This is a genomic window from Gracilibacillus saliphilus (assembly GCF_010994085.1).
Lineage (GTDB): Bacteria > Bacillota > Bacilli > Bacillales > Amphibacillaceae > Gracilibacillus > Gracilibacillus lacisalsi.
The window spans coordinates 112,885-160,263 of sequence record NZ_WJEB01000008.1 but is presented as its reverse complement, the minus strand read 5'-3'; the positions used below and the strand labels follow the sequence as shown (position 1 = coordinate 160,263).

At 35.6% G+C, this 47,379-nt stretch carries 45 protein-coding genes, 1 pseudogene and 1 riboswitch (1 of these 47 only partly in view); of the genes and pseudogenes, 34 read left to right on the top strand and 12 right to left on the bottom strand.

Annotation, left to right across the window (positions count from 1 at the left end; all coding sequences use genetic code 11):
- Positions 1-512 precede the first annotated feature (512 nt).
- Both GHT08_RS09880 and GHT08_RS09875 read left to right on the top strand, forming a co-directional pair.
- Positions 513-1,169, top strand: a complete 657-nt coding sequence (locus GHT08_RS09880; RefSeq protein ID WP_163581244.1) for a type 1 glutamine amidotransferase domain-containing protein — start codon at positions 513-515, stop codon at positions 1,167-1,169.
- A gap of 84 nt (positions 1,170-1,253) precedes the next feature.
- Positions 1,254-2,933: an alpha-L-rhamnosidase-related protein gene (locus GHT08_RS09875; protein WP_163581243.1), complete on the top strand. Its 1,680-nt coding sequence runs from the start codon at positions 1,254-1,256 to the stop codon at positions 2,931-2,933.
- A gap of 40 nt (positions 2,934-2,973) precedes the next feature.
- Here GHT08_RS09875 and GHT08_RS09870 read toward each other — a convergent pair whose 3' ends face one another.
- The 3 genes from GHT08_RS09870 to GHT08_RS09860 form a co-directional block, all read right to left on the bottom strand.
- The gene (locus tag GHT08_RS09870; RefSeq protein WP_163581242.1) at positions 2,974-4,107 is read right to left on the bottom strand and encodes a zinc-dependent alcohol dehydrogenase; all 1,134 of its coding nucleotides are present in this window, start codon (positions 4,105-4,107) and stop codon (positions 2,974-2,976) included.
- A gap of 110 nt (positions 4,108-4,217) precedes the next feature.
- Positions 4,218-5,129 carry a YheC/YheD family protein gene (locus GHT08_RS09865; protein WP_163581241.1) on the bottom strand — a complete coding sequence of 304 codons (912 nt, stop codon included), beginning with the start codon at positions 5,127-5,129 and terminating at the stop codon, positions 4,218-4,220.
- 1 nt (position 5,130) lies between these two features.
- Positions 5,131-5,283: a hypothetical protein gene (locus GHT08_RS09860; protein ID WP_163581240.1), complete on the bottom strand. Its 153-nt coding sequence runs from the start codon at positions 5,281-5,283 to the stop codon at positions 5,131-5,133.
- A 289-nt stretch (positions 5,284-5,572) separates the two neighbouring features.
- Here GHT08_RS09860 and GHT08_RS09855 point away from each other — a divergent pair, with 289 nt between their 5' ends.
- From GHT08_RS09855 to GHT08_RS09840, 4 genes are all read left to right on the top strand, one after another.
- The gene (locus tag GHT08_RS09855; RefSeq protein ID WP_163581239.1) at positions 5,573-6,517 is read left to right on the top strand and encodes a helix-turn-helix transcriptional regulator; all 945 of its coding nucleotides are present in this window, start codon (positions 5,573-5,575) and stop codon (positions 6,515-6,517) included.
- Between the two features lie 153 nt (positions 6,518-6,670).
- Positions 6,671-7,087 carry a DUF6438 domain-containing protein gene (locus GHT08_RS09850; protein ID WP_238343540.1) on the top strand — a complete coding sequence of 139 codons (417 nt, stop codon included), beginning with the start codon at positions 6,671-6,673 and terminating at the stop codon, positions 7,085-7,087.
- A 373-nt stretch (positions 7,088-7,460) separates the two neighbouring features.
- Positions 7,461-8,261 (top strand): SDR family NAD(P)-dependent oxidoreductase, encoded by an 801-nt coding sequence (locus GHT08_RS09845; RefSeq protein WP_163581237.1) that lies wholly within the window; start codon positions 7,461-7,463, stop codon positions 8,259-8,261.
- A 234-nt stretch (positions 8,262-8,495) separates the two neighbouring features.
- A complete protein-coding gene (locus GHT08_RS09840) occupies positions 8,496-8,657 on the top strand; it encodes a hypothetical protein (RefSeq protein ID WP_163581236.1) in 162 nt (53 codons plus the stop codon).
- A gap of 121 nt (positions 8,658-8,778) precedes the next feature.
- On the opposite strand, the gene GHT08_RS09835 is transcribed toward GHT08_RS09840, so the two are convergent.
- On the bottom strand, positions 8,779-9,456 hold the full coding sequence (locus GHT08_RS09835; protein ID WP_163581249.1) for a DUF421 domain-containing protein: 678 nt from the start codon (positions 9,454-9,456) through the stop codon (positions 8,779-8,781).
- Positions 9,457-9,646: 190 nt separating this feature from the next.
- On the opposite strand from GHT08_RS09835, the gene GHT08_RS09830 reads away from it, so the two are divergent.
- Positions 9,647-10,030 carry a hypothetical protein gene (locus tag GHT08_RS09830; protein WP_163581235.1) on the top strand — a complete coding sequence of 128 codons (384 nt, stop codon included), beginning with the start codon at positions 9,647-9,649 and terminating at the stop codon, positions 10,028-10,030.
- A gap of 293 nt (positions 10,031-10,323) precedes the next feature.
- On the opposite strand, the gene GHT08_RS09825 is transcribed toward GHT08_RS09830, so the two are convergent.
- A complete protein-coding gene (locus GHT08_RS09825; RefSeq protein WP_163581234.1) occupies positions 10,324-11,481 on the bottom strand; it encodes an MFS transporter in 1,158 nt (385 codons plus the stop codon).
- Positions 11,482-11,840: 359 nt separating this feature from the next.
- On the opposite strand from GHT08_RS09825, the gene GHT08_RS09820 reads away from it, so the two are divergent.
- The gene (locus tag GHT08_RS09820) at positions 11,841-12,692 is read left to right on the top strand and encodes a patatin-like phospholipase family protein (protein ID WP_163581233.1); all 852 of its coding nucleotides are present in this window, start codon (positions 11,841-11,843) and stop codon (positions 12,690-12,692) included.
- Positions 12,693-12,829: 137 nt separating this feature from the next.
- Here the strand turns inward: GHT08_RS09820 and GHT08_RS09815 are convergent, their stop codons facing one another.
- The gene (locus GHT08_RS09815; protein WP_163581232.1) at positions 12,830-13,240 is read right to left on the bottom strand and encodes a VOC family protein; all 411 of its coding nucleotides are present in this window, start codon (positions 13,238-13,240) and stop codon (positions 12,830-12,832) included.
- Positions 13,241-13,564: 324 nt separating this feature from the next.
- Here GHT08_RS09815 and GHT08_RS09810 point away from each other — a divergent pair, with 324 nt between their 5' ends.
- Positions 13,565-13,666: a putative holin-like toxin gene (locus tag GHT08_RS09810; RefSeq protein ID WP_337747372.1), complete on the top strand. Its 102-nt coding sequence runs from the start codon at positions 13,565-13,567 to the stop codon at positions 13,664-13,666.
- A 450-nt stretch (positions 13,667-14,116) separates the two neighbouring features.
- Positions 14,117-15,445 (top strand): CoA-disulfide reductase, encoded by a 1,329-nt coding sequence (locus GHT08_RS09805; protein ID WP_163581231.1) that lies wholly within the window; start codon positions 14,117-14,119, stop codon positions 15,443-15,445.
- Positions 15,446-15,718: 273 nt separating this feature from the next.
- On the opposite strand, the gene GHT08_RS09800 is transcribed toward GHT08_RS09805, so the two are convergent.
- Together GHT08_RS09800 and GHT08_RS09795 are read right to left on the bottom strand one after the other, a co-directional pair.
- A complete protein-coding gene (locus GHT08_RS09800; protein ID WP_420370963.1) occupies positions 15,719-16,840 on the bottom strand; it encodes a DUF2515 family protein in 1,122 nt (373 codons plus the stop codon).
- 216 nt (positions 16,841-17,056) lie between these two features.
- The gene (locus tag GHT08_RS09795) at positions 17,057-17,260 is read right to left on the bottom strand and encodes a zinc ribbon domain-containing protein (protein ID WP_163581230.1); all 204 of its coding nucleotides are present in this window, start codon (positions 17,258-17,260) and stop codon (positions 17,057-17,059) included.
- 171 nt (positions 17,261-17,431) lie between these two features.
- On the opposite strand from GHT08_RS09795, the gene GHT08_RS09790 reads away from it, so the two are divergent.
- The 11 genes from GHT08_RS09790 (at position 17,432) to GHT08_RS09740 (ending at position 31,325) form a co-directional block, all read left to right on the top strand.
- Entirely contained in the window at positions 17,432-18,346 is a 915-nt protein-coding gene (locus GHT08_RS09790) for a LysR family transcriptional regulator (RefSeq protein ID WP_163581229.1), read from the top strand.
- A gap of 108 nt (positions 18,347-18,454) precedes the next feature.
- On the top strand, positions 18,455-19,585 hold the full coding sequence (locus GHT08_RS09785; RefSeq protein WP_163581228.1) for a 5-methyltetrahydropteroyltriglutamate--homocysteine S-methyltransferase: 1,131 nt from the start codon (positions 18,455-18,457) through the stop codon (positions 19,583-19,585).
- 314 nt (positions 19,586-19,899) lie between these two features.
- A complete protein-coding gene (locus GHT08_RS09780) occupies positions 19,900-20,790 on the top strand; it encodes a type II toxin-antitoxin system SpoIISA family toxin (RefSeq protein WP_163581227.1) in 891 nt (296 codons plus the stop codon).
- Between the two features lie 108 nt (positions 20,791-20,898).
- Positions 20,899-21,111 (top strand): hypothetical protein, encoded by a 213-nt coding sequence (locus GHT08_RS09775; RefSeq protein ID WP_163581226.1) that lies wholly within the window; start codon positions 20,899-20,901, stop codon positions 21,109-21,111.
- 101 nt (positions 21,112-21,212) lie between these two features.
- Entirely contained in the window at positions 21,213-21,368 is a 156-nt protein-coding gene (locus GHT08_RS09770) for a hypothetical protein (RefSeq protein ID WP_018931551.1), read from the top strand.
- 325 nt (positions 21,369-21,693) lie between these two features.
- Positions 21,694-23,046, top strand: coding sequence for a lamin tail domain-containing protein (locus GHT08_RS09765; protein ID WP_163581225.1), 1,353 nt, complete (start codon positions 21,694-21,696; stop codon positions 23,044-23,046).
- Between the two features lie 205 nt (positions 23,047-23,251).
- Positions 23,252-27,628, top strand: coding sequence for a lamin tail domain-containing metallophosphoesterase family protein (locus tag GHT08_RS09760; protein ID WP_163581224.1), 4,377 nt, complete (start codon positions 23,252-23,254; stop codon positions 27,626-27,628).
- A 213-nt stretch (positions 27,629-27,841) separates the two neighbouring features.
- A riboswitch (SAM riboswitch) is annotated at positions 27,842-27,930 on the top strand.
- 281 nt (positions 27,931-28,211) lie between these two features.
- On the top strand, positions 28,212-29,318 hold the full coding sequence (locus GHT08_RS09755) for a 5-methyltetrahydropteroyltriglutamate--homocysteine S-methyltransferase (protein WP_163581223.1): 1,107 nt from the start codon (positions 28,212-28,214) through the stop codon (positions 29,316-29,318).
- A 258-nt stretch (positions 29,319-29,576) separates the two neighbouring features.
- The gene (locus tag GHT08_RS09750; protein WP_163581222.1) at positions 29,577-30,407 is read left to right on the top strand and encodes a metallophosphoesterase; all 831 of its coding nucleotides are present in this window, start codon (positions 29,577-29,579) and stop codon (positions 30,405-30,407) included.
- Positions 30,404-31,063: a CPBP family intramembrane glutamic endopeptidase gene (locus GHT08_RS09745; protein WP_163581221.1), complete on the top strand. Its 660-nt coding sequence runs from the start codon at positions 30,404-30,406 to the stop codon at positions 31,061-31,063. Before GHT08_RS09750 ends, GHT08_RS09745 begins: the two co-directional genes overlap by 4 nt.
- A 91-nt stretch (positions 31,064-31,154) precedes the next feature.
- On the top strand, positions 31,155-31,325 hold the full coding sequence (locus GHT08_RS09740) for a hypothetical protein (RefSeq protein WP_163581220.1): 171 nt from the start codon (positions 31,155-31,157) through the stop codon (positions 31,323-31,325).
- A 61-nt stretch (positions 31,326-31,386) separates the two neighbouring features.
- Here GHT08_RS09740 and ligD read toward each other — a convergent pair whose 3' ends face one another.
- The gene (gene ligD / locus GHT08_RS09735) at positions 31,387-33,120 is read right to left on the bottom strand and encodes a DNA ligase D (protein WP_163581219.1); all 1,734 of its coding nucleotides are present in this window, start codon (positions 33,118-33,120) and stop codon (positions 31,387-31,389) included.
- Positions 33,121-33,224: 104 nt separating this feature from the next.
- Here ligD and ku point away from each other — a divergent pair, with 104 nt between their 5' ends.
- The 5 genes from ku (at position 33,225) to GHT08_RS09710 (ending at position 37,117) form a co-directional block, all read left to right on the top strand.
- Positions 33,225-34,073, top strand: a complete 849-nt coding sequence (ku, locus tag GHT08_RS09730) for a non-homologous end joining protein Ku (protein WP_018931562.1) — start codon at positions 33,225-33,227, stop codon at positions 34,071-34,073.
- A gap of 451 nt (positions 34,074-34,524) precedes the next feature.
- Positions 34,525-34,725 (top strand): hypothetical protein, encoded by a 201-nt coding sequence (locus GHT08_RS09725; RefSeq protein WP_163581218.1) that lies wholly within the window; start codon positions 34,525-34,527, stop codon positions 34,723-34,725.
- A 55-nt stretch (positions 34,726-34,780) separates the two neighbouring features.
- A complete protein-coding gene (locus tag GHT08_RS09720; protein ID WP_153835098.1) occupies positions 34,781-34,960 on the top strand; it encodes an H-type small acid-soluble spore protein in 180 nt (59 codons plus the stop codon).
- Between the two features lie 229 nt (positions 34,961-35,189).
- Positions 35,190-36,737 (top strand): histidine kinase N-terminal 7TM domain-containing diguanylate cyclase, encoded by a 1,548-nt coding sequence (locus GHT08_RS09715; RefSeq protein ID WP_163581217.1) that lies wholly within the window; start codon positions 35,190-35,192, stop codon positions 36,735-36,737.
- Positions 36,738-36,751: 14 nt separating this feature from the next.
- Positions 36,752-37,117, top strand: a complete 366-nt coding sequence (locus tag GHT08_RS09710) for a PH domain-containing protein (protein ID WP_163581216.1) — start codon at positions 36,752-36,754, stop codon at positions 37,115-37,117.
- 159 nt (positions 37,118-37,276) lie between these two features.
- Here the strand turns inward: GHT08_RS09710 and comER are convergent, their stop codons facing one another.
- The gene (gene comER / locus GHT08_RS09705; protein ID WP_163581215.1) at positions 37,277-38,095 is read right to left on the bottom strand and encodes a late competence protein ComER; all 819 of its coding nucleotides are present in this window, start codon (positions 38,093-38,095) and stop codon (positions 37,277-37,279) included.
- Between the two features lie 77 nt (positions 38,096-38,172).
- On the opposite strand from comER, the gene GHT08_RS09700 reads away from it, so the two are divergent.
- From GHT08_RS09700 to GHT08_RS09690, 3 genes and pseudogenes are all read left to right on the top strand, one after another.
- A complete protein-coding gene (locus tag GHT08_RS09700; RefSeq protein WP_163581214.1) occupies positions 38,173-38,763 on the top strand; it encodes a helix-hairpin-helix domain-containing protein in 591 nt (196 codons plus the stop codon).
- A gap of 67 nt (positions 38,764-38,830) precedes the next feature.
- Positions 38,831-39,277, top strand: a pseudogene (locus tag GHT08_RS09695) (ComE operon protein 2); the annotation flags it as partial.
- Between the two features lie 38 nt (positions 39,278-39,315).
- On the top strand, positions 39,316-41,577 hold the full coding sequence (locus tag GHT08_RS09690) for a DNA internalization-related competence protein ComEC/Rec2 (RefSeq protein ID WP_163581213.1): 2,262 nt from the start codon (positions 39,316-39,318) through the stop codon (positions 41,575-41,577).
- Between the two features lie 49 nt (positions 41,578-41,626).
- On the opposite strand, the gene GHT08_RS09685 is transcribed toward GHT08_RS09690, so the two are convergent.
- Entirely contained in the window at positions 41,627-41,761 is a 135-nt protein-coding gene (locus GHT08_RS09685) for a YqzM family protein (protein WP_018931571.1), read from the bottom strand.
- Positions 41,762-42,183: 422 nt separating this feature from the next.
- On the opposite strand from GHT08_RS09685, the gene holA reads away from it, so the two are divergent.
- On the top strand, positions 42,184-43,221 hold the full coding sequence (gene holA, locus GHT08_RS09680; RefSeq protein ID WP_153835104.1) for a DNA polymerase III subunit delta: 1,038 nt from the start codon (positions 42,184-42,186) through the stop codon (positions 43,219-43,221).
- Positions 43,222-43,513: 292 nt separating this feature from the next.
- Here holA and rpsT read toward each other — a convergent pair whose 3' ends face one another.
- Positions 43,514-43,780 carry a 30S ribosomal protein S20 gene (gene rpsT / locus GHT08_RS09675; protein ID WP_163581212.1) on the bottom strand — a complete coding sequence of 89 codons (267 nt, stop codon included), beginning with the start codon at positions 43,778-43,780 and terminating at the stop codon, positions 43,514-43,516.
- Positions 43,781-43,951: 171 nt separating this feature from the next.
- Between rpsT and gpr the strand changes: the two genes are divergently transcribed.
- From gpr to lepA, 4 genes are all read left to right on the top strand, one after another.
- Positions 43,952-45,043 carry a GPR endopeptidase gene (gene gpr / locus GHT08_RS09670; protein WP_163581211.1) on the top strand — a complete coding sequence of 364 codons (1,092 nt, stop codon included), beginning with the start codon at positions 43,952-43,954 and terminating at the stop codon, positions 45,041-45,043.
- Between the two features lie 75 nt (positions 45,044-45,118).
- Positions 45,119-46,309, top strand: coding sequence for a stage II sporulation protein P (spoIIP, locus tag GHT08_RS09665; protein WP_163581210.1), 1,191 nt, complete (start codon positions 45,119-45,121; stop codon positions 46,307-46,309).
- Between the two features lies 1 nt (position 46,310).
- Entirely contained in the window at positions 46,311-46,628 is a 318-nt protein-coding gene (locus GHT08_RS09660) for a hypothetical protein (RefSeq protein WP_163581209.1), read from the top strand.
- Between the two features lie 237 nt (positions 46,629-46,865).
- Positions 46,866-47,379: the beginning of a translation elongation factor 4 gene (gene lepA / locus GHT08_RS09655; RefSeq protein WP_163581208.1), read on the top strand. It continues 1,307 nt past the right edge of the window; only the first 514 of its 1,821 coding nucleotides appear in the window; it begins with the start codon at positions 46,866-46,868; the stop codon falls past the right edge of the window.

Genomic DNA, 47,379 nt, shown 5'->3' with positions numbered 1-47,379 from the left:
CTAATTACTACGCTTTCCGCGGCCACGGCCTCAACTAACTTTGCAAAGAAAAACACGGTGCAAATTGGATTTTCGGTTCGTGCTATTCCAGCAGGAGTTTCCGTAATCGACTCTGAGAAGGTGCAACAACTCTTGTCATAAGTAATAGGTTGACAATTTTTATAATGAACAAAATAAAAATCGCTATCCGTGAGTATAAAAGCAGCTGTGTTACTTCATACTAGTGTTGTTGAACAGATCTTAGTGATGGATGCCCACCCCGCGGAAAGGAAAGTGGGCAGCCGGAGTGGTGGTCAAGTTGTTCAAATATTTCACCATTACTATCAAAGTAATTATGGACCGCAGCATCAAAACTCTAAAAGAAAAAAAAATGTCAATAATTGCATTCAAAACTTACACTTATTTTGGGGCATCATTGTTCAATCATTTGACGTTTGTTGCTAATATCCGTTATTTTTACTATGTGCATGAAAGTAACACATGCCAATTACCTTCTAAAGGAGGAAAGAATATTGTCAAAACGTATTTTAATAGTAGTTACAAATCACACAACCATTACAGATGATCATAAAACAGGATTATGGTTAGAGGAATTTGCTGTTCCATATTTAGTTTTTAAAGAAAAAGGTTATGACGTCACAGTTACCAGTATCAAAGGTGGAGAAGTAGCGTTAGACCCTAACAGTATAGAAGATAAGCCAGAATGGAAAGAAGCAGAGGAAGAATTAAAATCAACAACTAAATTAACCAAAGAACATGCTAGTGGTTATGATGCAGTATTCTTACCAGGTGGTCACGGTACGATGTTCGATTTTCCTGATAATGAAACACTACAATATGTATTACAACAATTTGCTGAAGATGATCGTGTCATCGGTTCTGTGTGCCACGGTCCAGCAGGAATTGTGAATGTTACTTATAAAGATGGTACCCCCCTAGTGAAAGATAAGAAAGTGACAGCATTTACGGATAGTGAAGAAATGGAAATGCAATTAGACCAACATATGCCATTCTTATTAGAGAGAAAAATCCGTGAAAAAGGAGCGGATTTCCAACAGGATAAAAACTGGTCTGACTTTTCTGTCCGTGATGGCAACTTAGTTACGGGGCAAAACCCGCAATCAAGTCGAAGTACTGCTAAAAAAGTAATAGAGGCACTGGAAGCATGAATTTAAAAATGGGACAAGTTAACCACAACTTGTCCCAATCCTTATAATTTTATGTAAACGCTAACACAAGGAGGGAGGGATTACATGAAGTCGATGTCAAGAGGAAAGAGGGATCATCGCATTCGCGAATATGTTACACCAAAGAGGATTGTATGGAAAACAGCAGGTGATACATTTGAAAACGAAGAGTTATTATTACAAGAAAAAGATTCCCAGGTCCTTATTACACCTGACAACCCAGTCATCATAAGAAACGATGGAATAACCCCGGGAATTTTATTGGATTTTGGAATCGAACTTCATGGTGGAGTCCAATTAGCAATCTGGAATTGTGTCAAAAGGGGAGAACTGATTAAACGTGTAAAAGTTCGTGTTCGATTTGGAGAATCTGCGATGGAAGCAATGAGTGATATCGGCGGAGAGACGAATGCTACCAATGACCATGCAATGCGTGATCAGATTTTAGATATCAGTTTTTTAGGAATGAATGAAATTGGTAATACCGGTTTTCGGTTTGTTCGAATAGATTTATTAGAAGAAGATTGCTTTATTCAAGTTAATACGATCAAGGCGATATTCTATCATCGTGATCTACCTTTAAAAGGATCATTCAACTCCAGTGACCCATTGTTGAATCAAATTTGGGACACAGGAGCTTATACTGTTTACTTGAATATGCAGGATTATATATGGGACGGGATAAAACGAGATCGTATGGTGTGGATTGGTGACATGCATCCGGAAGTTGCTACGATTCAAGCAGCATTTGGTCCGGAAAAAATTGTTCCAAAAAGCTTAGACTTCGTTAAAGATCGAACAACATTACCTGATTGGATGAACACTTTCCCAAGTTATTCTGCTTGGTGGATGATCATTCAACATGATTGGTATATGTACACTGGTGATAAAGCCTATTTAAATGACCAAAAAGATTACATGATTGCTTTACTTGATCAAATGGGATCACATATTAATAACAATGGAACAAACACAATGCCTAATCCATTTCTTGATTGGCCAACAGTGCATAACAAGAATGGAGTACATGCAGGTGTTCATGCATTAATTATGCTTGCTATAGAAAAAGCTACTCATTTAATCAAGATATTAGGTGATTTTTCAGTTGCTGAACGTGGAGAATCTTATTTAAAGAAGTTGACTAGTCACAAGCCAAACCACGGAAATAGTAAGCAAGCGGCAGCACTCTTGGCATTGAGTGGGAAAGAAGAAGCAGTACAAATCAATGAAAGTGTATTATCAAAGGCAGGTGCAAAAGGGGTATCTACTTTTTACGGGTATTATATTCTTCAAGCAAAAGCTTTGGCAAAGGATTTTTCAGGAGCATTAGATTTAATTAGAGAGTATTGGGGTGGCATGTTATCATTAGGTGCTACGACTTTCTGGGAGGATTTTGATATCAATTGGCTTCAAAATGCTGCTCGTATCGATCAACTAACACCACAAGGCAAAATTGATGTACACGGAACATATGGTGACCATTGTTATGTCGGTTATCGACATAGTCTTTGTCACGGTTGGGCATCTGGTCCAACAGCATGGCTCTCGCAGCACATTTTAGGAATTAAGATTAACGATCCAGGCTGTAAAGTGATTGAAATTACACCATCATTGGGAGACCTTGAATGGGTGGAAGGTTCCTTTCCGACCCCATATGGTATAATAAAGGTAAAACATTATAAACAAAAAGATGGTTCCATAGAAACATCATACGAGGCACCAACTGAAGTAGAAATTATAAACTAATTAATCCAGCTCTTTCCGTAAAGGACAGAGCTGGATTTCATTATGGATTTAAGACAACCTTTATACAATTATCTTTCTTTTGATTAAAGATTTCGTATCCGTGAGCAGCTTCTTCTAACGCAAGCTCATGTGTTATCATGGTTGTTGGATCAATTTCACCACTGACAATTTGTTTGTAGATGGGTTCCATTAAAGATCTGGCATGAGCTTGTCCCATTTTGAGTTGTACATTTCTTGCAAAAAATGCACCTAGAGGGAAGAGGTTGTAATTGCCGCCATACACCCCTGTAATTTGGTAAGTTCCACATTTCTTGACAGCCTTTGTTGCGATTTGAATAGGTCCAAGTGTCCCACCTTGCAGCTTTAATTTTTGCTCCACAAATTCTAAAGGCGATTTTTTCCCATCCATACCAACACAATCTATCACAACATCGGCACCACCTTTTGTCACTTCTTTTAATGTCTCACCCATATCATCATGTTCTGTAAAATTGAATACTTCTGTTTGATGATGCTTTTTAGCATGCTCTAGTCTGTAAGGAATATAATCCACTGCAATGACACGTTCAGCCCCTTTTTGCCAGGCAAATTGTTGCGTCATCAATCCTACTGGACCACACCCGAGGACAATTACGGTATCACCAGCTTTTACTCCAGCATTTTCAACACTCCAGCGGGCAGTCGGTAATACGTCAGATAAAAATAAAAGAGAGGAGTCATCCAATTCACAATCTTTTGGTACCAGAAAGGGAGTATAATTACCATAAGGTACGCGTAAATATTCTGCTTGCCCTCCCGGATAATTACCAAACTTCTCAGAGTACCCTAAGTATCCACCAGAGTCATAGTGTGGATTTGCGTTGTCACATTGACTTTCGTGATGTGATTCACAATAAGGACATTTACCACAGGCAACGGTAAATGGTATAACTACACGGTCCCCTTTTTTAACTTTTGTTACATCAGGACCTACCTCTTCAACAATTCCCATTGGTTCGTGTCCAATCTGATAACCTATAGGCAGGGGGAAATTCCCTTGATATAAGTGTAGATCCGAACCACATATAGCTGTCGAAGTTATTCTAACAATAACATCCTCTGGTTGTTGAATATCTGGAAAAGAGACATTTTTTACCGCTATTGAATATTTCCCTTGGTATGTAACAGCCTTCATTAAACTTCACCGCCTTTGTTAATTATCTTTTAGGATTCCAACACAGGTCGAAGTTATACATCAGACAAAAAGAATGACCCTTTACCAATGCAAGGATCATTCTTTTTCTATTACATAGATTGAGTTTTTTTATTAGCATTATTGATTTCATTCATTTTGTAATAATAATAACCGGATTTAATCAAGGCGATCTCACCAATAGCAAACTCGGTACCGGGTGAAGTGTTAATCTCGAATAAATAGGTGTTTCCATTGGGGTCAATTCCTACATCAATCCCTAAAGAACTTAAGTTTTTACCAGTCAATTCTTCAATATGACCAGGAAGTCCATCTCCAATTTGAATAATCTTCTTCTCAATTGCTTTCCAGTTTTCAGGATAATTGACTTGCAGAAATGAACTTAATTCTGCTACATAACCACCTTGGGCTACATTAGATACGATTTTTTGTTTACCGGCAATTCGAACTAAATTAACGACTGTTTCCCATTTGCCGTACACATTTTTCTCTAAACGAATACGGACATCAAAAGGTTTCCCGTTTTCATCTACTGTTTCAATATATTTCTGACATATATATTTTTTCTTGGAGACAAGACCATACAGGAATTGAAAAATTTCATCATGAGTGAGCGTTTCTTCATTTGTCTCATGAATCAGATGATAATGACCATCATCTAATACAGTAACTTTATAGATATGCTCACCTCTCATCCCTCTACTCGGCTTTAAAATGACCATTGGATGCTTGGATAAAAATTCCATAATACTTTCTGGCTGATTCGTTGTAATGTAAGGTATCACAATATCTTTGAAGGTTTTACCATCCCTAACTAATCTATACTGCTTTGTCTTCGTTCCAATCAGGTCATTCGATATTGTACTCACCTGACGTAAATAGTTAGTAACTTCTTTGTGCCTGAAGCATAATGTGGCTAGGTCGTTAAACACTGGAACATTCGTAACTTCTGTCACCCATTTATCATTAACAAGTATTTTCCCAGTTACTTGATGTTGTTCCATATCAACATCTTTTGGCGTGTAGTAAATCATAATGGGCACAGGCTTTGGCTAATAATTTATGAAATTCATTCGGCTTTCGTGGGTTCCTGACACAGCCGACATATTGTTTCGGTTTATTTCGTTTAAAGTTAAATAGTGAATTAATCTGGAACATGGATAGACCTCCTAGAGTCTGAAATATGTAAAGTCACTGATGAATTTTTCGGATGTCCTACTCTAAACTTCTTTAAATAGCTTGGATACCCATATTATACCTCCAAATCTAAAAATTAAACCGATTTAACAGGTTTTTAATTGAATTGAAAATAGCATGTAAACTTCGTAAAACAATTCATGATGTGCGTTACAATCTTAAATAATTTGAATTATGACAAAGATGGTGCCTATTTTCATGGTAAAATAGTCTTATGTAATTTATATACTAATGAAAAAGGAAGTGCTTTATGGGCAAACTAAGTAATTGTCTCAGTATGATTCAGATTTTAATGGCAAGACCGAAAGTAAAAATTGATGATTTAGCAGCTGAACTTGGAGTGAAGCCTCGTATGATTCGCGTCTATCGTGATGAACTTGAGAAAGCAGGTATTTATATCGAAAGTGTCCGAGGAGTAAACGGAGGTTATTCTCTAGACAGGCGGTCAATCCTACCAATACGGAACTTTAATTCAACAGAGGTACAAGAACTGCAAATCGCAATTAAATCCTATCTTTCCAAGCAACCAGATCATGATAGTACACTCGATAATGCATTAGAAAAAATCAAAGCAGCCCAGCGTGATCAAGCGTTAAGCAGCAAGCATTTCTATTTTGCCAATGACTATTTAATTAATGCAGAACTGGGCAATGAATCAGAACATTATAAAAGGCTGTATCATGCATTTAACCATCGTAAAAAGGTAATGATTACATATGAGGCGGCATCCACAAACGCTGTCACGAAAAGAACAATACATCCTTATGCTTTTGTCGTTTATGATGAAAATATTTATTGTGTGGCATATTGTGAACAAAAAGATGCGTTGCGTACATTTAAAATTATCCGGATTCATGATGTAGTTTTGGTAGATCAAAATTTCTACATGCCTGAGGATTTTGATATAAGAAAACAATTCCCGCACTTGGGGTTTATTCATGAGCCGCAAGAAGTGGAATTAATTATTGATACACCTTTCTCTAATCAAGTGAAAGAATCCATTTACAGCACCGATCAAATTATCGAAGAATTACCTGATAATGCGATTCGCTTTAAGGCGACACTAAACGGTGAACAATCTATTAAGAAATGGATTTTAGGAATGGGGACAAAGGCTAGAGTAATAGCACCTAAACATTTGAAGGAAGAAATTCAGTTAGAAGTTGAACAAATGCTACAGAATCTTCAAAAATAGCTAAAGAATTTGAAGGCTACCTCCTTTTTGATAGTGAAGGGAGGTAGCTATTTTTTAGCATTTTTTTTCAACTGACATTCTTATTGCCTCTTTGTCCTCTATAATCATGTTTGTAATAAACAAACACGTTTCAATTAAAGGGGGCGAAGTACTTTGTTTGAGAAAATCATTTTCTCGCGCTCAACATGTTATGGAAGTTGCCCTGAATTTGATGTGATCGTAAATTGTAATGGTGCGGCCAAGTGGTTCGGAGGTATGCATGTGTATCACGTTGGTGAGGAAGTGTTCTGTATTGACCAGGGACGCTTAAGGCAATTAGCTGAGAAGCTACGGTCGATAGATTTTCGTCATTTTACTTATCCATCTGCTACCATATTTGCAACAGATCAACCGTATTGCACGATCTGGGTAAAGTATGAGGACGGATTAGTCAAAGAGGTGGAACATTATTTGGGAGATAGTGCAGAAAAAGGTTCGAAAGCAAAACAGGATTTTCAGAAACTTGAAAAGTTAGAAAATGAAATAGAGGTGATTCTTGGTTTGAAAAAGTTTATTGAATGCCCGAATTAACTTGATTTTAGTGAAAGTTTAGAATCAACTGGCCACCTATTGGGTGGTCTTTTTTTAGAATAAAGTATTTGACGATAAGCCAATTCTTTCAGATCTTTGAATATCTTACGACTATTCAGATAATTGGAATTGATGCTAAAACCAGTTATCATAATAAGAAAAGCGCAGAGCGCCTGATTAGAAACGTAGCGACTGGAACGAATTAACTGAGATAAAGGAATCACGGTGAGTTTACGAACCGATGATGACTTATCGTAGGGCAATTCGTGAAGTCGCCTAGTTTCTGGGCGCTCGGAGCTAGACATCTACGCAATATTTATACTTTCTTATCATAAAAATATAAACAATCTTGTTCAAATGGAGGGAAGAAGTGATGACAGTTTTTGCTATAGACGCAATGAATGATAGGCATGTACTCATTACTGGTGCTACTGGTGGAATAGGCTATGAGACAGCAAAAGTGCTCATAAATATGGGAGCTAAGGTGACAATCACAGGCAGAAATCAAGATAGGCTTTGTCAGCTTGAAAAGGATTTACTACAACTTGCATCGGCAGACAAACTTTGTGTTGTATTGGCAGACATTACAAAGGAAAAAGATCGAACCAATTTGATACAAACTGCAGAAGAAAAGCTAGGTTATATTTCTGATTTAGTCAATGCTGCTGGTGTAAGTGGAGGAGCACCTGTAGAACAGTTAGAAACTGATGTGATCGAGCAGTTGATGGATATAAACTATTTTTCAACTTTCCGTTTAACAAAGGAAATCTATCAGAAAATGATTTCAGAAAAAAGAGGTAATATCGTTAATGTTGCATCATTATCTGGTCTGAGAGGAACATATGGGAACACTGCTTATGCTTCTACTAAATTTGCAATGATTGGCTGGACACAGTCCATGGCATTGGAAGCCATCGAGTATAACATAAGAGTAAATGCTGTTTGTCCAGGTTTTGTTGATACTGATATGGCGCATCATATTCTAAAGAAGAAGGCAGAGAGAAATGACATTTCCTATCAACAAGCGTTAGAAAATGCGACAAACAGTATACCATCAGGGCGTTTAACCACAGCTTTAGAAGTAGCAAATACGATTGCTTTTTTATTAACTGATGCTGCACAAAACATAGTTGGTGAATCAGTGAAGATCTCTGGTGGGAGTGTGATGAGGTGAAGTAGAGTAAAAGAAGCAAAAAGGGCTTAACTAGTCCGTTATTGTTATCGAATTTAAAGAAATAGAAAAGGAGATACACTCCACGCAAGACTTCATAATACATTGGGAATAAAAAATACAAATTGGTAGAGGGATGAGGACTGGTTCAACTGTACTGTTATCATAAATGAAGATTTCACTTTGCTTTGACATTCCTGATAAATACCATTTTTAATAAACAGGAGGTATTGCCTTGTGGACGAGAAAGTAGGACATTGTGCAGAATGTGATAAAACGATTTATTGTAAAGATGGCTTTCTAGATGGTGTTCATTATAAAGGTAAAATTTATTGTTGGGAATGTGATCAAATCTGTAATATGCAAAACTTAGACGAGAATGACGAAGAATTACACTAATAACAAGCCGTCGAAATACTTCCCATGTATTCTTAGTATTTATTTAAAGAAAAAGAGAGCATTCTCAAGCTGTGAGTGAATGCCCTCTTTTAAAATGGTTTCTGGAAGGTACTTATAAAATTTAATATGTATCTTTCTGTTCGGTATAAACTTTAAGGTCATAATCCTTATCTCTTACTGTAGCGTACAATATCTTCGCAAGCTGATCATATCCTTGAGAAGTAAGTTCTTCTCGCAACCATCGTTCATCTTTATTCATAATGGCTAAGTTATTGTGTTGTATTTCGCCTTCCATAACGACTATAATTGGTAAGCCTTGATCCTCTGTATTTAATCCTAAGTGATAAGGTGTTAAATATACTTTATCTTTTTTGGGTAGGATACTAATTTTTCCATTTGGTTCAAGAATCGCGTAATCCACTTCACTAATATCAAAAAAACCAGCGTTACGAATAGTTGCTAATAGTTCTATTAACGTAAAATGGCTTTTTCGTAAACTATCAATATTTAATTTACCGTCTCTGACTAAAAACGTTGGCTCACCAATAAGCAGTCTATCCAACTTATTCCTAAGGCTCAATTTTGAAATAATTAAATATAGTACGATGATTGTAATGCCTCCGACTATGCCTTGGATGATACCATCCACTTTTACTGAACCAAAAAGTATATACGCTAAAAAAAATAATGCGCCAAAGTCATGTGGTGTAAGCTGTGCTAATGCAATTTTTCCTAAAATTCGAATGGCTACAACATAAATAATAAATAGAATGATGATTTGACCAATAAATAAAAGCACAATCAATGACACCCTTCATGCTAAAAATCTTAGATTATTACTTCATTAATAGTGTGTAATAAAATTGGTGTCTCATACGTTATATTTCAAGATGTAATTCCCATAGTTTTAATAATTTTATCTGTACTTTGTAACATTAGTGGATAAATTGAATATTTTAGATATGAATAACATCATAGGGAGTGATAGCATGTATCAAGAGCGACCACATCATCATAATCCACACCATCAACAACCATATGGTCAAATGGTGGAGCCTCAACAAATGGATTATCATCATTATCAAAAACAGATGCATGAAATGTGCAAAACTTACCATCTTTATTTTATGCAATTTCAAACAACGGAAGGAGAAATAATCGAGGGAATTATTGAAAACATCGATGATGACGGTGTCATCATACTCATTCCAGTTGGAGATATGGAAAGAGTGGACGAAGCAGAACGGCAATACGGTTATGGTTATGGTTATGATTATGATTATGGCTATTTTCCAAGAAGGTTTCGCAGGTTTAGACGACGTAGACTTCCATTTTTCTTATTACGCAGCTTGTTTTTCCCATATTATTATTAGTTCTTTTTTTATTTTGTGCCCCATTTTAAAAAGGTACCAGAATGCCTCTGTCATTGATGATAAGAGGCATTTTTTATCTTGTTTTCAAATAGAAGAAACTTGGCAAAGAGAAATTGATTGTTGTGTTGATAATATATGCAGTTATATTTTATATGAATGGGTGAATGATGGGGAAATAAAGTCCATTTTTATCTATTACAGAAACACTAATGTGAAAAAATTAAGGAACAAACAAACCTACTATTACTTATGGTTTTTAGATGAATATTCTCAGTGGAAAAGGGAAGGGAAAGTTATCTCTGTTTCCATTTACCCTTCCCTGCGATGATCACAAAAATAATGAAGAATAGCGCACTAATTAAATAAAAAAAGCTTACAGAAGTTACAAATTGGATAAATAAGCCGCCGACAGATGGACCTACCAGGCTGCCAAAGCTGAAAAATACGCCGCATAACAAGTTACCCGTTGGTAATAATTCTGTAGGTATTAAGTCTGTCATATAGGTAATTCCTAAAGAAAACATGGATCCAACAAACATTCCAACTAAAAATAAACAAGTAAATAAGCCATAGAAAGATTGCTCTAATAATCCCGCTGCGGAAAAGCAAATAAAACCTAGCAACAGTACAGCTGTTAATACTTTTCTTCGCCCAAATTTGTCACTTAACATCCCGAGAGGCAGTTGAAAGATGATTGCTCCGATTGCAAACGCAAATAATAATGCTGATACATTTTCTACTTCAATACCAATTCGTAGCGCATAGACAGGAAAGTTTCCATTAAGTGATGTTTCTAAAAAACCATAAGCAAACGGCGGCAAAAATGCAACCCACGCATATTTCCACGCTTGTGCAAACCGTTTAAACGTATTTTTGAAAGAGCTCATCCGCAAATCCTGTTCCGGTAATTCATTTCTAAGTGCAAATAAAAACAGCCAGCCAATAAGACTTAATCCAGATGCGAGTATAAATGGCAAGCTTTCACTAATATTTACTAGGGGGACCATTAATGGCCCGACAGCAAAACCAATCCCGAAAAATAAACCATAGATAGCAATGTTTCTACCCCGTTTCTGTTCCGGCGAAAATGCAGTGATCCATGTCTGTGCTCCGAAATTAAGTGCATGATCACCGATTCCAATCAATAAACGTAATAAAAACCAGAACCAAAAGGAGTGCCACAAAGGAAACAATGCTAATGAAACCAGTACAAGCAGTCCACCAGTTATAATTAATGGCTTGTATCCGAATTTTCTTAACGGTTGTTCCATAAAAGGGGAAGCTAACAGGATTCCGATGTATAAGCCTGTTGCATTTAAACCATTTAAAAAAGAAGACACACCACTACTTTCAAAAATCACTGCAATTAATGGTAAAAGCATACCTTGACTAAAACCAGATACAGCAACAATGCTAACTAAAATCCAAAAACGAAATCGATTTTTTTTCATAATAATCCCTTCACCTTCTTACTATACAGATAAATATCGTACACTAAATAAAACATAATAGAAACAATTTGCTTGAAGTATGATTCTGTCAACTGAGAGTCTAACAAAGACAATTAACACCACGATAAAAGAAACAAGACACTCATTCATTTTATTTTTACTGATTAATAATGGTGATCTTGAAATTATTAGGGCGCTTTTATATAATAAATCAATTATTTCAACATTGCTATTATATATTTTTATAAAATGAAAAATAATCCTTTCTATAAATGATACAAGATTCAAAACTGGATTTGATTGAATAGCTGTTGTATCATGTACGTATTGTAAATTATAGGAAAGTAAGAGGCGATAGAATGAGAGACGTTGGATTGGTTTTAGAAGGTGGAGGAAGCAGAGGAGTATATACAGGAGGAGTGTTACAATATTTAATGGAGCAGGAAATTTACATACCTTATGTAATTGGCGTTTCAGCAGGAGCTTGTAATGGATCATCCTATATTGCTCGTCAAATAGAACGAAACAAAACAGTCAATATCGATTATGTCAGCCACCCTGAATATTTATCATTCCGAAATTGGATTAAAAAGCGTGAATTATTCGGAATGGATTTTTTGTTTGATACGTTACCAAATGACTTGGTTCCATTTGATTATGAAACATTTAATAAAGCAACGGAAGAATTCGTGGTAGGTGTAACAGATTGTAAAACGGGTGAACCATTATTTTATCATAAATCAGATTATGCTAATGATATGCTTACACTTCTACGTGCATCAAGCTCTTTGCCAATGGTAGCACCTATTGTCAAATATGATAACCGTGCTTTAATGGATGGCGGTATTTCAGCACCACTTCCTATTAAGCAATCAGAAAAAGATGGTAATAGAAAAAATGTAGTGATTTTAACGAGAAATAGAGGTTACTTTAAAAAGCCGCAATCATTCAGTTGGTACATAAAACGAAAGTACCGTGACTACCCAGGATTATTAAAAGCTTTGGAAAAAAGGCATATAGAATATAATGACAGATTAAACTATTTGTTTGAAGAAGAGAAAAAGGGAAATGTCTTCATTATTTCTCCAACAGAGAAATTGACTGTTGGACGTGTTGAAAAGAACAAGAAGAAGCTAATGGATTTATATCAAAAAGGCTATGAAGATGTAAAAAAACTTGGAGAAGAATTAAAAGGGTTTTTAGATAGCTGATTATGCAATTTTTATAATTCTTTTAATATTTAAATTGTTGGTAGCAAATTTGTAGAAATGTAAAAAAATCAAATATGTTTTAGTAAAAAAAGAGCTGTCGACAAGTTATAAAAACTTGTTGGCAGCTTTTTTGCTAATTATTTTACATAATTCTCATCCATATAAAATACTTCCCAAATATGACCGTCTAAATCCTGAAAGCTCCAACCATACATAAAGCCATGATCTTGTTTCTCATTTGCGTGGCTTCCGCCTGCTTCTATAGCCTTATTCACCAATTCATCCACTTGCTCTGGACTTTCAGCTGATAAAGCGATTAATACTTCTGTAGCTTTTGTTGCATCCACAATATTTTTATTAGTAAACGCTTGAAAACGACTTTCTTCTAACAACATAACAAAGATATTATCATTAACAATCATGCATGTTGTCGTCTCATCTGTGAATTGTTGGTTAAACTCAAACCCTAACGCACTAAAAAATTCAACAGACTTTTTTAAATTCTTAATTGGTAAGTTTACGAAAATATTGTTTGATCTTAAACTCATTTTCTTCACCTCTTGATAATGTATTTCTTTCATATTACTTTATATTAGAAAAAGATATTTCTTATATTTTGCTTTATTTTGTGTTTCAATCGATTCAGTAATTTGAAATGAGAATTTGTTACTTCCAAGGAAAGAATAAAACCAATATGCGCTTGCTTAGTAGTTCTCTACAACGCTTGCAAGCAATTTCTTAGTGATTAAGATATTTAAATCAAATAAGGTAGGAAGGGATAAGCATGTATGTTCTTGCTTAGTGCGTATGTTACAATAAAGTTGGATAATGTTCTTTTAGGGAAGGTCGGCTAATCTCCGGGGAAGGAGGTGATGCCTCTGGGTATGTATGAAAGTTTCATGGTGTTGTTTAGTTTTGGAACTTTCTTGATAGCATTACTCGCTTTGATCGTTTCGATGATCAATCGAAAATAGACCTCCCTATTTACCCTGACAAGTGACTAGGTGAGGCCTATCTTACAGATAGCCGAACCCTTCTGGGGGAACCGCTTATCCAAAGTCCACAGTTACCGCTGTGGGCTTTTAGTATGAGTATATGCTTTAACTAATGTCATTATAGCAATACTTTGCTGATTTGTCACTAACTCTGATAGTATAATGGGCAAATAGGCAGGAGGAATAAAGGGAAAGGCATCATGTCTGAAGATAAGCAGAAATTTAACAGTTTGAAGAACTGGTGACGTCTTGATGACACTTCTCACAATAAAGTATCTGTCGGTTGATTCTCCTCTTTTTCCTTAGATAATATATGTCCAGTTTTATCAAAGCTACAAAATTAAAGCTGATTAAATGATGGGATAAGAATAGTCGGGTATAATACTAATAGGCATTTGAAATTTCTATTTCAGAACGGAGAGTTGTTGGATGAAATACGTTATAATCGGTGGAGTTGCGGCAGGGATGAGTGCAGCGATGGAAATTAAGCGAACAGATGATTCCGCGGAGATCACAGTGTTGGAACGTGGTGAAGATTATTCATATGGGCAGTGTGGACTACCATATGTAATCAATGGACTTGTACCGTCTACCAAAGATGTTATTGCGAGGACGGTTGAAACGTTTAGAGAAAAGTATAGTATTGATGCCAGAATATATACGAATGTGACAAAAGTAGATTCGCAAAACCACCAGGTCATTGGTTTCCATCTAGATTCGAATCAATCCTTTACTTTAAAATATGATCGATTGTTAATCGCCACAGGCGCTGATCCTATTTTGCCTGAATGGCCAGGAATTGATTTAGAAGGAATTCATACATTAAAAACTTTACAAGATACAGATGGATTAATGACTGATTTAACAGAAGAAATCAAACATGTCACCATTGTTGGGGCAGGTTATATAGGACTCGAAGTGGCAGAGAGTTTTCGATCAATCGGAAAAGAAGTAACACTAATTCAAAGAGGCGATCAATTAGCGAAAATTTTCGACGAAGATATGTCAAAGTTAATTGAAAAAGAAGCATTGTATCATCAGATTGACATTAAGTTAGAGGAAGAAGTAACAGGTTTTTCTGGTAAAGAACGTGTGGAAGCAGTTATTACCAACAAGAGTACATATTCAACTGATTTAGTTCTGCTAAGTGCTGGAGTAAAACCGAATACTGACTTTCTAAAAAGTAGTGGGATTCAGATGAACAAGGAAGGTGCGATTCGGGTAAATGCTTACATGGAAAGCTCGATTCCAAACGTATATGCTGCAGGTGATTGTGCCACACATTATCATATGATCAAACAGGTGGATGATTATATTCCATTAGGTACTACTGCCAACAAGCAAGGTAGAATTGCCGGTGCAAACATGGCTGGAAATGCCATCACGTTTAAAGGGATAGTAGGCACATCCATTATCAAATTCTTTGACTTAGATCTAGGCAGAACTGGAATCACAGAAACAGAAGCAAAAAGGTTGAACATACCTTATCAGATTGAAACAAGAGATGACACGAATCAGGCAGGTTATTATCCAGGAGCGAAAACACTAACTATTAAGTTAATTTTTTATCAGAAAACGAGCCAATTATTAGGGGGTCAGATTATCGGAAGGAAAGGTGTCGACAAACGGATCGACGTATTGGCCACGGCGTTATTCAATAAAATGACCATTCAACAATTGCAAGACCTTGACCTGGCATATGCTCCGCCATTTAACAGTGTTTGGGATCCAATTCAAAAGATCTCCCGAAAAACGTAAGATTTATTGATCGTATTAACTAAGAAAAAACGGCAAACCCCGCCGGTCCATTATTAAATGCTAATAGAAGTCGATTACTTTATTAGTAATAATGGAATATTTGAACAGCTTAACCACCACTCCGGCTGCCAACTTCCCTTTCCGTGGGGTTATACATCAAACATTTTAAAATAACTACTTCGCTTAACAAAGTCATTACACTGATTTTATTCTTTCTTTCCATACAATCAAAAGACTTCCATGGTATTGGAAGTCTTTTAATCATGGTTACATTTATTTGCTTAGTGGTTCTTTAGCAAGGATAGCAAGTTCCATCTTTTCCAATGATTCACAATATTCATCTTGAATATCTCCATTTACTTTGGAAGGATCTTTTTGTAAATAGTGAATCACTCTCCAATTGGAATACCAGTCGCCTTTTTCTGCTGGTTGCTGTTCAACATTACTCCAAGCATTCTCTAATGAAGGACTGTACAAACGGTTTGCTCCAGGTTTTAATTGGCATCCTTCTATCCTTTGCTGAAAAGGTTCGTCAGGATTGGATTCGTTGATGTCATTAAAAATGTCTGGCCAGTAGTCTTGCCTTGACCCTGTGTGTGGTTGTCTCCGTGCCATATCATAAATGTCTGAGAAGAAATTATCATTAAATAATAATTGATACAATCGTTTACCTAATAGAATCCGCTCTTTTAAAGAAGCAAATTGATGTACAGATTGCCCGACTAGTTTAACTTGCTTTCCATCTATGAAGGGAAACAGTATTTGATTCAGTTGCAATAACTCCTGCATTTTAAATTCTAACGACTCCAACAATGTAGCATGATATTCTTTGTTCTGAATGACTCTGCCTTCGATATAGTTTTGTTCGTTAATAATAAGTGCGACAGTTATCAGGTAATTATCTTTCTTTTGATAATAATGATCCCACATCACCTTCATAAAATAAGAAATACCGAATTGTGGAAGTAAATAGAATAAATTTTTGTTTGCTTTTTTACTTTCTTCATATAACAGCAATTGAGGATAGGCGTCATGAAAAATCAGCCAATTACTCCGTTCTAAAAAAGCAAAAAAATAAGTTTTCTGCTCTTTAGTTATGAGCCTTGTCAATAGGCTCCCCTTCAAATCAGTCATGTTCCATCCGGCATTTCGGGATACCATATGTGCCAGAAATGCCCATTCGATTTCAGGATTTCTTTTAAAAAATGCAAGATATGCTTTCGTCCTGGTAAGGTTATTCAGATTATTTTCTCTTGTCTGTCCTTTGATAAATTGTACTAGTTTTGCTTCAGCGTCTGTAAGACTGTCGAAGTCAGTAAAGGAATCTTTTTTTTGCTGTAATGTTTTTTTTATTGACTTCAGTTCTGTAGGTAATCTTTTAAATTGGTTAAATATTCGTGATCCCTCCTTTATTATCTTATGTTTAGGTTATGTATCCATACTATTATGTTTACTATATGAAAAGGGATTTATTCAATTTAGGTGAGAGTGAAAGGATTCTAAGTTAAATATATATTTCATTAACTAGAGTTCTTGTAGAAAATTAATGTTTAACAAAAGATGTGGATTACATAAAAAATATAGGGATGAACGTACATCCCTATAATAAGTTTAGCCAAAAAATAAGTCCAAAATGTTGGATGCTGTAGTAGATTCTTTATTATAAAATTCAGAGTAACCACAGTCCTCACAATATACCACAAGAAATCGATTATTTTGAACATCAAACATTTTGGAGAGACCTGTTCCGGTCATTGCTACTTCTTTTTGTGCTGCTCTAGTGCTTCCGCATTTAATACAACCTTTGTGTTCCACTATGTTCATACCTCCTATATTGCTAACTGAATATATTTTCGTGAAGTATTCTTTATTATTGTTTACGTATCAGATATCACTATGTTTCAATTTTTGTGAATAAAATCATCTTCTCAACTTTCGTTTACCTGTTAAAATAAGATTAATAAAAAAATAGGAAGTGAATATAACATGACATTGCAACAATTGAAATATGTAATTGAAGTAGCAAGGAGTCGGTCTATTAGCAGAGCTGCCCAGAATTTATTTATTAGTCAGCCAAGTTTATCTAATGCAATTAAAGAGCTGGAGAAGGAAATGGGAATTATTATTTTTTCCAGAACGAATAAAGGAATCATTATCACACCGGAAGGATCGAAATTTTTAGGTTACGCAAGACAAGTACTAGAGCAAGCAGAACTGTTGGAAAATCGTTATGCGAATACATCGTCGCAACAGCATTTTGCGGTATCAGCTCAACACTATGCCTTTGCGGTTAGTGCTTTCGTACGCTTATTACATGATTATAAGCGTGATGAATATGAATTTACTCTACGTGAAACCAAGACATATGAAATCATCGATGATGTAAAAAATCTACGTAGTGAAATTGGTATTTTATATGTCAATGAATTCAATGAAAAGGTCATACAAAAGTTTTTACGTGAAGGTAATCTCATTTTTAATGAATTGTTTGAAGCGAAACCACATGTCTTTATCAGTTCTGGCAACCCACTAGCTGAGAAAGAGTATGTAACATTATCTGATTTGCAAAGCTACCCGTACCTTTCTTATGAACAGGGGGAATATAATTCGTTTTATTTCTCAGAAGAGATTTTAAGCACATTGACAAGACCTAAAAATATCCATGTTACAGATCGAGCGACATTATTTAACTTGCTTATCGGTCTTAATGGTTACACCATTTCAACAGGTGTCATTAGCAAAAAATTAAATGGCGATAATATTATCTCTGTCCCACTTAAGATTGAGGAGCGGATTAAAGTTGGCTATATTATACATAAAAATGTCACATCAAGTCCGATGGCCAACATCTATATACAGTATTTAAAAGAAACCATTGCAGAGGAATTACTTCAGCTATAGGATAAAGCTATAGCAAAGGATAGATTTTAAGTGTTACCTAATAGTAAACCTTTCATGCTACACTTTCTGTACATTTACATAAGAAATAACATAAGGGAGAGAAAGAAAATGACAGTGGAAATTCAAGCAGGAAGAACGGTAACACCATTTCGTTATGACAATGTAGGCAGTTTTTTGCGACCTGAAAAATTGAAAAAAGCACGTGCTTCTTTTACAAAAGGGACTATAACTGAACAAGAATTGAAACAAGTAGAAGATGAGAGTATCATAGAACTTGTTCAAAAACAAAAAGAAGTAGGATTAAAAGCAATAACAGATGGAGAATTCCGTCGCTCCTGGTGGCACTTAGATTTTATGTGGGGACTTAATGGTGTCAAAAAAGAAGTTATCGATCAAGGTTACCAATTTAACGGGGAAGAAACAAGACCTGAAACAGCCCGTTTAACTGGTAGAATCAGTGGTGAAAATCATCCATTTGTTGAGCACTTTGCTTTTGTAAATCAGTTTGCTCACGATGATGTAATCGCGAGACAAACGATTCCAGCTCCAGCACAATTTTTGGCTGAATTGCAAAGGCCGGAGAACAGTGATGTTACTGCAACTATCTATTCAGATATTGAAGAGCTAATTACAGATATAGCGAAAGCCTATCAAACGGTGATTAGAGATTTATATGATGCAGGGTGCAGAAGTCTTCAGATCGATGATTGTACATGGGGGATGTTAGTAGATCCAAAATATTGGGCAAGCAGACATGGCAGTGCAAATGTACAAGAAGTTGGTGAATTAAATTTACGAGTAAACAATGCAGCTCTTGCAAACTTACCAGAGGATTTAATTGTAACCACACATGTTTGTAGAGGAAATTATCATTCTACTTGGGCTTCATCAGGTGGTTATGATCCGATTGCAAATATTCTTTTTTCGAAAGAGAATGTATCTGCATATTATTTAGAATTTGATACAGAACGTTCAGGAGGATTTGAACCATTAGCTCATGTGCCTGATGATAGATTGGTTGTACTCGGCTTATTTTCTTCTAAAACAGGTGAGTTAGAAGATAAAGATGCCATTAAAGCTCGGATCAAAGAGGCAACAAAATATGTCGATCTAGAACGTTTATGCATCAGTCCACAATGTGGTTTTGCTTCAACTGAGGAAGGGAATATTTTAACTGAAGAACAACAATGGAAAAAGCTTCGTCTCATCAAAGAGGTAGCAGAAGAAATATGGGGATAATAGTTTAATTGCGAAAGGATAAGGGTGTTTTATCATCTTTATCCTTTTTAAATTAAATATTTTTAAAAAAATTGCTAGATTAAAAGATTTTCTCAGGTAGGTATGGAAGACGGCTATAAGTCCTATAACGAGTTAGAAAGTGTATGTAGTTTCGTCACTTTTTAACTCGTTTTTTTTGCTTGATAATCATTTAGTCAAGGAATGAATTGAAATTATCGAGCATATACTATAATAAGCACTTTTGGAAAAAATAGGGCATTAACGTGTTTATGGAAAAAACTATCTTCTATACAGGAGAGAGGGTGTGAATAAAGATGGAGAAAGAAACTGTTATTATATCAATTCTGGTAGGGGTTCTCCTGTTGTTTATTTTATTCGTGTACATCCAAAGTTTACGGAGTTTCCATGATAAAGAAGATAATCGTTTTACTGAAAACCTATATCAATATAGGAAAACTTTGTATTTTTTATTTGTCTTAGTGATAGGGGCTTTGTGGCTAGTTGAAATCGTTTCTATTGACGATTGGCAAAAACTAGTGATATTAGCTGGAATGGCAGTATTTATTGATATATTTGTATTTTCTACGCCAACAATAAAGAAGATTTGGAAGACAGAATTTCAAAGCTATGATCCATTAAAAACATATATACAAGAGAATAGTTTGATAGAAGAAAAGCAACAAGATAAGTTAAATTATTTCTCCCAATTGCTGCAAATCGCTCCATTTATTAAATCCGATATTGATAAAAAACAGCTTGATTTTCCAGATTCACTTAATTTATTTCTCAGTTACTATGCAGATACTTTTGGTTTACGTGTTCACCTTTATGAGGTGAAACCGAAAGATCTTGAAACGGAGTATGAACCTATTGATATTTTTATAAAAACGATTCAAACGATTAAGCAAACACACACGTTGGATTGGGAAAGTATGCTGGACAACTTGGTGATAGACAATGAAGATAATATTGAAAAGGTAATTATGGAAACATTATGGAACGGAGATATTGTGGCATTAGATCGTGAAGAAAAACATGGGAAAGGTATGGCACACATATGCCCTGCTTTTGTAGGCGAAAATCATACGTTTATTTTATTTATAGAGGAAATACATGAAAGAGTTTATGAGATCGATGCATTATTTATCACCAATCTAGCTTGTCTTTTCTGTTTTCTTGAAGATGAAAAATTAGTGACAAATTAAATAAAAAAGTAATAAATCGGGAGTTATTCCCGTAAAATGATGAAGAGTATCTTAAAGTCGAGGTAATTTAAGTAAGTTGATGTAAAGAAGTTGAGGAGGAGGAGTTTTGTGATTGAGACAGTGATAGGAGCCAATTTAAAAAGAGATGAAAAGAAGGAACTTAAATCACATAATGTGAATACACTATACCAAGAAACCACTCCCTTGAGTGATATTCTAAATCGTAAGAAATCACCAATTACACAAATAGCGGAGGCATCTAAAACCCGATATACGAAAGATTTGGAGAAGTTAAGGCGAAAAGCATTAAAAAAGTTATAATGGAGAAGCGACCCTTTTCTTTCTAACTAATGTGATAAGGGAGATGGGTTGTATTTTTTTTTGTTAAAAAGTAAGAAGATTGATGGGGAGAGATGGAAGACATGACTAAAATCAAAAAGGAAAGCACCGATCTCATCAAACGAAAAAAATTTCCTAAAGTTACACAATGGAAAGGTAAGACTAGAGAAGAAAAACGTCATCAAGCTATGTTAAATCAAATTAAGAAATTACAAAAAGATGATAGGACTTATTTATAATCTTACTTCTAACGATGTGATGATTCGGCTTTAAGCAAAAAGGAGTGCTGTTGTGAGACAAGTAATTAGCAGAACGTATCAAGACACTTGGATTAAATTTTGAATTTTATCCAAGTGTTTTCTTTTTACAATAAAGATCCTATAATTTATCACCCTGATTAAATTCGCTAATGATATATTGCCTATCTTTCATTCAGGTTATTAATGAGTAGTAATCCCTCAAAATATAACGTTTTTTTACATTAGTTTACTAGTAGTTTACTTTGAATTAACACTTAACTTGTATAGTGAAAGAGTATCTAATATTAGAAGGGGATGACGAATAATGGGACAGAAATGGACAAGTAGATTGTCGCTTCTTGTTATCTTTTTGTTAATTTTCACAAATGTCTTTGCATACGGCCCAGTTGCTTATGCCAATACAGATGAAGAGATAGAACAAGAAGAGACTGCACCGGAGCAAAAAGAAGAAACAAATTCAACTGGAGAAAGTTTAGAAAGTGAGACAGTTGGAGGAGATTCATCCTCAACACAAGAAGAACAAATACATAATGAAGAAACAGAGACAGAAAGCCAACAAGATAACGAGAAAAAAGAGTCCATTGATGAAGAAGTAGCTTCGGAAGAGAATTCTCAAGAAGAAGTAACCAATTCTGGTGAAGATTCTGAGTCTACCGAGGAAGAGGCTGCTACTGAGGAGAATTCAGACAAGAAGTTGGAAGCGCAATCCACAATTGATTATCAAACACTCCCACCACTTTTACTAACAGAAATTATGCCGAATAATGATGGTGCAGACAACTTTGAATACTTTGAGGTATACAATAACAGCAATCAAGCTATTTTATTAGATTATTATACCGTCGCACTGCGTTATACGGATGGTAGTGCTAATGACAAAAAATTCGATTTCCCAGAAGTATCAATTCCAGCAGGGGAAACACTTGTTTTCTGGCACAACCCAGAACAATTAACTGTAGCCGATTTTAATGCACACTATTCAACCGAATTAACGGAAGATCAAATAGTTTCCTATCAAGGGACGAACTTTTATAACAGTGGAAACCGTGGTGTAGTTATCAAAGATGACAATGAGGATATCGTAACTAACAGCTACCTTGAGGAAGAAATTGCATCCGGAAAAGTTGTAACATACCAATATCCAGCGGAATCAATAGAAATGGAACGATATCAAACAGTGACTGATCCAACACCTGGAACTGTGGAAGAAGAGCAACTTCCTGAAGAAACAGTAATTGTTGATGAACTCGATAAACCTGAAATTGATCATACACCAATCACAGAACAACAAGAAGGTAAATCGATCACCATAACCGCAGAACTCACGAGCGCAGAACATAAAGTAAAAGGAACATTACACTACCGTTCAGAAGAAGGTTCATTTGAACAAATTGACATGACCTCGATGGAGAATAATGTATATGAAGCAAGTATCAGCAGTGAAAATGTTACAGCTGGTGAACTTGAATATTATATTACAGCAGTAAATCCGCAACAACGTATACGTTTACCTGAGACAGATAGTGAAACATTCACAATTGATGTAACGTCTATCGACGAGTCTGAAGAGGATTTTCAGCAGTATCCCCATTTACTTATTACTGAAATTTCACCAAACACAAAAGGGGGGAGGTACAGATTACTTCGAATACTTTGAACTTTATAATAATACCAACCAGACTTTATCCTTTCATCAGTATGCGCATATTTATTATTACACAGATTCTGGACGTGAAGTACAGTTCAAAGTTCCTCCGGTAGATATTGAATCACAGGAAACACTCGTTTTCTGGTATAACAATGGGAATCATTCATTAGAAGATTTTAATAACCATTTCTCTACTAATCTAACAAGTGAGCAAGTGGTAGAAGTAACCGATACGACATTTCCTGGGTTTGCAAATGGAGGAAATCGAGCTTTAATCTTAAGAGATGCATCACAAGAAGAAGTTATTTATGCAGATTATGATGGAGCAGATAATGATAATAATGGTGGTGTCATTCGATATAAATACCCATACGAAGGAACACAAATGACTAAACTAGAAACGTTGGCAGATCCTACTCCAGGGACGATTTCCGACGAGCAAGTTCCGTCTAAAGTGGTAAAAATCGAAGAACCAGAAGAAGATACTACTGCTCCAGTCATAACACATGAATCAGTAACTGGTGCAGAAGCTTTTTCATCTGTCACAATTGAAGCTGAAGTGACTGACAATCTGGCAATCCCCGATGTAACCCTTTTTGTAAAAAATGAAGACTCTGAATATCGTAGTTTATCTATGGTATCAGATTCACAGGAACCAGGTAAATATAAGGTTGAAATTCCAGGGATTTATGTGGAATCTGACTTGACCTATTATATCGAAGCAACAGATGGTGTTAATACAGAAAGAACAGAAGAATTCACCATTTCCGTTTCACAAGATGAAGTAGATACGCAAAGCTTGGCTCCTTTATTAGTAACGGAAATTGTGCCTGATTCTACAAATGTAGGTACTGCTGATGGTTATGAATTTATTGAAATTTATAATAATACCAATCAAGACATCCCTTTTGAACATTACAAAATGCAGTACCGATACGGCAATGATCCAGCAAGTGATGTGATTTGGCCATCTATTCCTGATGATGTCGTGATTCCTGCAGGCGAAACATTGGTGTTCTGGATCATTAATGGACAGAATAATGATCAGACTGTAGCAGATTTTAATGCTAATTATGGATCTGATTTGATCGAAAATGAAAATATTGTAAGAATAGAGTCTGCTGGAATGGCAAATGGTAGTATGCGTGGATTAATTATTGCTTCCAATATTGGTCACGAATATTCGGTTGCTTATTATAATGATTTGGATACAACAGATGATACTGCCCCGAATAAAGGTATTGTCTATAAATATCCAGCAGATGATTCGAATATCATGGAGAAGGTAAGTGCGGGAACGATTGATGCTACACCTGGTGTTGTGGAAGACTATCAGGTACCAACAGAACCTGTTCAGGTAGAAGCAGATCAAACAGCACCAGTTGTAAAAGATATCACGGGTGTTGACACCATTAACCAGACAGATGACTTAGATGTTACAGCAGAAGCAAGTGATCAAGAAGAATTAAAAACAGTTGCGATCTACTACCGTACAAATGCTAATGAAGATTATAAGAAAGCATTGATTGAAGAGGGAGAAGACTTAGGAGTATTTACGTATCGCATTTATGCTCCTGAAATGATTGGCAATACAGAAGTCGAATATTATTTTGAAGCTTCAGACGGTGAAAATACAACAACTACTAATCCAGAGACAGTAATGATTGAAAGTAATTTGGATCATAGTCCTTTACGTTTAAATGTCGAAGAAGGTCAAGTATTAAAGGAAACATTTGTGCTAAAAGGTACATCCAATATGGATCAACCTGAAAATATGAATATGCTTATTGATGGAAATCAAGTGCCCACAAGTTATCAGGCAATAGAACATGAAGCATACTTCGCATTTGAAGTGAGCGGAATTAATACCTATTTCCAAAATGGTGTAACTATTGGTGATGAGATCATTCATATATTTGATGATTGGATGGCACAATGGGAGACGATTACAGTACCGATAGATCCTAACTATTTAGAAATCGGGGAAAACACGATTACAATACGTGCCGGAAACAAAGCTACACCATGGGAAGGTGACCCGGGTGAGAATCGTGATGACTATAATTTACGCAATGTACGTCTCGTATTGGCTGATGGTACGATTCTAACAGATCCTAATCATCCAGATCCTGAAAATGTGTTAGACATGGGTGATGATGGTACACACCGGATTGCGGAGGGTTTTACATTTACTATTACGGAAGATCATGCACAATCTATTGCCTATGAATGGAATACAACAGAAGTAACAGATGGTGAGCACACAGTAAAAGTAACTGATTCAAAAGAGACCATTCAAGAACAAGTACTCGTAGATAACACACCTCCAAATATTGAAGCTACAGTTGCAAATAAAGAAACATACAAAGGTATCTTTATAATAGATGCAGAGATTGAGGATGGCGTAGCTGGCGTGGATAGTTATCAAGCAAAACTTGATGGAGAGGAGATAGATTTGCCTTTTGAAACTTCATCAGGTGAGCTTGCGAATGGGGAGCATACGTTAAGCATTACGGCTACAGATCAAATTGGTAACAAAGGTACAGAAGAGATTACTTTTTATACAGTTGAAGAGAATCCAGAGGTACCGGAAAATCTATCAAACGTTCAAGACGGTGATCCAACTTTAAAGGTCCGTGTTAATGATCCGATGGGAGACAAGATGGATGTTGGTTTCTATCAAGGGTTCCAGTATAAACCTTCTGATACAGATGCCGTGGTATCTTATCAAGGTTCTTCCGCTGTGGAACCACCAAACACAAATGAAATAGATGGCTCAACATTGCTAGAAGAACAGGACATTTCACTAGTAGCTGAAAAAGATGGTGAGTATTTGGTACATGATGCAACAACAGAATTTCCATATCACCGTTTTGACGTAACACTTGATGATACAGTCGATGAGAATGATTTGGTTGAATTAGAATGGCACGGTAATTCTTTAGAAGGTAGAAAAGTAACGATGTATGCATGGAATGTGGAGTCTACTAAGTGGGACATCGTTGATTATGAAATTGCCGGTGAAGAGGATTTTACTCTGAAAGGCGATGTCGAAGTTGCATTATATAGTAATGATCATCAAATTCAGGTAATGATTCAAGATGAAATACCTGCTAATCGGGATGAATATGACTATACGTTTGTTTGGATGTCAGATACTCAATATTATTCTGAGAGCTATCCCCACATTTTTGAGCGTCAAACGGAATGGATTAAAGAGCAGCAAGAAGAAATGAAGATTGAATATGTTTTTCATAGTGGAGATTTAGTAGATGAAGCAGATCAACAATACCAATGGGAATACGCAGATGAATATATGAGAACATTAGATGATGCAGCAATACCATACGGTGTTTTAGCTGGAAACCACGACGTATTACAAAAAACAGAAGACTATACTGAGTATTATAATTATTTCGGAGAAGATCGTTTTAAAGATAAGCCTTATTATGGTGGTTCATATCAAAATAACCGTGGTCACTATGACTTAATTTCTGTTGATGGCAACGACTATATTATGCTTTATTTAGGTTGGGGTATTGATGATGAAGGTATTGCATGGCTGAATGAAGTATTAAGTCGACATCCAGATCGTACAGCGATCTTAACGTTCCATGAGTATTTGCAGGCCACAGGGACACGTCATCCATTAGGTGAAAAGCTATATCAAGAAGTAGTACTTCCAAATGAAAATGTTGTAGCAGTTTTAGCTGGTCATTATCATGAAGCACAAACATTAGTAGATGAAATCGATGATGATGGGGATGGCAATCCTGATCGTACTGTATATCAGATGCTAGCAAACTATCAAGCCGGACCTGAAGGTGGGCAAGGCTATATGCGTTTGTTACATTTTGATACAGATAATAATCAAATATATGTGAACACATATTCACCATATATGGATGATTATAATTATTATGATACGGATGAATACCCAAATAAGGATGAATTCACTATTGATTTAGATTTAACAGCTAAAGAAAAGCGAGTTGCGACGGACAGTTTTGTAGTGAATGTTTATACTGATAATGAAATAGGTAAGGTAGAAAATGTCGCGAGTGGAGATACTGCTGAAGTTACTTGGGTGGGCCTTACCGAAGGAGAACAGTATTTCTGGTATGCTACAGTGACTGATAACTATACAGGTGAGAGTCGCTCACCTATCTGGTCTTTTGTCAAAGGGGAAGATGATTCATCAGGTAATGACAAAGATAAGGACAAAGATAAGGATAAAGATAAGGATAAAGATAAGGATAAAGATAAGGACAAAGAGAACGATAAGGACAAGGATAAAAATAAACCTGAGAAGCATCCAGACTCTATTAATGACTCGGATTCTACTTCTGGTTTAGATAAAGACGACAACAATAATAATCAAAATTCTGAGATGAATAACGTACAAGAAGCAGAAGACCAAAGTAGTAAACAAGAGGATAAGAAGAGTGATAAACAATCACCAATAGCAAGTAATGATAACATTAATCTCCCAAATACAGCAACAAACATATTCCAAAATATAGCATTAAGTATCATCTTGCTGATCATTGGAACGATATTATATGTCAGAAATAGAAAACAATTAAATTAAAAGATTGAGAAGGCTAACTATATAAAGTCACTAGTTAGCCTCTTTTTCTTTGTTTCCCGAATGTTAGCTATAAATTTTATGTCCCAAAATGTAAGAAGTTAGCAATCTCATTTGTTTAAACAAGATTAACAATCGTGTTATACATTTTCAAAATTAGGGTTGTATTTTCCAACTGCATATTGTATGATGTATGTATGGTAAAAATTGCATATATTCTTATCCAGAGAGACGGAGGGATTTGGCCTTATGATGTCTCAGCAACCAGTCACTTTTGACACGGTGCTAATTCCAATAGATAAGAAGATTGACTTTCGTTCATGGTAAAGGCCTTCTTCTTAGAAGGCCTTTTTTTACTGGACAAGGAAGTATAAAATTTGCGCAGATGTCTAGCTCCGAGCGCCTGAGAAACTAGGCGACTTCACAAATCGCCTTACGATAAGTCACTATCGGTTCGCTTTTCTCAGTGATTCCTTTATCTCAGTTGATTAGCTCCAGCCGCTACGTTTCTAAGCGGGCGCTCTGCGCTCTTCTTACTGGGTAAGATATGCTGACCAAATTCATTTTCATTCTAAGGAGAGGTAGTATGACAACAAAAACAGTAACAGCACCATTTCGAGCAGATCATGTGGGGAGCTTATTACGCCCGGATAATTTACTGAAAGCGAGAAAGGATTTTGAGGAAGGTAATATTACAAGTGCACAGTTACGTGATGTGGAAAACAAAGAAATAGCTCATATCATTGATAAGCAGGTTGAAGTAGGATTGAGTCTTGTTTCAGATGGTGAATTCCGCCGTCGTTTCTGGCATACCGACTTTTTAGAGCATTTAAATGGCATTGAAGGATATGTACCTGAAGTAGGATATATATTTCATGGAAATGAAGAAACAGAACGATATAATATTCGAAATACAGGTAAAATCTCATTTAATCCTGATCATCTATTTATCCAAGATTTTAAAGAGTTTAATGCATTAGTAGATGGTCGAGCGGTGGCAAAACAAACCATTCCAAGTCCTAATCAGCTTTTTAATGTAGGAATTCGTGATGTAAGTATTTATCCAGATATTGAGGATTATGCCAAAGATGTCATTCAAGCTTACCGTGATGCAGTTAAAGCTTTTTATAATGCTGGTGTGCGTTATTTACAGTTTGATGACGTTTATATAGCAGGATTGTCTTCACCTGACATTCCATTTAATGATGGTGAGTTTTCACGAGAATTTTTAATTGATCTGGCATTAAGAGTGGTCAATGGCGTGTTAGAAGATAAACCAAGTGATCTTGTTGTCACTACCCATTTATGCCGAGGAAACTATCGTTCCAATTGGGCTTTTGAAGGAAGCTATGATTTAATTGCTCCAACCCTATTAGCTAAGGAAAAAGTAGACGGTTTCTTCCTTGAATATGATGATGAACGCTCAGGTGGATTCAAACCGTTGGAACATATCCCAAATGATGGCACACGTGTGGTGCTAGGATTAATTACATCAAAGAATGGAGAGTTGGAAGACAAAGAACAAATAAAAGCACGAGTGGAAGAAGCTGCAAAATACGTACCACTTGAGCAATTATGTTTAAGTCCACAATGTGGATTTGCATCTACTCACCATGGAAACAAACTAACTGAACAAGACCAATGGAACAAACTCCAACACATTGTACAGATTACAAAAGAAATCTGGGGTTAATGGATTATCTCTTCATATCGGTTGAATTCAATTGAATTAGGTAAGCAATCACAAAGAACAGAACCTTTGTTGCATGAATGGCAATGAAGGTTCTTTTTTCTGTAACAGGTTATTGAGGTTTATGTAACAAAAAATGGATAAAAAGAGAGATGTTCAAATGTCAAGTTTACTGAGGTAAACTATGTCGACTACAAACTTACATTTCTATCCATTTATGTTAAAATGACAATACATTATCTGTATAAAAGAGGTTGTTAGATGAGGCGTGGTCGCATGTTTTTATTGATATTTATGCTAGTTATTGTTTTGAGTGGCGGGGTGAAAATATATTATGATACAAATTTATTCAAGGTTGAAAAGTTGGAGATAGCTACTTCAAAGTTGGATAAGGATCAATCTTTTACTATGTTGCAATTTACGGATTTACATAATAAACAGTTCGGTGACAATAATAAGAAATTATTAGATGAAATAGAACAAGTAGATGCGGATGTTATCGTTATTACAGGTGATTTAATTGACAGGAAAACGAATGATTTACAGTTTGTCTTGGACTTTGCGGACAAATTAACCATGATTAATTCCAATGTCTATTTTGTAACTGGTAACCATGAATGGGAAAATCCGTTGAGAGAATCATTTATTCAAGGCCTTGCCGACAAGGGAGTTCATCTACTAGATAATCAAAACCGCGTCATTAAACTGGAAGGGGGTTCTTTTCAGTTGGTAGGTGTAGGCGATCCATCAACCAATCATGATGATATGGAACCTGCTATGTTAGGGTTGAATAAGGAGGATGTGACGATCCTGTTATCACACGCTCCTGATTTATCACGTTCAAAATATCCAGAGGCGATTGATTTAGTATTAAGTGGTCATACCCATGGAGGTCAAATACGCTTACCTATAATTGGAGCAGTTGTTGCTCCGGGGCAAGGTTTTTTTCCGAAATATGATCAAGGATTATTTGATTTAAATAAACGTCAACAATTATACATCGATAGTGGTCTTGGTACGAGTGTAATAGATGTGAGAATGTTTAATCAGAGTCAGATGACACTGATTACAGTAAAGGGTGTCGGTAATTGAAACGATTAATGTTGTTCGTTGTTATTGCTTGTCTTGCGATGGCAGTGATCGAATTATATATTGCTCCTAAATATTTAGTTAAATCGATATGTAAGCTGTTGCTTTTCTTGTTCATTCCATACTTATATATTCGATTTGTTGCCCATTTATCGTTTAAAGATTTATTTTCTTCTAAAATGAAATATATGAAATTACCAATTATTCTTGCAAGCGGTGTATCGATCATTATTTTATCGTTGTATTGGATCATTGGCAGTTTTTTTGATTTTTCGAATGTGACTGTTATGTTGGAAGATACCATGGCAGTTGATAAAAATAACTTCCTTTTTGTTGCGATCTATATTGCACTCGTTAATTCGCTATTAGAAGAATTTTTCTTTCGTGGCTTTGCCTTTTTAGCTTTATTAAAAATGACAAAAAGGTGGGTAGCTTATCTTTTTAGTGCTGGCATGTTTGCTCTCTATCATATTGCGATGATGACGGATTGGTTTTCAATTTACTTATTTATCCTCATCCTGTTCAGTTTATTTGTTGCCGGTTACTTATTTAATAAATTAGATGAGAAGGCAGACAGTATATTGCCGTCATGGCTAGTTCACATCAGTGCGAATGTATCCATTAATCTGATTGGAATGATGTTATTTGGAATTATTTAAGTCTATTAAGAAAAAGGTGCGTTATGGTTATTGTTTTGATATTTTTAATAGCCTGTCAATCAGACATGGAAAAATATGATTATCAAGACCAGTGAATGATGAATTTCTAGCTGATCAGGCTGATTATTTTCATTACTTTATTGAAGAAGTGAGTCCTGACACCATTATTATAGCGCTAATATTAGATGTCAACGATCGATCTTATGCACCAATTGAACTAAAAATTACTGACCAAACAGAAATAGAAGGGAAGGATGTGTAAGAAATCGATGATAAAGTACATATATGGGTTACGGGTAAAAATATAGCTGAACGGATCAAAGTCAAATTATCAAATTAAATGGACAGCCTTTCTCTTTAATTCTTGTTGGTATCATGTGAATCGTAAACTTTCTTGGGTCTAATGTTTCTGTTACCTCATTCCAAAATAACGGTGTCGCGACAGTTGCTTCATTAGTCGCCCTTGTCGAATAGGGAGCAATGATTGTCTTTCCTGGGGCATGCTGAACATAATCGATATAAAGTCTTTTGCCACGATTTTTCTTTAAGCGCTCGATGGTAAAATGGTCAGGATCAGAGTCAACCAATACTTTTGCTGTAGCCTCCATCAACATTCTCGTTTCATCGTACGTCATATTTTGAATCGGTATATGAACTTGTAATCCAGTTCTTCCGGATGTTTTGACTAAAGGTGTGAAGCCCTGATGTTCCATCATTTGTTTAATCAAGTGGGCAGCACGTACAGCAATAAAAAACTGATCCAATGATGGCGGATCAAGGTCGAAGACTATTTCTTCGGGATCTGCTTTATCGATTTTATTAAAAGGAACATGGAACTCCAATCCACCATGATTACCAAACCAGATAAGACTTTGCAGATCTTGGCAAAGTATATCCATTTCCCCATCATTATTAGGGATAGTTTGAATGAAAGAAGGGGCATAATCTGGCAGATGTTTTTGATAAAAGGAATGTTCATGTACTCCATCGGGAAAACGAATTAATGTCAGTCTGCGATCCTTCAGGCCAGGAAGCATAAAAGGTGCAATCCATCTTAAATAACACAAGTAGTTTAATTTCGTAACATCTGGAAACAATTCTTTTTCTATACGGGATAAATTAACTGCTGATGGAAATTGTGCCAATCCTTGATCGATCGTAAGTTGATTACAATCGGTTGGTTTAATATCAAATCGAAACTGATGAAAAACCGGTTCACGGAGTTCATGATCTTCAGCACTCAGACAATTTATATCCATACAAACAGAAGGATCTAACTCCCACGTTGTCCCATTAACCTTCTGACCATAACGTTTGAAAAAAGTAGTTAATGTTTCTTTCTCACCTTGTTCTAGGCCATTCTTACATTTCCCGAGAATGCTGAGTGTTTCGTTGTGATAATATTGTAACGTGAAATAATCATTTTCGGTATTCCAATTCGTAACAATCCCAGGAATGGTTCGAAAATTTTTGATTTTTAGCCATGTATTACTTCGCTTTCCTTCTATATAAGTCGCTTTCTTTTGTTTGGCAACCATTCCTTCTGCCTGATGGATGTCAACTACTTCGAGAATACTATCCAGTTTTTCGAAAGTAGGTGCCTTGCGAATCCTTCCTGTTATACCTTCCAGAATCGTGGATAATAATTGATCACGTGTAGAAAAGCTTCTCTTTCGCAAATTTTGAGCTTTCGATTCTAATAAGTCAAAGGCGACAAAAGTAGCAGGGCGATTTTGACTTAACTGGTTTATATTCTTTTTTATTCTGGATCGCTTTTGTATTTGTTCAAAATCTGTTCGATAGGCAGTAATCGAAATGATCAGTTCTCCATCAAGAAAAAGTGGTAAATAGGATTGGAATCTAGAACTGTGTTGCTGGCACCACGAAATGATTTCAGGAAAGGAACGACTAAGGTCATGACCGTTTCGACTCCATAAGGTAACTTCCTGATCGGTCCATTGTAAACCACAACGAAATCCATCATATTTTACTTGATATATCCACTCATTTCCAGAAGGTGCTTCGTTTACAAGTGTAGGCAGCATCGGTTTCCACATAGTATAGACTCCTTTTATTAGACACAATTATCAGAAATATTTTTGACAAACTGTTGCATGATTATGTCCTAAAAAGAAAAACTATTGATAAAGAGGTGATTATGATGCATACGATGTGGAAAGGAACCATTAGTTTTGGTCTTGTTAATATCCCAGTCAAGCTCCATTCAGCAACGGAAAATAAAGATATAAAGCTCAGAAATTTGCATAAAGAATGCCAATCTCCTGTGAAGTACGAAAAAGTATGTCCTGTCTGTGAAAAAGAAGTGGAGCAAGACGATATTGTAAAAGGATTTGAGTATACGAAAAATAAATTTGTTATTCTGGAGGATGAGGATTTAGAAGCATTAAAGGAAGAAAAAGAGGATAAGTCGGTCGATATTGTGGATTTTGTTAAGTTAGAAGAAATTGATCCGATTTATTTTGACCGCAGTTATTATTTGTCTCCAAATGAAGGTGGGGCAAAGGCATATGGCTTATTGCGCAAAGCTCTGGAGGAAACAGGGAAAATCGGGTTGGCAAAAATTACGATTCGCTCAAAGGAACATTTAGCAGTTGTCCGCATTTATCAAAATACATTAGTGATGGAGACGATTTATTATCCTGATGAAGTTAGGGACTTCCAAGAGGTTCCAAATGTACCGGAAGAAGCAAATATTGTTGAGAAAGAGTTGGAAACAGCAAAATTATTGATTGAACAATTATCAACAGAATTTGAACCGGAAAAATATCATGATGAGTATCGTACTGCATTATTGGAACTTATTGAACAGAAGAAAAATGGAGAAGAAGTTTCAACGGCAAAAGAGCCTGCAAAAAAAGACAATGTTACAGATTTGATGGAAGCTCTCGAAAAATCATTAAACAAAACTCAAAAAGGGAAAAAGAAAACAACAACGAAACGAAAGAAAACGACAAAGAAAACAGCTTCACAAAAAGCAAAGGCAAACTAAAAACGGACAGGGCTTATCATCAGATAATTTGCATATACTATCGGATTCTCCTCCTTGGATATAACTATTTATCCAAGGAGGAGAAAACTTTTTATAAGTGAAGATAGCATATAACCATTCTCGAAAAAGTTAGCTGAAGGACAAACCCCACGGAAAGAGAAATGGGCAGCCGGTGTGATGGTCAAGTTGTTCAAGTATTTCATAATTACTACCAAGTAATAATGGACCGGCATTTCTTAAAGGATTCCAGTGATAAAAAGCGAACACCAGAAAAAATATTGTTTTTTTACAAAACCAAATCCTTCTGTTTCTATTCTGAATACATATTAATCAATTTACTAAACAATCCATAAATCGCGAGAAATTTTTAATATCTTCTTCCATTCTTTAGGAAAGTAATTTAACGTGATATCATAGTAATAAAATTATCCATTAAAAAGGAGGACATGTTATGAGTGTAAAACGATTCATTATAATGGAAATTATTTATTCGATTCTTATAGGCTTTGTTCTAGGACTTGTCTTTGATAATTTTGTGTTAGGTATGCTAATTGCGATTGGAATAGGAGCAATAACGATTGCGGTGTTCAGTGTAGCCATTAAAAAAAGGAATAAACAACAAGAAAATAATTCCACAGAGAGCGGTACATAATTTACAGCTAGAAATAGTAAACTATTCTCAATAACGAGGTAAGGAGGATAGAATAATGGACGCACAACGCGCACAAGAAATTTTGGATTCGCCTGATATGCGTAATGTAACTTATAATGGCGATAAAGTATATATTGAGCATGTTGATCAAGGAACAGGTCATTGTACCATCCACCCGATCGAAAATCCCGAACAAAAATATATGGTGACAGTGGAACAGTTGCAAGAGCAATAACAAGTAAGCACCCCAATTAATGACATTATTCAGTTGGGGTGCTGTTACATGATAAGTTCTATCACTATAAAATTTTTAATATTTTATAAATATTTTGCAGGAAATAGCCGATTCATATCGAATAGTATATAGTATAACGAGCAAAAATATACACTAGTGATAATTTATTCCAATATTCTGTTATGATAGTTTGAATTCAAAAGGTTATTATCTACTCGGGGGATGCGTAATGCAATGGTTTGAACCTTATCCACTCTATATCTCAATTATGGCTTTTTTTATATTTTTTTTGTCGATTGCACTCTTAAAAAAGCCTTGTAATCTTGTCCGTTTATTTTTATCTGTATGTTTAATGCTTTCTAGCTTATTTATGATTTCTACTGCCTTAGAATTATACATCGATGATTTTAATGCAATGCAATGGTTAAGGAATATCCAACAAATTGCATTATTTTTATGTCCAGTTTTTCTGTTTGGGTTTGCTAAGGAAATAGCTGAGCCAAATGCTATCAAGAATATTAAGTATATGATTTATTTGGGAGCACCTGCAGTGATGGGCATTTTCTTAATATTTACAGATCCTATTCATCATTGGATGAGATCTAGCGTGAAAATAGATACTATTTGGGGATTAACAGAAATCACCATAACGCCGACACCATTGGGGATTACTTTCATTTCCTATTTATTATTCTTAACTCTATTGGCGGTTTTTACTTTTATCAGAAATATGCATGACCTGCCATCACATCTCAGAAATAGTCATCTATTATCTTCTATTGCTATTTTACTTCCATTAGTCTCTTTATGTGTTTTACCATTATTGTCTGTGAAAATTCCAGGTCAGGTTGCGCTATCATTTTCCTTGATGAGTGTCTTGCTCATTTTTATTTTCAAGCGTTATGATTTTAATTCCATTTGGCCAGTTTCACGTCATCAAATTTTAGAATCGCTGGACGAAGGAATTATGTTATTTGGCCCTAATTATAATCTTTTAGAAATTAATCAAGCAGGCTATAAACTACTGAAACGATGGATGCCATATCTGCATGAGGAGTTGATTATTGGACAGAAAGTGGATCAATTATTTACCGATGAAAGGATTTTGAAAGGGGTTTATCAACATTTATCAACATCTTTTGAATGGAAGGTCGAATTAGAAGGAGAATATATTTATCTGCAGGTTAATATCGTTCCAATTGGATATTATGGTCGTGATATCAAGCTTGTTGTCTTAACCGATATTACGGAAAAGAAATTAATAGAAAATCGTTTGTATACATTAGCTCACTATGATTCATTGACCAATATATGTAATCGGCATTCCTTTATTGAAAAATACAATGCAATGGCAGAACATAAAAATTTTCCTATTTCCTTTTTAATACTAGACATCGATCATTTTAAACAATTTAATGATCAGTATGGTCATATCGTTGGGGATCAAGTTTTAAAGGAATTTGCTGTTGCTTTAACTGAATTTTTTAAACCTGCAAAAAATTGCAGTATTGTTGGAAGGATTGGAGGAGAGGAGTTTGGCGTATTATTACATAAGGATGCTGCGCAGGCTGGTGAACAAGCAAATCTCTTTCAGCAAAGTCTAACAGAACGTTCAATTAGTATAAATGGGGAAAAGCAAGAGAAAATCACGGTCAGTATCGGATTAACCACAACTAATGAACCAATTAGTTTTGAACAAATGTACAAGGAAGCAGATAAAGCATTGTACCAAGCAAAAAGAGCTGGGAGAGACCGGGTGGAAATGATTAACGCTTAAGGAGGGCTTTATTAATGGCAGATATTAGTCACATTATGGAATGGACATTTTATGATGAAGTGAGTGTGCCTAATGACATACACGATCTTCTTGTTGATGGTGAAATTGCACATACTGCATATAAAACGGTTCGAGACATAGCAGTTATAACGAATAAACGGCTCATCATTGCAGATCGGCAAGGAATTACTGGCAAAAAGGTGGAAATATATACAATTCCATTTAAATCAATCGATATGTATTCAACAGAAAATGGTGGGAAATTAGATTTAAACGCAGAGATTGAATTATGGACCAGATCTGGCCATTTTAAATTAAATCTTAATAAAAAAGTTGATATTCGAAAGTTAGACAAGATCATTGCCGAACATATCATATAGTCACAAAAATGACTTTTTACGACACATTAAAGTAATAGTAAAGTCGTAATTTGCGGTTTCCCGGGTAATATTTACAGGCACCGAGTAATATTTCTTCGGTGCCCAATTCCATCACTTATTTATCACCGTACTAATCATTGTAACATCCGAGTTGAAGTCTTACTTTAATTTATTTGCGATCATCTCTTTGTCTTCTTTAAACTTATGGTGTGTCTGGTTAATCAATTCTTCAAATAGTCCGTTCATGTTCTCCTCGAGCGATGCAATACCAACTCCGGTGATTCCACCTTTTACACATACTTTTTCTATTAACTCATTGAGAGTAAAATGGTTTTCTGATAATAGTTTTCCAAAGCCAATAAACATTTTTTCCATTAGCTGTGTTGCCTGTTCTGTAGTAACTTCTGTTTGATTGGTAGCAGCTTTGATATAGTTTTCTGCTAAAAAGGCAAAAAAGGCAGGTCCGCAAGAAACGATATCTGATGCAATCCTCATAATGTTTTCCTCAATTTCTACTGGTTCTGAAAATTGTTGGCATCTCTTAATGAATAATTCTTTCCTAAAAGCATCTAATCTACTGCCAAACGTTAACAGTGTGACACCTGCTAGAGCATGGTTTGTAATACTAGGTACCATTCGAGCCACCTGACAATCAACTAACGATTCAATTTCTTCCACTGACATTGCACTTGTTATCGATACTAATAGTTGTTTTTCATCAAGAATTGGTTGGATTTCTCTTAATACGTCTATCATGTCTATTGGTTTTACACATAAAAAAATCGTATCGACATGTTTAATTAACTCAAAGATGTTTTCCTTTACATGAATCTGTGGATACTTCTTTTGGATTGCATATGCCTTTTCTGCTGTACGATTAGAGACATAAAGACTTTCCTGATCAATGACGTTCGATTCAAGAAAGGCAGTTACTAAAACTGCGCCCATATTGCCGGTTCCAATTATACCCCATTTCATTTCATCTCGCCTCCTGGATAATTTCTAACACTATCCTATGAACAACTTTACTATTCTATGATAAAGGAATGATAAACATGTCTTGGATATTTAAAAATTGGTATTTAGTTTTAGTAGTTGGAGCAATTTTGCTGTGGTTATTAATAGGTCCATCAATAAATGAAGAAGACGACTTAACGGATCAAATGCTCGAGGAGCATAGTGCTGAACTGCAGGAAGAAGAGGATCAAAGTGTTGCAACAGAATATAAAATTGATCTGAAAGGTGAAATAAAACGCCCTGGTGTATATCAAGTTAGTGAAAATGATCGTGTCGAAGATGTAATTCAATTAGCAGGTGGTTTTACTAATAAAGCAGATAAACAAATGATTAACCTTGCAGAACGAGTTTATGATGAGATGGTAATATATGTACCAACGAAAGGTGAAAATCCTGAAGAAACACAAGAAGTCCCAGATACAGGAAGTGACGATCAAAAGGTAAAAGTGAACATCGCTACGATAGAAGAAATGCAAACTATCCCAGGAATAGGTGAAGTAAAAGCAAATGCAATTGTAGAATACAGAGATACTTATGGAAGTTTTGAAAAAATGGAGGACTTAACAAAAGTTTCTGGAATTGGAGATAAAACAGTCGAAAAACTGGAGGAATACGTTCGAATTCCATAATGTTATTGACGCTTTCTTATTGGACAAGTACACTTTTATTATGTGAGAAAAAGAAAGGGTGTTTTAAGTGGAAAGAATTTCTTGGCATCAATATTTCATGGCACAAAGTCATTTGTTAGCATTACGTAGTACTTGTCAGCGTTTAATGGTAGGTGCGACCATTGTAAGGGACAAGCGTATTATCGCTGGAGGATATAATGGCAGTGTTTCTGGTAGTGTACATTGTATTGACGAAGGGTGCTATGTGATTGATGGACATTGTGTACGAACCATTCACGCAGAAATGAATGCTTTACTACAATGTGCTAAATTTGGTGCTTCTACAGAAAATGCGGAGATCTATGTAACACATTTTCCTTGTTTGAATTGTTGTAAAGCAATTATTCAAAGTGGGATAAAAACAGTTTATTATGCTGAAGATTATAAGAATCATCCGTATGCAGTGGAATTATTTGAAGAAGCTGGTGTCCATGTTGAAAAAGTAGAATTAGATCAGCACTATATAACATTGAAACCATAATGGCTTGGTAATGTAAGGGAGGTGATGGTTGCTTGTATCAAAAATTACATTGGTTTGTATTATTATATGTCATGAGCTTTTTATTGAAAGATGTGAGTGCTAAATGTTTTTTTATAATTTTAACTGTCATCATTATTTTTTTAGTATACATCCATCGATTTTCTAAACTTTTTATTACCTCTCTAATCGCTTTTAGTCTTTTTTCTTTTTATCATATTCCTTCCTTAAACCTAAATGAGTCAGAAGAAACCTCAAGTACTTATGTCCAAGGAAATATTCAATCTCAAGTAGAACAAAACAATCAATTTCTTCGCTTTACCTTTCAAGCTTCTGATGATTCTCTTATCCAAGTATATTATTTTCCTAAAACAGATTTTCGATTCAATTTATCTTCATTTCGCACCGGTGCTACTTGTGTCTTGCACGGCAATTTTCAGAAAATTCCAGGAGCGCGTAATCCAGGGCAATTTCATTACAAAGAATATTTGGGTTCACAAGGTATTGAGAAACAATTTGTGATCGAATCGTTAGATAAAAGTAAATGTGAAGGACAGTCACCCTGGCAAAAGATATATGATCTACGTCAACAAGTATTAGATCATATCGAGCATCAGGTGAGTTCTTTTACATATGCTTGGTTCGCAGCTCTCTTATTTGGAGAGCGTGAACATTTAGAAGATGATGTTGTAAACGTATTTCAAAATTGGAATCTTAGCCATTTACTAGCAATCTCTGGTCTACATGTAGGCTTAATTCTGACTATCGTATATTTTTTACTGTTATTTGTCTTCCGGATCACGATTGAAAAAGCACAATTTTTAATCGCTTGTTTATTGTGCTTCTATCCCGCTATGGCAGGAGGATCAGCTTCTGTTTGGCGTGCCAGTCTGTTAGCGATTGTTATCATTGCACTTTCTAAGTTACCAGTTCGGTTTGCTATAACCGATATGTTGAGTATTGTTTTTATCATGATGGTGATATTGGATCCTTTTATAATATATTCGATAGCTTTTCAATTTAGTTTTATTGTAACTTTTGGGATCATATTATCAAGGAAATTGTTAATTATTGGTAATTTATGGATGGTGCTTCGAATTTCCCTAATAAGTATGCTCATTATCTTACCTATACAGTTGTTTCATTTTTACCAATTTCAACCATTATCTGTTTTTGTAAATGTTATTGTCATTCCTTATTTCACTGTAGTAGTATTACCTATTTTATTTTTAATACTGCTTGCTTCATTTTTGCCGGTCGTTTTAGTGATATTAGATCACATTTTTGTGCACATCCATACAGCGGTAATTGCCGCTTTAACAACAATTGATCATTGGATGCCGGCGCCTTGGTTGATGGGGGAATTCCCAATTTGTTTATTTCTTCCTTTTTATATAATTCTATGGTTATTTTTAACCTGTTTAGAAAAGAAACAATTGCGAAAATCGCTTCAATATGGTTCGTTATTAGTGATGTTACTAATCATGATAAATCTCAAGCCATACTTGGATCACCACGGGTATATTACGATGTTGGACATCGGTCAGGGAGATGCAATTATTGTAGAATTACCCTACAGAAAAGGAGTTTTTATAATGGATGCTGGTGGGAAGATGACAGCAGATTATTCCGAAAAATCGTCTGAAATTTTTGATCAGGTAATCGATCCATTTATGAAGTCTAAGGGTATTAATAGAATAGATGCGATTATATTGTCACATGCTGATCATGATCATATCGGCAGTGTACCATATATTCTAGCCGGCTATCCTGTTGACTATGTAATCACGAGTCCTTATTTTGATGAAAAGATAATCGAACAATATAACCGTATTGTGCCGGAAACTCAATTTGTCAATGTGAAGGCAGGGGATACGTTCGAACTCAAAGATCAACTATTTGAAGTTTATTATCCCGTTCGGAAGCAATCAGATAAAAATGAAAACTCACTAGTGCTAAGTAGCATATTTGGTAAGGATAGATGGTTATTCGCGGGTGATTTAGGAGAAGAGGGAGAAGCAGCAATAGTAAATGCATATCCAGAATTAAAAACAGATATATTAAAAGTTGCCCATCATGGCAGTAATACATCAAGTTCTACGCCTTTTTTAGAAGCGGTAGAAGCCAATGTAGCATTAATATCAGTTGGTGAAAATAATCGTTACGGTCATCCACATCAAGAAGTATTAGATAATTTAGATAAATTTAATGTGAAAGTGATGAGAACAGACCAATCTGGTGCCTTAATCTATAAATTCTCTGAAGAAAGAGGAACAGTTTTTCCTTATTTACCATAATATACAGTAGAATATAAAAAACGAGACTAAATGGTTAGCCTCGTTCCTTTTATGAACCAATTGCATCGAAAATAACTCCGATAAAGAAAATAATCATAAAGAATACAAATGAGAAAACAAACCCAAATCCAGCATCAAAAATGTCATGTCGTTTAGACTGAACATCCTTTTCAAATTCATTCATTGTTATTACCTCCTTAAAATATTAACTTGAAGTGAATTGCCATACTCCTGTCTGAATGTAACATCAACGATTGTCTATTAGCATTACTTAAATTTTTTCATCCATATCTCAGGATTCCCTTACTTAGCAAGAGTTAACACCTATATATTTTGGGGTATCAGGTCAATCTATATATAAGAAAATATCGCAGCTTGATTAGATACCTAGGGCTAATGAAGTTGCGTTGATATAGATTGCAGAGGGAAGGATGAAAATGCCTCCCTCTTTTTCATTAATATGTATGATATAGGTTTTTACATTCACACTTCTTTTCAACAGTTAAATCTTATTATACAATAAAACATATTACGTTTTTTTTCAACTTTTTATTGTGTTTGACACAATTTTTTTTAGAAATAAGTTACATATTTGGAGATGAGTGAATGAGTTATTTGGCATGTATCGAAGAAATGAAGAAAGGAAAAATCGCTCCTGTTTATTATTTTCATGGAACTGAAACCTATATGATTGAAGCGTTAAAGCAGGCCTTAATTTCAAATGGTGTGGAACAAGAGGAACAGGATACGAATTTGTCTATCTATGACCTAGAAGAAATTTCGATTCAGGAAGTAGTGACAGATGCAGAAACATTTCCTTTCCTAGGGGAAAGAAAGATAATAATTGCTACAAATGCAGATTTTTTAAAGGCAAAACCGGCTAAATCAGAAATCGAACATCAGCCTGAAGTATTAATTGATTATATACAAAATCCTGCACCATATTCTGTTTTAGTAATAATCGCTCCTTATGAAAAGGTGGACGAGCGGAAAAAGGTTGTTAAACAACTTAAGAAGGCCGCCAAAACTGTGGCGTGCGAACCGTTGAAGGAATGGAATATACAAGAAGTGATCGGCACCATTGCAAAAGAGCATGGCGTATCCATATCTGACGAAGTGATGACATATTTTATTAACGAAATTGGAACTAACTTGATGATTATCCATTCTGAAATGGAAAAGCTTGCCTTATATGTAGGAGAAGGAAATGCAATCAGACTAGAAGATGCAGAATTATTATTATCTAGTCAAGAGAACAGTTCAGCATTGAAATTAATGGATGCTATCATGGCAAACGATTTGGCGAAAGCTATTGATATCACGAAAGATTTAGAAAAGATGAACGAGGATCCAATTGCTTTGATTGCACTTGTGGCGTCACAATTCAGGACGTTGCTGCATGTGAAGTTATTGAAGCAAAAAGGCTATACGCAACAGCAAATGGCAAGTCAGCTCAAAATTCATCCATATGTTGCGAAGTTATCGATTCAGCGCCAAAGTAAATTTCAGACTAAAGAATTGAAAGAAGCGATTGATCTTCTAACCGAAACGGATGCCCAAATAAAATCCGGCCAAATGGATAAATCACTAGCCTTTGAATTGTTACTATACCGTCTGATTTCCAAACGAAAGATTGTGTCTTAAGAAGGTTGTTGATTCCAAGAAAATACAAACTGCGAAGTAATGAAACAGGACTTCTCTTCCGGGATATCCCTTTCTGTTCCGGGGAAACCTGCTCCCCTTCCCTGGATATAATCGTTTATCCCCGGAAGGGAAGACTTTTTCCTCGGAAGAGAAGACTTTTTCCCCGGAACAGAACGGCGCTTCCGAGGATATCTCTTTTCTATATTTACGTTAATTCACAGTTTATGGATAGTGTACTCAATCTTTTCTGACAATAAAAAACCACAACAGTTTGCTCTGTTGTGGTTTTTTATTATGCGCTTAGTCCGTTTACTCTCTGTGCTAAGCGAGATTTTTGACGGTTACCTTTGTTTTGGTGGATAAGTCCTTTTTGTACGGCTTTGTCAATTTTCTTCACTGCAGTTGCAAGTGCAGCCTTTGCATTTTCAACATCATTTTTTTCTACTAATGCTTCCACTTTCTTAATATGTGAACGCATATCTGCTTTAACGGTTTGATTTTGTTGACGGTGATCATCATTCACACGAACACGTTTAATTGCTGATTTAATATTAGCCAATGTCTTCACCTCCATCTTGCTTCTTACCCTATCTTAAGTTAGGTCAAATGACATTTTACCAAAGCTTTAACAAGTTTTCAATAAAAATTGTTGTTACAAAGGAATATTCCTCCGTGTATCTTTTCGAACTACTCGGTAAAACTATACAAAAATGCATGAGGAGGTTTGTTTGTGAAAGATCAATCATTCGAAGTAAGAACAGATCTAGCGGTAGAAGCAAAAGATATGTATGTTGAGAAAGAAGAAAAAAAAGAACAACAAATACCAGGAGTAACCATAAGTGAGAAGAAAATTGGAAATATAGAAGTAACAAACGTTGAAGTCGACGAGAAAGGCGCAGATGCGATAGGGAAGAATCCAGGTTCCTACCATACGATTTATTCTAATGCAATAAAACAACAAGATACAAAATCCCAAGAAGAAACAGCAAAAGTAGTAACGAAACAATTACTTGAATTAATGGATAAAAATAATGTCGCACAAGATGCTTCGGGATTAATCGTTGGTTTAGGAAATCGTAACGTAACACCTGATGCATTAGGTCCGCTGGCAATGGACAAAGTACTTGTCACGAATCATTTATTTGTTCACGAACCACAATATGTACAAGATGGCTATCGCAAAGTAGCGACTATTAGCCCAGGCGTAATGGGAGTTACCGGCATTGAAACGAGTGATATTATTAAAGGTGTCATCGAGAAATATAAACCGGGCTTTGTAATTGCTATCGATGCTCTTGCATCTCGTTCTATTGAGAGAGTGAATGCAACCATACAATTATCAGATTCAGGTATCCACCCGGGATCAGGAGTTGGCAATAAACGAAAAGAATTAAGTAAAGAGACCTTAGGTGTACCTGTCTTTGCTATCGGTGTGCCAACTGTAGTTGATGCGGTTACCATTACAAGCGATGCCATTGATTATGTGTTAAAACATATTGGTAAAGAGTGGCGAGAAAAAGATGAACCTTCTAAATCACTGACTCCGGCAGGATTAAATTTTGGTGAGCGCTCTCTATCGGATGAAGATTTACCACCTATAGAAAAAAGAGAAAAAATATTTGGCATGATTGGTGCATTAGATGAACAAGAGAAGCGTGCATTAATGCAAGAAGTGCTGACTCCTCTAGGACATAATTTAATGGTAACCCCTAAGGAAATAGACGGATATATAAAGGATATGGCTCATTTATTGGCAGAAGCATTGAATGCAGCAATGCATGAAAATGTTAATGTTAAAAATTTCGCTAATTATACAAGGTAAAATTAGGTTCTACTTTCTATCGAATCATCATAGTATCTACTAGATGTGATAGAGGAGATAGAAAGGAGACCAAGTATGCGCCGTCCTAACCGAACACAAAAAAAACGGGTGTTTTTATTTTCAAAACATAAATTATTAATCATTATATCGGGATTTGTTACCGCATTTTTTGCGATGTTTATTTTAGTAGGTATGTTAACAAGTATTGATCCGAATTATCGCGTTGCTTCTAACACAGTTAAAAAATGGACGAACAATGTAACGGAAGTCCATTTCTTATCTTTAATGATGATGGAAAATCGCATCTTCAAAGAAGCCCTTCCAGAAGACCAAACACCAATTGATATGTGGAAAGTAGTGTTTGAATTAGGGACGAATGTCAGAATGCATGATGTCAGAAGTTTATTAGGAAGAGAACTTCCTGGATTTGAAATGTATGATCGGGAAATCTTAATTGCAGGTGAAGGAACCGATTATACGAACTTAACGGTAGAATCAACACCGCCACTCGATATCGTCTTAGAGGAAAGAGAAGCTACAACACCTGAGGAAAAAGATGAGGAAAAACCTGTTGAGGAACAAGAAAAAACGACAGGTGACAAGGATGTTGTTTATATCTATAACACACATAATCGTGAATCGTTTTTACCTTATTTGCCTGATACAGATGAGCCAAATGATGCTTTTCATCATGAAGTGAATATCACCAAAGTCAGTGAACAGCTTGCAAAAGATTTAAAACGTCATGGTATAGGAGCAGAAGTGGATGAGACCGATATTGGTGCTATTTTAAATGAAAAAGGATGGGATTATTCTTCAGATTCTTATACAGCTTCTAAAGAAGTAGTCGAAGCAGCGCTAACGGACAATAAAGAGGTTAACTTTGTGTTTGATTTGCACCGTGACAGTATCCGTAAAGATTTAACAACCATTGAGATAGATGGCAAATCTTATGCCAAGATTATGTTTGTAATAGGTGGAGATAATCCAAATTATGAAAAGAATTATGCTTTAGCAGAGAAACTACACGCGTTATTGGATGAAAAATATTATGGCTTAAGCCGTGGAGTAGAGATGTATGGTGGTGCAGGCAGAAATGGTGTTTATAACCAAGATGTCTCCGAAAATGCCTTGACAATAGAAGTTGGCGGGGTCGATAACACAATGGAAGAGTTGTATAACACCACAGAAGTTTTTGCAGAAATCTTCAGTGAATATTACTGGGATGCAGAAAAAGTTTCGGGATCAAGTGGGGAGGATGAATAGGGTGAAGTACTTCTTTTATCTATTGTTGTTGACACTAGTTTTTTCGTTAGGGATGTACATTGGTATTGATAGGTCAGAAGGGCGCGAAGCAGTCAGTTATCCTCAAGAAGAGGTAATTAATGAACCTGTAGAAGAGGAGGAAGTTGAGGTAGTAGATAGAGATACAATTATTGAAGAAGTGGAAAGAGACGTACAGGTAAATGAGAAAGCTGAACCTACCTTTTTACACTCGGCAGCTGGAGAAGGGGAAAAAATCGTCAAAGTTATTTTCGATCAAATTGTCGATGTTACCTACACAGTAGTGGATGGCATTTTTTAATGGTAAATATGGGGTCTAACAACTGAATTGATAAAATGAGACTTGATCATTAGCGGAATTAATCAAGGTGTTAGCGTCTGTTATTCCTCATTTAGTTTTCTTGTGTTCCTTGCATCTTGAAGTGGGGTATTACAGACGAATAGCTCCATGATAAATTCTTGTTGGATATTTCTGTTGAACATCCACGTTTTCACTGCTATAATCAATGCTAGTATTGTGGTCGAACATAGGAGTTGAATGACATTGACGAACATTAGAAATCAAAGCAAAGTACGTAACTTTTCCATAATTGCACATATTGATCACGGAAAATCAACGTTAGCTGACCGAATCTTGGAAAAAACAAAAGCATTGACGTCTCGTGAGATGAAAGAACAATTTTTAGATGCGATGGATTTAGAACGTGAACGCGGAATTACCATTAAGCTAAATGCTGTTCAATTGAAATATGATCGCGGTGGTGGGGATGAATACCTTTTTCACTTAATTGATACACCAGGGCATGTCGATTTTACATATGAAGTATCAAGAAGCCTTGCAGCTTGTGAAGGTGCGATATTAGTGGTGGATGCTGCACAAGGCATTGAAGCACAAACATTGGCGAATGTTTACTTAGCACTAGATAACGATTTGGAAATTATCCCGGTTATTAATAAAATTGATTTGCCAAGTGCTGATCCTGAACGTGTAAAACAAGAAATTACAGATGTGATTGGGATTGACGGTGATGAAGCTATTCTAGCTAGTGCGA

Coding starts and splice junctions, on each gene's coding strand:
- GHT08_RS09875 (WP_163581243.1), top strand. CDS start 1,254: ATGAAGTCGATGTCAAGAGGAAAGAGGGATCATCGCATTCGCGAATAT.
- GHT08_RS09870 (WP_163581242.1), bottom strand. CDS start 4,107: ATGAAGGCTGTTACATACCAAGGGAAATATTCAATAGCGGTAAAAAAT.
- GHT08_RS09865 (WP_163581241.1), bottom strand. CDS start 5,129: ATGGAACAACATCAAGTAACTGGGAAAATACTTGTTAATGATAAATGG.
- GHT08_RS09860 (WP_163581240.1), bottom strand. CDS start 5,283: ATGTTCCAGATTAATTCACTATTTAACTTTAAACGAAATAAACCGAAA.
- GHT08_RS09855 (WP_163581239.1), top strand. CDS start 5,573: ATGGGCAAACTAAGTAATTGTCTCAGTATGATTCAGATTTTAATGGCA.
- GHT08_RS09845 (WP_163581237.1), top strand. CDS start 7,461: ATGACAGTTTTTGCTATAGACGCAATGAATGATAGGCATGTACTCATT.
- GHT08_RS09830 (WP_163581235.1), top strand. CDS start 9,647: ATGTATCAAGAGCGACCACATCATCATAATCCACACCATCAACAACCA.
- GHT08_RS09825 (WP_163581234.1), bottom strand. CDS start 11,481: ATGAAAAAAAATCGATTTCGTTTTTGGATTTTAGTTAGCATTGTTGCT.
- GHT08_RS09820 (WP_163581233.1), top strand. CDS start 11,841: ATGAGAGACGTTGGATTGGTTTTAGAAGGTGGAGGAAGCAGAGGAGTA.
- GHT08_RS09815 (WP_163581232.1), bottom strand. CDS start 13,240: ATGAGTTTAAGATCAAACAATATTTTCGTAAACTTACCAATTAAGAAT.
- GHT08_RS09810 (WP_337747372.1), top strand. CDS start 13,565: ATGCCTCTGGGTATGTATGAAAGTTTCATGGTGTTGTTTAGTTTTGGA.
- GHT08_RS09805 (WP_163581231.1), top strand. CDS start 14,117: ATGAAATACGTTATAATCGGTGGAGTTGCGGCAGGGATGAGTGCAGCG.
- GHT08_RS09790 (WP_163581229.1), top strand. CDS start 17,432: ATGACATTGCAACAATTGAAATATGTAATTGAAGTAGCAAGGAGTCGG.
- GHT08_RS09785 (WP_163581228.1), top strand. CDS start 18,455: ATGACAGTGGAAATTCAAGCAGGAAGAACGGTAACACCATTTCGTTAT.
- GHT08_RS09780 (WP_163581227.1), top strand. CDS start 19,900: ATGGAGAAAGAAACTGTTATTATATCAATTCTGGTAGGGGTTCTCCTG.
- GHT08_RS09770 (WP_018931551.1), top strand. CDS start 21,213: ATGACTAAAATCAAAAAGGAAAGCACCGATCTCATCAAACGAAAAAAA.
- GHT08_RS09765 (WP_163581225.1), top strand. CDS start 21,694: ATGGGACAGAAATGGACAAGTAGATTGTCGCTTCTTGTTATCTTTTTG.
- GHT08_RS09755 (WP_163581223.1), top strand. CDS start 28,212: ATGACAACAAAAACAGTAACAGCACCATTTCGAGCAGATCATGTGGGG.
- GHT08_RS09750 (WP_163581222.1), top strand. CDS start 29,577: ATGAGGCGTGGTCGCATGTTTTTATTGATATTTATGCTAGTTATTGTT.
- ligD (WP_163581219.1), bottom strand. CDS start 33,120: ATGTGGAAACCGATGCTGCCTACACTTGTAAACGAAGCACCTTCTGGA.
- ku (WP_018931562.1), top strand. CDS start 33,225: ATGCATACGATGTGGAAAGGAACCATTAGTTTTGGTCTTGTTAATATC.
- GHT08_RS09725 (WP_163581218.1), top strand. CDS start 34,525: ATGAGTGTAAAACGATTCATTATAATGGAAATTATTTATTCGATTCTT.
- GHT08_RS09720 (WP_153835098.1), top strand. CDS start 34,781: ATGGACGCACAACGCGCACAAGAAATTTTGGATTCGCCTGATATGCGT.
- GHT08_RS09715 (WP_163581217.1), top strand. CDS start 35,190: ATGCAATGGTTTGAACCTTATCCACTCTATATCTCAATTATGGCTTTT.
- GHT08_RS09710 (WP_163581216.1), top strand. CDS start 36,752: ATGGCAGATATTAGTCACATTATGGAATGGACATTTTATGATGAAGTG.
- comER (WP_163581215.1), bottom strand. CDS start 38,095: ATGAAATGGGGTATAATTGGAACCGGCAATATGGGCGCAGTTTTAGTA.
- GHT08_RS09700 (WP_163581214.1), top strand. CDS start 38,173: ATGTCTTGGATATTTAAAAATTGGTATTTAGTTTTAGTAGTTGGAGCA.
- GHT08_RS09685 (WP_018931571.1), bottom strand. CDS start 41,761: ATGAATGAATTTGAAAAGGATGTTCAGTCTAAACGACATGACATTTTT.
- holA (WP_153835104.1), top strand. CDS start 42,184: ATGAGTTATTTGGCATGTATCGAAGAAATGAAGAAAGGAAAAATCGCT.
- spoIIP (WP_163581210.1), top strand. CDS start 45,119: ATGCGCCGTCCTAACCGAACACAAAAAAAACGGGTGTTTTTATTTTCA.